General features: G+C 42.8%; 48 protein-coding genes and 1 tRNA gene (1 of these 49 running past the window's edge). 26 read left to right on the top strand and 23 right to left on the bottom strand.

Translation table 11 applies throughout. From position 1 onward, the window contains the following. From U2P89_RS12040 to U2P89_RS12020, 5 genes are all read left to right on the top strand, one after another. Positions 1-785, top strand: the 3' portion of a protein-coding gene (locus tag U2P89_RS12040) for an ABC transporter permease (RefSeq protein WP_322191504.1). It extends 532 nt beyond the left edge of the window; only the last 785 of its 1,317 coding nucleotides appear in the window; its start codon lies beyond the left edge, outside the window; its stop codon occupies positions 783-785. Positions 786-797: 12 nt separating this feature from the next. Continuing rightward, entirely contained in the window at positions 798-1,985 is a 1,188-nt protein-coding gene (locus tag U2P89_RS12035) for an ABC transporter permease (protein ID WP_322191503.1), read from the top strand. A gap of 219 nt (positions 1,986-2,204) precedes the next feature. Then, positions 2,205-3,680 (top strand): TolC family protein, encoded by a 1,476-nt coding sequence (locus U2P89_RS12030; RefSeq protein ID WP_322191502.1) that lies wholly within the window; start codon positions 2,205-2,207, stop codon positions 3,678-3,680. A 23-nt stretch (positions 3,681-3,703) separates the two neighbouring features. Next, the gene (locus U2P89_RS12025) at positions 3,704-5,059 is read left to right on the top strand and encodes a sigma-54 dependent transcriptional regulator (RefSeq protein ID WP_322191505.1); all 1,356 of its coding nucleotides are present in this window, start codon (positions 3,704-3,706) and stop codon (positions 5,057-5,059) included. Between the two features lie 151 nt (positions 5,060-5,210). Beyond that, positions 5,211-6,509: a sensor histidine kinase gene (locus U2P89_RS12020; RefSeq protein ID WP_322191501.1), complete on the top strand. Its 1,299-nt coding sequence runs from the start codon at positions 5,211-5,213 to the stop codon at positions 6,507-6,509. A 93-nt stretch (positions 6,510-6,602) separates the two neighbouring features. Here the strand turns inward: U2P89_RS12020 and U2P89_RS12015 are convergent, their stop codons facing one another. After that, the gene (locus tag U2P89_RS12015) at positions 6,603-6,827 is read right to left on the bottom strand and encodes a hypothetical protein (RefSeq protein WP_092118259.1); all 225 of its coding nucleotides are present in this window, start codon (positions 6,825-6,827) and stop codon (positions 6,603-6,605) included. Between the two features lie 236 nt (positions 6,828-7,063). Here U2P89_RS12015 and U2P89_RS12010 point away from each other — a divergent pair, with 236 nt between their 5' ends. The 6 genes from U2P89_RS12010 (at position 7,064) to U2P89_RS11985 (ending at position 15,257) form a co-directional block, all read left to right on the top strand. Next, the gene (locus U2P89_RS12010) at positions 7,064-8,524 is read left to right on the top strand and encodes a DUF3375 domain-containing protein (RefSeq protein WP_322191500.1); all 1,461 of its coding nucleotides are present in this window, start codon (positions 7,064-7,066) and stop codon (positions 8,522-8,524) included. Next, entirely contained in the window at positions 8,521-9,105 is a 585-nt protein-coding gene (locus U2P89_RS12005) for a DUF4194 domain-containing protein (RefSeq protein WP_091908487.1), read from the top strand. Before U2P89_RS12010 ends, U2P89_RS12005 begins: the two co-directional genes overlap by 4 nt. 37 nt (positions 9,106-9,142) lie before the next feature. Continuing rightward, positions 9,143-12,487: an ATP-binding protein gene (locus tag U2P89_RS12000; protein WP_322191499.1), complete on the top strand. Its 3,345-nt coding sequence runs from the start codon at positions 9,143-9,145 to the stop codon at positions 12,485-12,487. Then, a complete protein-coding gene (locus U2P89_RS11995) occupies positions 12,484-13,641 on the top strand; it encodes a Wadjet anti-phage system protein JetD domain-containing protein (protein ID WP_092027881.1) in 1,158 nt (385 codons plus the stop codon). The genes U2P89_RS12000 and U2P89_RS11995 overlap by 4 nt, the downstream gene beginning before the upstream one ends. Before the next feature lie 99 nt (positions 13,642-13,740). Then, positions 13,741-14,718, top strand: a complete 978-nt coding sequence (locus U2P89_RS11990) for an AAA family ATPase (RefSeq protein WP_322191498.1) — start codon at positions 13,741-13,743, stop codon at positions 14,716-14,718. Positions 14,719-14,831: 113 nt separating this feature from the next. Further along, positions 14,832-15,257: a hypothetical protein gene (locus U2P89_RS11985; protein WP_139224047.1), complete on the top strand. Its 426-nt coding sequence runs from the start codon at positions 14,832-14,834 to the stop codon at positions 15,255-15,257. 108 nt (positions 15,258-15,365) lie between these two features. Here the strand turns inward: U2P89_RS11985 and U2P89_RS11980 are convergent, their stop codons facing one another. Next, positions 15,366-17,171 (bottom strand): ABC transporter ATP-binding protein, encoded by a 1,806-nt coding sequence (locus U2P89_RS11980; RefSeq protein ID WP_322191497.1) that lies wholly within the window; start codon positions 17,169-17,171, stop codon positions 15,366-15,368. A gap of 274 nt (positions 17,172-17,445) precedes the next feature. Between U2P89_RS11980 and U2P89_RS11975 the strand changes: the two genes are divergently transcribed. The 4 genes from U2P89_RS11975 (at position 17,446) to hydE (ending at position 21,430) form a co-directional block, all read left to right on the top strand. Next, positions 17,446-18,633 (top strand): glutamate-5-semialdehyde dehydrogenase, encoded by a 1,188-nt coding sequence (locus U2P89_RS11975; protein WP_092027666.1) that lies wholly within the window; start codon positions 17,446-17,448, stop codon positions 18,631-18,633. 31 nt (positions 18,634-18,664) lie between these two features. Then, positions 18,665-19,438: a glutamate 5-kinase gene (gene proB / locus U2P89_RS11970; RefSeq protein WP_175533580.1), complete on the top strand. Its 774-nt coding sequence runs from the start codon at positions 18,665-18,667 to the stop codon at positions 19,436-19,438. A 99-nt stretch (positions 19,439-19,537) separates the two neighbouring features. Beyond that, positions 19,538-20,326, top strand: coding sequence for a pyrroline-5-carboxylate reductase family protein (locus U2P89_RS11965; RefSeq protein ID WP_091908499.1), 789 nt, complete (start codon positions 19,538-19,540; stop codon positions 20,324-20,326). After that, a complete protein-coding gene (hydE, locus tag U2P89_RS11960) occupies positions 20,327-21,430 on the top strand; it encodes a [FeFe] hydrogenase H-cluster radical SAM maturase HydE (RefSeq protein WP_313382107.1) in 1,104 nt (367 codons plus the stop codon). 17 nt (positions 21,431-21,447) lie between these two features. Here the strand turns inward: hydE and U2P89_RS11955 are convergent, their stop codons facing one another. The 8 genes from U2P89_RS11955 to U2P89_RS11920 all read right to left on the bottom strand — a co-directional run bounded on the left by U2P89_RS11955 (position 21,448) and on the right by U2P89_RS11920 (position 28,331). Further along, positions 21,448-21,879 (bottom strand): SufE family protein, encoded by a 432-nt coding sequence (locus U2P89_RS11955; protein WP_175456819.1) that lies wholly within the window; start codon positions 21,877-21,879, stop codon positions 21,448-21,450. Continuing rightward, positions 21,876-22,886: a M28 family peptidase gene (locus U2P89_RS11950; RefSeq protein WP_091908501.1), complete on the bottom strand. Its 1,011-nt coding sequence runs from the start codon at positions 22,884-22,886 to the stop codon at positions 21,876-21,878. The genes U2P89_RS11955 and U2P89_RS11950 overlap by 4 nt, the downstream gene beginning before the upstream one ends. Before the next feature lie 28 nt (positions 22,887-22,914). Continuing rightward, the gene (locus U2P89_RS11945) at positions 22,915-24,429 is read right to left on the bottom strand and encodes a potassium/proton antiporter (protein WP_091908503.1); all 1,515 of its coding nucleotides are present in this window, start codon (positions 24,427-24,429) and stop codon (positions 22,915-22,917) included. A 13-nt stretch (positions 24,430-24,442) separates the two neighbouring features. Then, entirely contained in the window at positions 24,443-25,351 is a 909-nt protein-coding gene (locus tag U2P89_RS11940) for a S66 peptidase family protein (RefSeq protein WP_091908505.1), read from the bottom strand. Positions 25,352-25,367: 16 nt separating this feature from the next. Beyond that, positions 25,368-27,326 (bottom strand): DNA topoisomerase (ATP-hydrolyzing) subunit B, encoded by a 1,959-nt coding sequence (gene gyrB, locus U2P89_RS11935; RefSeq protein ID WP_322191496.1) that lies wholly within the window; start codon positions 27,324-27,326, stop codon positions 25,368-25,370. A 335-nt stretch (positions 27,327-27,661) separates the two neighbouring features. Continuing rightward, positions 27,662-27,967 (bottom strand): Dabb family protein, encoded by a 306-nt coding sequence (locus U2P89_RS11930; RefSeq protein WP_076931047.1) that lies wholly within the window; start codon positions 27,965-27,967, stop codon positions 27,662-27,664. A 1-nt stretch (position 27,968) separates the two neighbouring features. Further along, positions 27,969-28,223 (bottom strand): 30S ribosomal protein S20, encoded by a 255-nt coding sequence (gene rpsT / locus U2P89_RS11925; RefSeq protein WP_076931048.1) that lies wholly within the window; start codon positions 28,221-28,223, stop codon positions 27,969-27,971. 36 nt (positions 28,224-28,259) lie between these two features. After that, positions 28,260-28,331 (bottom strand) — tRNA-Glu (locus U2P89_RS11920). A gap of 372 nt (positions 28,332-28,703) precedes the next feature. Here U2P89_RS11920 and rpmH point away from each other — a divergent pair. From rpmH to U2P89_RS11890, 6 genes are all read left to right on the top strand, one after another. After that, the gene (rpmH, locus tag U2P89_RS11915; protein ID WP_076931049.1) at positions 28,704-28,850 is read left to right on the top strand and encodes a 50S ribosomal protein L34; all 147 of its coding nucleotides are present in this window, start codon (positions 28,704-28,706) and stop codon (positions 28,848-28,850) included. Between the two features lie 181 nt (positions 28,851-29,031). Further along, a complete protein-coding gene (locus tag U2P89_RS11910) occupies positions 29,032-29,697 on the top strand; it encodes a PASTA domain-containing protein (protein ID WP_322191495.1) in 666 nt (221 codons plus the stop codon). A 10-nt stretch (positions 29,698-29,707) separates the two neighbouring features. Further along, the gene (locus U2P89_RS11905) at positions 29,708-30,784 is read left to right on the top strand and encodes an RluA family pseudouridine synthase (protein ID WP_091908507.1); all 1,077 of its coding nucleotides are present in this window, start codon (positions 29,708-29,710) and stop codon (positions 30,782-30,784) included. Positions 30,785-30,945: 161 nt separating this feature from the next. Further along, the gene (locus tag U2P89_RS11900; RefSeq protein ID WP_322191494.1) at positions 30,946-31,938 is read left to right on the top strand and encodes a D-alanine--D-alanine ligase; all 993 of its coding nucleotides are present in this window, start codon (positions 30,946-30,948) and stop codon (positions 31,936-31,938) included. A gap of 26 nt (positions 31,939-31,964) precedes the next feature. Further along, a complete protein-coding gene (locus U2P89_RS11895) occupies positions 31,965-33,113 on the top strand; it encodes a 1-acyl-sn-glycerol-3-phosphate acyltransferase (protein WP_322191493.1) in 1,149 nt (382 codons plus the stop codon). A gap of 10 nt (positions 33,114-33,123) precedes the next feature. Next, positions 33,124-33,744: a hypothetical protein gene (locus U2P89_RS11890; RefSeq protein WP_313382102.1), complete on the top strand. Its 621-nt coding sequence runs from the start codon at positions 33,124-33,126 to the stop codon at positions 33,742-33,744. An 84-nt stretch (positions 33,745-33,828) separates the two neighbouring features. Here U2P89_RS11890 and U2P89_RS11885 read toward each other — a convergent pair whose 3' ends face one another. From U2P89_RS11885 to U2P89_RS11870, 4 genes are all read right to left on the bottom strand, one after another. Next, the gene (locus U2P89_RS11885) at positions 33,829-34,602 is read right to left on the bottom strand and encodes an energy transducer TonB (RefSeq protein ID WP_175456820.1); all 774 of its coding nucleotides are present in this window, start codon (positions 34,600-34,602) and stop codon (positions 33,829-33,831) included. A gap of 281 nt (positions 34,603-34,883) precedes the next feature. Then, a complete protein-coding gene (locus tag U2P89_RS11880; RefSeq protein WP_313382101.1) occupies positions 34,884-35,180 on the bottom strand; it encodes a rhodanese-like domain-containing protein in 297 nt (98 codons plus the stop codon). Positions 35,181-35,224: 44 nt separating this feature from the next. Then, positions 35,225-37,693: an FAD-dependent oxidoreductase gene (locus U2P89_RS11875; RefSeq protein ID WP_322191492.1), complete on the bottom strand. Its 2,469-nt coding sequence runs from the start codon at positions 37,691-37,693 to the stop codon at positions 35,225-35,227. A gap of 63 nt (positions 37,694-37,756) precedes the next feature. Next, on the bottom strand, positions 37,757-38,119 hold the full coding sequence (locus U2P89_RS11870; RefSeq protein ID WP_076931057.1) for a MarR family winged helix-turn-helix transcriptional regulator: 363 nt from the start codon (positions 38,117-38,119) through the stop codon (positions 37,757-37,759). Between the two features lie 239 nt (positions 38,120-38,358). Here U2P89_RS11870 and typA point away from each other — a divergent pair, with 239 nt between their 5' ends. Further along, positions 38,359-40,161: a translational GTPase TypA gene (typA, locus tag U2P89_RS11865; RefSeq protein WP_322191491.1), complete on the top strand. Its 1,803-nt coding sequence runs from the start codon at positions 38,359-38,361 to the stop codon at positions 40,159-40,161. A 237-nt stretch (positions 40,162-40,398) separates the two neighbouring features. On the opposite strand, the gene U2P89_RS11860 is transcribed toward typA, so the two are convergent. Next, a complete protein-coding gene (locus U2P89_RS11860) occupies positions 40,399-40,821 on the bottom strand; it encodes a helix-turn-helix domain-containing protein (protein WP_092027652.1) in 423 nt (140 codons plus the stop codon). Between the two features lie 402 nt (positions 40,822-41,223). Between U2P89_RS11860 and U2P89_RS11855 the strand changes: the two genes are divergently transcribed. Both U2P89_RS11855 and U2P89_RS11850 read left to right on the top strand, forming a co-directional pair. Next, positions 41,224-44,331 (top strand): TonB-dependent receptor, encoded by a 3,108-nt coding sequence (locus U2P89_RS11855; protein WP_322191490.1) that lies wholly within the window; start codon positions 41,224-41,226, stop codon positions 44,329-44,331. A gap of 12 nt (positions 44,332-44,343) precedes the next feature. Further along, positions 44,344-45,876, top strand: a complete 1,533-nt coding sequence (locus U2P89_RS11850; RefSeq protein WP_076931061.1) for a RagB/SusD family nutrient uptake outer membrane protein — start codon at positions 44,344-44,346, stop codon at positions 45,874-45,876. Between the two features lie 28 nt (positions 45,877-45,904). On the opposite strand, the gene folE is transcribed toward U2P89_RS11850, so the two are convergent. From folE to ndk, 7 genes are all read right to left on the bottom strand, one after another. Continuing rightward, entirely contained in the window at positions 45,905-46,477 is a 573-nt protein-coding gene (gene folE / locus U2P89_RS11845) for a GTP cyclohydrolase I FolE (protein ID WP_076931062.1), read from the bottom strand. Between the two features lie 33 nt (positions 46,478-46,510). Further along, complete coding sequence (locus U2P89_RS11840; RefSeq protein ID WP_091908524.1) at positions 46,511-47,035, bottom strand: SPOR domain-containing protein; 525 nt, start codon at positions 47,033-47,035, stop codon at positions 46,511-46,513. A gap of 191 nt (positions 47,036-47,226) precedes the next feature. Further along, positions 47,227-47,982 (bottom strand): triose-phosphate isomerase, encoded by a 756-nt coding sequence (tpiA, locus tag U2P89_RS11835; protein ID WP_091908526.1) that lies wholly within the window; start codon positions 47,980-47,982, stop codon positions 47,227-47,229. Between the two features lie 200 nt (positions 47,983-48,182). After that, positions 48,183-49,349, bottom strand: a complete 1,167-nt coding sequence (locus U2P89_RS11830; protein WP_091908528.1) for a BT_3928 family protein — start codon at positions 49,347-49,349, stop codon at positions 48,183-48,185. 33 nt (positions 49,350-49,382) lie between these two features. Further along, the gene (locus U2P89_RS11825) at positions 49,383-49,931 is read right to left on the bottom strand and encodes a DUF1599 domain-containing protein (RefSeq protein WP_091908539.1); all 549 of its coding nucleotides are present in this window, start codon (positions 49,929-49,931) and stop codon (positions 49,383-49,385) included. 92 nt (positions 49,932-50,023) lie between these two features. Continuing rightward, the gene (locus U2P89_RS11820; protein WP_091908541.1) at positions 50,024-51,058 is read right to left on the bottom strand and encodes a peptidoglycan DD-metalloendopeptidase family protein; all 1,035 of its coding nucleotides are present in this window, start codon (positions 51,056-51,058) and stop codon (positions 50,024-50,026) included. A 49-nt stretch (positions 51,059-51,107) separates the two neighbouring features. Beyond that, a complete protein-coding gene (gene ndk / locus U2P89_RS11815; protein WP_091908543.1) occupies positions 51,108-51,569 on the bottom strand; it encodes a nucleoside-diphosphate kinase in 462 nt (153 codons plus the stop codon). A 443-nt stretch (positions 51,570-52,012) separates the two neighbouring features. Between ndk and U2P89_RS11810 the strand changes: the two genes are divergently transcribed. Both U2P89_RS11810 and U2P89_RS11805 read left to right on the top strand, forming a co-directional pair. Continuing rightward, a complete protein-coding gene (locus U2P89_RS11810; protein WP_322191489.1) occupies positions 52,013-55,483 on the top strand; it encodes a protein O-mannosyl-transferase family in 3,471 nt (1,156 codons plus the stop codon). A 66-nt stretch (positions 55,484-55,549) separates the two neighbouring features. Continuing rightward, complete coding sequence (locus U2P89_RS11805) at positions 55,550-56,206, top strand: polysaccharide deacetylase family protein (protein WP_322191488.1); 657 nt, start codon at positions 55,550-55,552, stop codon at positions 56,204-56,206. Between the two features lie 8 nt (positions 56,207-56,214). Here the strand turns inward: U2P89_RS11805 and U2P89_RS11800 are convergent, their stop codons facing one another. Next, a complete protein-coding gene (locus tag U2P89_RS11800; RefSeq protein ID WP_322191487.1) occupies positions 56,215-57,609 on the bottom strand; it encodes an alpha/beta hydrolase family protein in 1,395 nt (464 codons plus the stop codon). Positions 57,610-57,671: the final 62 nt, after the last annotated feature.

The raw sequence follows: 57,671 nt of genomic DNA, 5'->3' as shown, positions 1-57,671 counted from the left end.
TTATCATGAATGAAAAAGAGTACCATGTAAACGGTGTGGTTAAAGATGCATCTTACCTACTTTCGGAATCATTCGCCCATATCTGGCTACCTTATACACTGCACCCAAATCATACGGAAACTTTTGCTCAAGAAGGTATCCTGGGTTTTTTCTCAGTAGTCATTCTTATGAAAAATTCCGGCGATACCCGAAGAGTAAGTGAAGAAATCCATACCAGCCTACAACGATACAGCTCCAATCTTACACACAATATCGACTTATTGGGACAACCCGACAATGTTTTGGCAAGCTCTTTTCGTATGGGAAACAGTCCATTGGATATCAATGATATTTTTCAGAAATTCGTTTTCGTATTACTGATTTTTATGTTGGTGCCTGCAATTAACCTGTCGGGATTAAACAGTAGCCGTATGGAAAAGCGTTTGGCTGAAATGGGGGTACGCAAAGCCTTTGGTGCGCCAAATAGCACGCTGTTAAACCATATCCTTATCGAAAACTTCCTGCTCACACTTATCGGGGCGTTTGTCGGCTTGCTGATATCTTATCTACTGATAACGGTTTTCAGTGATATGTTGCTCAGTGGACTCTCTATCCTATCATCAGATATAGAGACTGTTACCGGAAGCACATCGGGTATAACCCCGGGAATGCTTATCAATTTCACAGTTTTTTCCCAGGCATTCGTGGCAGCACTCATTGTCAACACCTTATCAGCCATTATTCCGGCTTACCGGTTTACAAAAAAGAACATTACCGACTCATTAAGCGAGAACTACACAAATTGAAGTCTGAAAAATATGATACAACATATATTAAAACAAATCTGGACACAACGCCGCCGCAATGGCTGGATCTTCAGTGAATTATTATTAGTTTTCGTACTGTGCTGGTATATTGCGGATTATGCTTTTGTAATGGTACATAACCGGATGATCCCGAATGGATACGATATCACCGATACCTGGCAAATCGTATCTGGAAAGAATATAAATGACAGCACACGTTCCGATTTCGACCGTTTTCTTGATAAAGTCAAACGGTTTCCGGGAGTGCAACATATTTTTGCCACATCGGACTGGGGTGTTACCCCTTTCGGTGGCTCATATACCGGATATCAGATACAACGTGACTCAACATCCACAGGCTATAATGTACAGACCAAAAGAATTGGATCAAACAGTTATTTCGATGTATTTAATATTCATTCAATCAATACGAAACAACCGGCACGGTTATTTTTATCGGACTATAACACGGTCATGCTTACTCAAAACCTGGCAGAATCGTTATTCGGGGAAGAAAGCCCTATAGGCAAAACTGTCTATTTTCACAATAAGACATACCGGGTTACCGATGTAGTAGAAAACCAAAAACGGTTCGACTATTCTCAACCGGGCAATGTGATTTTTTATCCCGATGATCTGAACGAGATGTCATCTCCGGAAATATCTATCCGTACGGGCAGTAATTTTTCCCTGGAGCAATTTAAACGCGAAGTATCATCAGATATAAAATCTTATCGCGCTATACAACGTGCACAGGAGTTTGAGTGGGGAATTACCAAAGAGGTGCGGATAAGAAACGGTGTAATGATTTTCTTCCTGCTCAATATCGCACTGGGAGTTATCGGTACATTCTGGTTCCGTAATCAGACGCGGCGCAGCGAAATAGGGTTGCGCATGGCAATGGGGAGCAGCCACAGGCAAATTCAAACTCAGTATCTTATAGAAGCCTTATTGATATTGACACTAGCTACAATTCCTGCCGTCTTCATCAATATAGTTATTTTGCAGGCAGATCTTATTAAAACGTTGGGGCAGGAAGTAACCAACAGCGGCTATATTACGGCCAACAAATGGCTTCGCTTTCTGATAACAAACGGAATTACCTATATACTGCTTGCCACTATTGTGGCTTTCAGTGCATGGATCCCCGCCCGGCAAGCGTCGAAAGTACATCCGGTGGAAGCATTGAGGGATGAATAGCGGATATGGAACGGTGGAAAGTAGGAAGGAATGAAATCATATTTTTAGTGTAAAAAAACTGGTGGAATACACGCAACTAAAGCAGAGACTGTCCGAATTCGAACTCTGAGTGTTCGTTTTCGGACAGTCCCGTTTTCATTATACACTAACACACAGAAGGTTATATTTTTGGCACATACTTTGTCTATAGACAAACGAATTCGACACAACGAAAATCTTATGCAAAAAATAACTTTCATCACTTTACTTGTTTTATTCTCTCTGGCAACGGGGACGTCAGCACAGCAGGTGCTGACACTCTCCGAAGCCGTAGAAATGGCACGACGGCAATCAGTGGATGCAGCAGTAGCACTTAATGAATTAAAAACATCCTATTGGGAATATCGTACCTACCGGGCAGATCTGCTGCCCGAAGTGAATTTTTCCGCTACCCTCCCTGATTATCGCCGAAGCTATAATCTGTACCAGAGTGAAGACGGCACCTATAAATTTGTCAGAACCAATTCACTGGGTATAACAGGAGATGTCTCCATCGACCAGAATATCTGGCTGACAGGCGGGAAGTTGTCACTCAATACATCATTGCAATATATCGATCCGCTGAATACCAGCGGAGCCAACCGATACTATATGAGTGTACCGGTGGGAGTCACATACTCCCAGCCTATCTTCGGTGTAAATAGCATGAAATGGAAACGGCGCATTGAACCCATCCGGTATAATGAAGCGAAAGCGGCTTACCTGGAAAATGTGGAGATCATCACACTCCGCACCATCACCTACTATTTCCAACTACTGCTGGCAAAAGAAAACCTACATATTGCCGAACAAAACAAGAAAAACGCCGACCGTATTTACGAGATTGCACAGGCACGCCGTAAAATGGGACAGATATCAGAAAACGAACTGCTGCAATTAGAACTTTCGGCCCTGAAAGCAGCATCAAATCTCACCAAAGAACAGTCGGCCCTCAACGGTGCGATGTTCCGCCTGCGGTCGTTTTTAGGATTAAGCGAAACCGATACCATCGATCCGGTTATCCCGGAAATGGTGCAATATCCCGTGATCAGTTATCACGAGGTACTGGAAAAAGCACAACAGAACAACCCGCTTGCACAAAATATCCGTCGCCGTCAGTTGGAAGCAGATTACGAAGTAGCGAAAGCCAAAGGGGCACAACGGGAGATAGATCTGTTCGCTTCAATAGGTTATACCGGACAGGATCAGGTACTCCGCGCAGCATATCAGAACCTGATGGATTATCAGGTAGTGCAGGTAGGAGTGAAGATTCCTATTCTGGATTGGGGAAAACGCAAAGGGCGCGTAAAAGTAGCGGAATCTAACCGCGATGTGATCGCCTCACGCCTCAAACAGGAACAGATGGATTTCAATCAGGATATTTTCCTGCTGGTGGAACAATACAATCACCAGACGGAACAGTTACGTATTGCCCGGGAAGCCGATGAGATTGCGCAAAAACGTTATAACACATCGGTCGAGTCATTCATGATCGGAAAAATCAACACACTCGACCTGAATGATGCACAACTCTCAAAAGACAATGCCCGCGCCAACTATGTCTCAGAAATGCACCTATACTGGTATTACCTCTATCAACTGCGGAGCCTTACATTATACGACTTTGAGAAAGGAGTAAATATGGATGCGGAGTTTGAACGACTGATAAGAGAATAAAAAATAGTAATTTTGCGCTTATGATGATCCTGATAATTGACGATGATGCGATTGTACGTTCTTCACTTTCATTACTGTTGAAACGTGCAGGTTATGAAACCGAAGCGCTAACTTCTCCCGAAGCGGCGCTGGAATTCATACGCCATACTCCACCCGATCTGATGCTTATGGATATGAATTTCTCATTGACGACCAAGGGTGAAGAGGGATTGGAATTGCTGCAGAAAGTCCAGGTTTTTTGTCCAAGGGTACCGGTAATACTGATCACGGCATGGGGATCTATCTCGCTAGCCGTGCGTGGAATGAAGGCCGGGGCTTTCGACTTTATCACCAAACCGTGGGATAACCGCCATCTGCTAAAATCGATAGAAACAGCACTCGAACTGAAAACGCGAAAAATGACCTCCGGCTCGCCACAAACCCGCCGCGAACTGGATAGTCAATACGATTTCTCTTCGATCATCGGTCAATCAAAGGCATTGGTCGATGTGCTCTCCACCGTAGCCCGTATCGCCGATACCAACGCATCGGTATTGATCACGGGAGAAAGCGGAACAGGTAAAGAGTTGATAGCAGAGGCAATTCACAAAAACAGCTCACGAAAAAAACAGCGATTCGTGAAAGTCAATCTGGGAGGTGTATCGCAAAGTCTTTTCGAAAGTGAGATGTTTGGACACCGCAAAGGGGCATTCACAGATGCACATGCCGACCGTACCGGACGCTTCGAACTGGCCGATAAGGGAACCATCTTTCTCGATGAGATCGGCGAACTCGACACCACCTGTCAGGTGAAACTTCTACGTGTATTACAGGACCAGACCTTCGAAGTGCTGGGCGACAGCAATCCCCGGAAAGTGGATGTGCGTGTGGTTAGCGCTACCAATGCCGATTTGCAGCAAATGGTGCGAGATAAGACCTTCAGGGAAGATCTCTTCTACCGCATCAACCTTATTCAAATCCATTTACCGGCTCTGCGTGAGCGTAAAGAGGACATCCCCTTGCTGGCACAATTTTTTGCCGACCGACAATCGACACAAAACAGGCTGCCATCAGTATCATTTACTCCCGAGGCATTCGAATTGCTCCAAATCTTGCCTTTCCCCGGAAATATCCGGGAGTTGAAGAACTTAGTGGAGCGTACCATACTTGTCAGTGGAAAGAGTCGTATTCAGGCAGATGATCTGCAAAACCAGACATCTATGCAGGAAATATCTCCGGCAGCCCACGGCACAATTCAGGGTATGACGTTAGACAATCTGGAAGCGCAGACCATCCGCAATGCTATCGAGCAACACAACGGTAATCTGTCAAAAGCCGCCCGTACATTAGGGATAAGCAGAACCGCCCTTTATCGGCGTATTGAGAAATACGGGTTGTGAAAATGATATAATGATTCGGAGATGTGATGGTGTGATGATTAAAAGATTGAGTGATTTAAATCTGAATTAGTAATCGACGTAGTCAATTAACAATAGGTGTAAGCCAAATCTTGATTCTTGAATCTTGAATCTTGAATTTGGAATTTAAAATATGAAATTGAGAGTATACTTCTATATCCTGGTATTTTTATTGCTGTTGATCTTCGGGTTCACACTCTACGAAAACCTGCATACATTGTCGTGGAAAACAGTAACCTTAGAAGGACTCATTCTGGTGGCACTGGTATATCTGGCTGTTTTCTACCGGAAAACGGTACGCCCGCTGCAAACGATCAGTAGCGGAATGGATCTGCTCCGGGAACAGGATTTCAGTTCCAAACTCCGGGAGGTGGGACAATATGAAGCGGACAGAGTCGTCGCTATTTTCAATAAGATGATGACACAATTGAAGAACGAACGTCTCCAGCTCAGGGAGCAGAACGAATTTCTCGACCTGCTCATCTCCGCTTCCCCCATGGGTGTCATCGTACTAAACTATGATCATCAGATCACCGACCTGAATCCTACGGCAGTTAAACTACTGGATCTGGATAATGCAGATGAAATAAAAGGTAAAAAACTCTCCGAAATAAAGGGATCGGTACCGATCGACCTTTCGGAAATCCCCATGCACGAAACCCGTTCTATAGGCTTAAGTAACGGTACCGTATATAAATGTACGCTGGAATCGTTCGTCGACCGGGGATTCCCTCGTCCGTTCTATTTAATCGAGGGTCTTACCGAGGAGGTACGCAGAGCCGAGAAGAAAGCATACGAAAAAGTGATCCGTATGATATCGCATGAGGTGAACAATACCACTGCGGGGATCACCTCTACCCTCGATACTGTGATCGAGGAACTGGCGTCTCTTTCCGAAGCGCAGGATATGCGCCAGGCCATGCAAATTTGCGTGGAGAGGTGCTACGGGATGAGCCGCTTTATTACCAACTTCGCAGATGTGGTAAAGATTCCGAAAGCGGAGCGGGAACCTGTCGACCTGAACCGGTTAATCGGCAACCTGACGCGTTTTATGGAAGTGATGTGCCACAACAGGAATATTCAACTCACTTTTCAACCCGATGAAAACCTCCAACCGGTATTACTCGACACATCACTGTTTGAGCAGGTGTTGCTTAATATCATCAAGAACTCGGTAGAAAGTATTGAAGAAGGGGGAAAAATAGTCATCACCACAGGTTCGCAACCGCGAACACTGGTCGTGGCGGATAACGGCAAAGGAATCAGTAAGGAGATCGAGAAAAAGATATTTAATCCCTTCTTTTCCAGTAAACCCCAGGGACAAGGAATCGGGCTGCTTTTTATCCGCGAAGTACTTACCCAGCACGACTTCCAGTACTCTCTCCGCACTTATCCCGACGGATGGACCCGGTTTATTATCCGATTCGATTAAAGATATCTATATCTTGTTTATAACTCCAGATTCCGGCAATGTAAATTATTTTATTCTCTATAAAATATAATACTGTAAAACGTCCTTGAGAGATTACTTCCGCTTAATGTCACCATGCTGAATACCTCTCCCCTTCTCAAAATCTTCTTCTGCCTCATTTAATCTTTGCTCTAATTCTTCCAAAGAATATGTACACGGAGATCCCGAAGTTAAACGTTGATAAAGTTTTTCAAGACTATCCAAAATAGTCTCATCGGTTCTATCATCCAAGATATCTTTTATAAGTTTTATTTTTAGTTCAAGTACTGCTACCATCATTATATTTCTGGTTTTATAAAGCTCAAAATTAGGGTAAAAGATTCAAAGCACAAAGTTATAATATCACTTTTATGGTTGGCTTATTGTCCAATCATAAGAGAAGTAGATATACCAAGAGACATCTTTCAAAGAGAACTTTTCATATACTAATTAAAAGTGGTATATTTACAAATCGTATAATATATGGCTAATAGCAAAGAGCAGAATGTATTTATAAATCAGAAAAATTTCTAGTAATGGCAGACATTACTCAAATATTAGACATACTCAATACTTCACCAAGTGTCGAATTGCTGCGTTTACGAAATAGAGAAATGATTATTACTTTTCTTGTGGAAATATTTTCAGACCAGCAAGGGGGTATTCCGTCGGAAAACATTCATGTCAATTTAGCCGATTTTCTGGAAGAAAACGAAATTGAGAATGACGAAGAGAATGAGATTAGCACATTTGACACCTATGAGACCAAAGCTAAAAAATACATTCTTAACTGGACAAACAAAGGATTCTTGACAAATTACGCTGACGAACGGGGAGAAATTTTCTATGAACTTTCCACGCATTCAAGTAAAACCATAGATTGGTTGGCAAGTCTGAAAAAAGAAGAATTTGTAGGTACTGAATCAAAATTCAACACTATTCTGAATCAGTTAGAGGAACTGGTTGAGTTTACCAATGAGGATACTGAAAAACGTATTGAATTATTGGAAAAAAAGAAATTGGAAATCGAACAGCAAATACAGCGTATTAAAATTGGCGAAGACATAAAAGTGTTTGAAGAATTTGAAATCGTTCCTCGTTTCAATCAGCTCAATCAATCTGCCAAAGAGTTACTGTCGGACTTCAAAGAGGTAGAAGACAATTTCAAAGAGATAACCAAAGGCATTTACCAAAAACACGCTGATGGGAGTCTGACAAAAAGCGATATTCTGGAATTTACTTTCGATGCACTTGAGGAGTTGAAAGAGAGTCAGCAAGGCAAGAGTTTCTACGCTTTTTGGTCATTCATATTAAATCCAGAGTTACAGCACAAATGGGATAGATTAACCAAAGAATTGTATAGAACATTACAAGAAAAATCTATCCCGGTTAACGATCCTTTTCTGAAAGGGATGAAGAAACATTTACATAGTTCAGGACAAAAAGTATATAAGGCCAATGATAAAATGGCGGATAAATTGAGCCGCATTATCCGTGAAAGCGAAACTTCAAAATCAGAAGCTACAAAAAATGTCATTCAGGAAATAAAAAAACAACTGATTACAATCAGTAAGACAAGGAGAAAGCCTGATATTTCCTTTGAGTTAGAGACTGAAATGGATGTCAATATACCATTTGAAAGAAAAATAACGCTTGAACAAAAAGAAGAAATCATATATGTGCAGAAACCTCAAATTGCAGACGAAGAGATTTATTCTTCCAATCATTTCAACAAATTATTTTCTCAATTAAACATTGACCGGGAATTACTCCGGAGAAGAATTAAGGATGTGTTGAAAGAAAGATCTCAAACAACGCTTTTAGATGTAGTTGAATTTCATGGAGGAATTGAAAAGGGTTTACCAGAGTTATTGGCATATATGAGTATTGTAAAAGAATTTAAACATGCAATCAACCCGGATAAAACTCAGGGTATTGTTTTTGATATTGAGAACAAAAAACAAATCAGAATCCCCGAAATTATTTTGACCAAATGAACAGCTTAGAAAAAAATATCAAACCGTATAGCAAGGCAATCGCAAAATTACTTAGATCTTCGATCATAGAGAGAAATTCAGAGATATTATGGAATGATATACTTAATTATCAAACCGAAATTCAAGATTACATCAGCCTGATTGGTTTGGAACTCATCGTGAAAAAAGATGACGGTTTTGCTTATGTAAAACAATTTGAAGATAGTGAAGGCAATACGCTCGGCTTAGTTACAAGAAGTCGAATAGGATTTGAAACATCAATCATACTCGTGGTTTTACGACAAAGCTTAGAAGATTTTGACAGCAATCCAATACAGTTGGCAACGGAAAAATTTATTACGAATATAGAAATCAAGGAGGAATTGGAACTCTTTCTACAAGAAGGGTACAACAAGCTAAAATTCCAGAAGGATCTGGATAAATATATCCGACAGGTCACAGAATTAGGTTACCTGAAAGTTGTCAGCGAAAAAGACAACGAAACGAGATACCAAATTCATCGAATTATCAAAGAGAAAATTACGCTCGATGAATTATATAGTTTTCAAACAAAACTGAAAGAATATGTTGAGTCTATTTAGCACAAGTTCTGACGATGCAGGTTTCAGGCTCCAATATATGGAAGTTTTTAATTGGGGAACATTCGACCAGCATATTTTTAGAATAAACCCTCAGGGCAATAATTCATTATTGACAGGTGCCAATGCATCGGGAAAAAGCACCTATATAGATGCGCTACTGACCTTAATGGTTCCAATTAAAAAAGATCGCTTTTACAATCAGTCATCAGCCGCTGTTAAAAAAGGCGACCGTACGGAAGAGACATACGTACTGGGCCATTATGGGACCATTCTGGAAGAAGGAAAAAGTTCGATTTCTAAGCAAATGCTGCGTGATACAAGCACATATTCAGTCATTCTTGCATCCTTTTCAAACACCGATCAAAAGAAAATCACCTTGTTTCAAGTACGCTGGTTTTCAAACAATGAATTAAAGAAACAATTTGGAGTTGCCCACGTTCCGCTTGAAATAGGGAAAGATTTTACTCAATTTGACAGGTATGGAAACTGGAAAAAACGTTTAGATAGGACTTATAATGCGAACTCATCCAAAAAAAGAATTGAGTTTGTCGACAGTGCGGCAGCTTATGCCACAAGAATATCCGGCTTATTCGGAATGCGTTCTGACAAAGCATTGAGTCTATTTAATCAGATTGTGGGTGTAAAGGTGCTGGAAGATTTAGACCTGTTCATCCGGACGAATATGCTGGAAGAATTAGATGCCGAATCGGAATTTATTCAACTCAAAGAAAGTTTCCTGACCTTAATGGACGCCAAGACCAATATTGAAAAAGCCAAAGAACAAATCAAACAACTGACTCCCATCAATGAAATTGCAATCAAGCTGGACAAGATTCAGGAAGATTTACAGTTATTGAATACCTCTAAAGATACGGCAATATTTTGGTTTGCAAAGAAAGCAACAGAATTAGGTGAGAAGGAATTAGAAAAATGCAAGGAGAAATTACAACAGTTGAATCAGGAGATAGCAGAATTGCGGAGGGAAGAAGATGAATTAAAACAAGAGGAAAGAAGTATTTCTATTGCTATTGAGAGAGATGAAGTTGGAAGCAAGATCAAAGATTTAGAAAAAGAAATCAAGCAGTTGGAACAAAAACGGGATAACAGAAAAACAAAGATCGATGATTACAATAAAATTGCTCAAAGCATCAAATTAAGTACGAACCCTAATGAAGAAACCTTCATGGAAACTAGAGAAAAAGCCAAACAGTTAAAACAAAACACACAACTAAAGATTGAAGAGGAAAATGATAATCTCCGGACGTTAAAAAACAAAGAAGATGAATTATCACAGTTAACGGAAGATTTAGTAAATACAATTCAAACGCTACAAAAAAACAAAAACAATATTGCCGGCCGTGAAGCCGAAATACGAAATGAAATTATTGAACATATCGGTGCAAGCAAAGAAGAAATTCCATTTATTGGAGAATTAATCAGGGTGAAAGAAGATGAATTGGCATGGGAGTCGTCTATTGAAAAAGTGCTTCACAACTTTGCCTTACGTATGATTGTGCCTACAAAATATTATTCAAAAGTAAACCAATATGTAAACAATCATAATTTAAGAGGCCGAATTCGTTATGACAAGTACGAAGGACAGGATTATTTAAGTAATTTTCGGCATAAGAATATCAACGAAAACTCCCTTCTAAATAAAATTGAGATAAAGCCAAAAACGGAATTCTACGGTTGGATTGAAAATTATTTAGAATCACAATTTGATTTTGTTTGTGTCGATACACTCTCTGAATTCGAACGTTATTCAGAAATGGCCATCACCCAAAACGGACTGATAAAATTCAAAAGAGGAAGACACGAAAAAGATGATCGTCCACATATTATTAGAAAAGAAAATTATGTCTTAGGATGGGATAATAAAGAAAAAATAGCTGTTTTAAGAAAAGAGTTGACCAATTTACAAAGTCAGCAAACTGAAAACAGAAAAGCCATTGTCAATAAAAATACCGAAATAAAAAATTTAGGGATCTACAAAGACGAATGTCATAACTTATTTTCAAAATACGAGAAATACGATGATATAGACTGGCAATCATACGCCAAAGAAATACAGAGAAAAAGAGAAGAGAAAGAGGCTTTAGAAAAGACCAACGACAGGGTTAAACAGTTACAAACACAATTGCAAAAAGTACAAGGTGATTTAAAACAACTGTCGGAAATCGATATAAAAAATAAGGACAGAGAGATTTTCCAAACTGAAGGAGAACAAAAGAGTATCGAGAAAACAATCAATGACAATAAAGCGATCATTGGAGCTTTGGGCAATATCGACATTTTACTATTCGAAACTCAAAATCCTGATCTGTTAAACATTGAATATGCAAATCTTGAAACTGAACGTACAAATTTCCAAGTAAAAAAATCAAGAGAAATATCAGAATTGGATAGACAAAAGCGCTCGAACGAAGACGATGTAAAAATCAAAATCAATGCATTCAAGCAACCATCAGAAGAAATTACCAATAAATTCAAGGATTGGCGTTCAGACGTAAATTCACTTCCCGATTCAATTAATCTGGAATTTATCAGCGAATACCAGAAACTTTTGGAGAGATTGGAAAAGGACAATCTCCCAAAATTTGAAAAGAAATTCAACGACTATCTGGAAGAGACTATAACCAATAAAGTGGGCGACTTCAGGATGTTTTTTGAAAACTGGTCGGATTCGATCAAGGAAAATATCAGACATCTGAATGATTCTTTGAGTGAAATAGACTTCAAAAACAATCCGAAGACATATATTCAGCTTATTGCTTCACCAAAAAAGAATAATGAAGTACTGGAATTCAGAAAACTTTTGGCAGCAGCAGTACCCAATATATATCAGATGAATGCTTCCATTGAAGGAAAGAAGCACCATTTTAATGAAAATATTCAGCCTTTTATTGAAAGATTAGATAAGGAAGAATGGCGTAAGGAAGTTATGGACGTTCGCTCCTGGTTCAATTATAAAGCCGAAGAATTTTACAAGGAGAACCAACAAAAATTTAAAACCTATGAAAATATGGGACAGCTTTCAGGCGGCGAAAAAGCTCAACTAACATACACGATTTTAGGTTCTGCGATAGCTTATCAGTTTGGTTTAACAAAAGAGGGACTACAAAGCAACTCTTTCCGTTTTATCGCGATCGATGAAGCATTCAAGGCACAGGACGAGGATAAGGCCCGATATCTGATAACATTATGCAAGCAACTCCATCTTCAGTTGTTGGTTGTTACTCCAAGTGACAATATTCATATCGTTGAAAACGACATTTCATTCGTACATTATGTGGAGCGTAAGGAAGAAAGACATTCATGGCTATATGACATGCCGATTGAACAATTCAAAGAAGAAAAAGATAAGTATCTGAATAAATGATTACACCGCAGCAAATAAAAAACAAAGCTGAAAGGAAATACATTTCTTTTCTACAAGATTTGGTTAAGAATATGCCATTCTCAAAATTGGTTATCCGTGGAGACAAGTCTTACACCAAATCTTCATTATCTGAATTTGAAAGAGAGATACAACTAATCGTCAGCCATTCCAAAGAGAAAAAGGGGTTTGGTTACACAGTTAAATTCCAAAGGGTTAAAACAAAGCACTTAGGCATACAAGACTTACCTGAATCAATCTACTTTGAAACTGAAAAAGATTTCTTGAAGTTTTTGGGAAAGGAAAGAGAAGTCGAATTGTTCAAAGCCAATATGGAGAAAATCATGAATACCTTTCCCGAATTAAAAGAATGGGTATTCAAATATCCTTCAAGAGTAATTGATTACCAATCCGAATGGATAAATATTCTCAAAGTGTGTCAATATTTCAGACAAAATCCCAGACCCAACCTATATATAAGGGAATTACCGATAAATGTACACACAAAATTCGTCGAAAACCTTCAAGGTGTAATCAGAGATTTGCTGGACGTTCTCATTCCTGAAAGTATCAACGCCGAAGAAAAACAATTTGAAAAAAGATTCAACCTGAAATATGCCGAACCTCAAATCCGATTCAAAGTTCTTGACAAAGAAATCAGTGAAAAGTGCTTTTCTGGAGTCGATGATATGGCTATTCCTGTGAGCCAATTTCGAACGCTTGACTTGCCAATTGGCAGAGTAATTGTTTTGGAGAATAAAACAACATTCTATACAGCATTGACACTTCCTGAAATGCATAAAACAATTGCATTGTTCGGAAGTGGATTTAGCGTCTCTAATCTAAAGGTTATTAAGTGGTTTTCAGACAAAGAACTAATCTATTGGGGGGACATAGATGTGCAAGGATTTGAAATTTTGTCGCAATTCAGAAGTTACTATCCTAGTGCAAAAAGTATTTTCATGGACAAAAAAACATTTGAAAAATTCTTCGAAAATGACAGTGGAACACCGACAAATGTTTTTGCAAAACTTAATCTGACAGATGAAGAACAACAGCTTTACGATATTTTAAAAATAAACAACTGGCGGCTCGAACAAGAGAAAATTCCATTTGATTATGTAAACGAATATTTCAAAATAAGATCTATTTCATAGCATAAAAATCACTATATTTGTATTTCATGTTACTAACTATTCAACCAGATAGAATACTCAAATAAAGAGTTTGACAGAATACAATTAATGAATAAATATATGACAACAAGAATTGAAATAAAGAATTTTAAGTCAATTAAATATATTGCTCTTGAGGATTGTAAAAGGATAAACCTTCTAATCGGAAAGCCGAATGTAGGAAAGAGTAATATATTAGAGGCGTTGGCTACATTTAGTTTACCTTATGCTCGGTATATAAATAATAAATCTCTCCAACAATTTATCCGTTGTGAAAATGAATCGGATTTATTCTATAACGGTGATATGTCCAAAGATGTAGAAATCCATACGGATTCTGATAAGTTTGTTTTTCGCTCAAATAAAACAAGCCATATCTCTCGTTTAAATGGATTTCTAAATGAAAAATCGGTTGTGGAATTAACCGGACTGAGAATTAAGCAGACAGGAGTCGAAATGCCTAATAAGGGTGTAAGAAGTTATTTTTTTCCAACACCTTTTCAATTTGAAAATACAGGTGTTAAGTTCCTACAACCGATCACCGGATGTAATCTTTCTTCTGTGTTACAATCATTGGAAAGTACAAAGAAAGAGATTTTAGATATTGTAGCTTTGTATGGATTTACACTTTCCTTTGATCAATCAAGTCAGCAAATAAAACTACTCAAAACTGTTTCAGACGGTAGTATTTATCTTGTTCCATTTAATTCTATTGCTGATACTTTGCAGAGAATAATGTTTTATAAAACAGCTATCGATAGTAATGAAAATGCTATTTTAACATTTGAAGAACCCGAAGCTCATTCTTATCCTCCTTACATTTCTAAAATAACAACTGACATTATTCATTCAGAAACGAATCAATTCTTTATAACGACACATAGTCCTTATGTTCTTAATGAATTTCTGGAAAACAAAAAAGAAGATTTAGCAATTTATCTTATTGATTTTAAAGGTGGAGAAACAACAGTAAAAGGTTTGTCTGAAAAAGAAATAGATAAAGTATATCGGTTTGGCGTGGATTTATTTTTTAATGCAGAAATATTTTTGAATAAATGAATGGGCTCACAATTATACCGGAATGTTATCTAGATACCTGTCTTACGGAGACAATTACGTGGTGTTTTGACCAGTTCAATCACCAAAAAGGTTGTGGAACAGTTATCAAGAAAATGAAAGAAAAGTTTAACGACAGTTTTGCTGTGGGAGTTATTGATAAAGACAAACGAGAAGTTCCTTATATGCAAGAATTTGAATTAATTGTTTCTCATGAATCTTTGTTTCTGTATAAACATAGCACAAACCATCATTATATAATTCAAATAAGTCCTGCTATTGAAAAGTTTTTCTTAAAAGCTGCAAATGAAATGGGCGTTGATATTACAATAGAATATGGACTTCCTACAGATATATACGCTCTTACAAAAATAACAAAGCAGGTGTCTGGTAAAAATGAAAATGCTTTCAAGACTTTTAAGAAACTCTTTACGCAAATTTCTGATGCCACAGAATTTCGCAGATTAGCTGAACTAATTAAGTATCTAGGCAACAATACATATAATGTCAATATTGAAGAATTAAAAAGAATTTTTGCCTAAGTAGGCAACCAGATTACCGCCATCTTAAAACCAATGAAAAATGAAATATGCCGTCAACAACAAACTTGTTCCACGAATCGGATTACTTTGATAAAAAACGTAATATGATCACACGGCAAGGGTATCGAGCATCTTATTGAGGTTAAGGCTGCGGGCCGAAGCGTCGAATATTTTGCGGTATTCTCCGTTCAGTTTATAGAGCGATTCATGTGATCCGGTTTCTACTAAGCGTCCGTCCTTTAACACATGGATCACGTCGGCATCGATGATCTGCGATAGCGAGTGTGAAATAATCACCACGGTACGTCCCTCCTTAATGGCATCGAGGCTCATTTTAATATGCTCTGTAGCTATCGCGTCGAGACTGGCAGTAGGTTCATCGAGAAAGATCACGGGTGGATTCTTCAGGAACAGCCGGGCAATGGCAATTCGTTGCTGTTGGCCGCCGCTCAGATTAAAAGCATCGGTATCGTAACCCTCCGGAAGTAAAAGTACCTGTTCATGAAGGAAAGCCCTTTTCGAAGCTTCGATCACCTCTTCCCGTGTAGCGTCGAGTTTCCCGTAAAGGATATTGTCGTAGATTGTTCCTTTAAAGATATGATTCTTTTGCAGCACCAGACCTATATTATTCCGCAACGAACCATTCTCATAGTCTTCCAGGTTGATCCCGTCCAACAGGATATTTCCACTATCGGGTTTATAAAATTTACAGAGAAGATTGATGAGTGTGCTCTTACCGGCACCGCTCAATCCTACGATGGCGGTGGTCTTTCCTTTTTCAAGGGAAAGATTTATATCCGAAAGCGCCTGCTTTCCGTTAGGATAGGTGAAGGTGACATCACGTACTTCAAACTGCCCCTGCACATTCCCGGCCCTGATATCACCTCCGAGTTCCACTGCATCGTCGTTGGCAAGCACTTCAAAAAAACCGTCGGCATAGATCAGGGCGTCGTTGACCTGGTCGTAGATACGATGTAACTGGCTAATAGGCGCCGATACGTTGCGGAAGAGCATGATATGCATCATAATGGCACCGATTCCCATCTGTCCGTCAAGTACAAGAAAGACGGTCAGAATGATGATGAGTACTACCCCGATCTGTTGGATAAACGATTTCAGGCTCTCATAGACATAGCTTGTCCGACGGGTCTGTAACTGGTTGTTCAGCATCTCCATTTGTACGTCGTATTGCTTCTTCCCTTCCGGTTCTTCGCGTACAAAACTCTTGATCACCGTGATGGAATCGATAATATTGATCAGCCCGTGATTCTTACGCTCCCGCTGCCCACGCAACTGGATACGCCATCCTTTCAGGCGGCCTGCCTGTTTCTGGCTTACGTAGAAATAGGCCGGCATGATGATCGTTGCCAGCAAACCCACATAAAGATTGGCGTTATACATCACCACAAGAGCGATAATGGCGGTAGAGAACAAGGGTAATATATCGAGGAAGAAGTTCTGCACCAACCCGATAAGGCTCTCTATTCCCCTGTTGATCCTGGTTTGCAGCAATCCGGTCTGATTCCCGGGTTCAGAGAAGAATGACATTTTGTAGCTGAGTATCCTCTCCACCGACGCCTGAGACAGGTCGCTCCCTACTTTGATACGAATTTTTTCACCAAAATATTTCTGTCCAAACTGGATACCAATATTCAACAACTCATTGGCCAACATAATGGCAGAAATAATCAGCAGCAATCTCATCCCATTCTGAAACGGATCGGGCTGCCGGAGTAAATCTTCCACACGGTTAATCGTTTCATTCACTAAAAGCGGATTTACCTGGGCGGCAAAAGATCCGACCAGTGTAAGAAATAGGGTTCCCGCTATCATCCCTCTATAGGGTTTCACAAAAGGAACCAGGTTCCGGAAAAGGGCTTTAAAAGATTGGGTGTAAGTTTCTTTATTAATCATTGGGAATTGGACTTTACAAAATTAAAAGGGTTTAACCTGTTTCGTTTCCTCTTTAAAACCTAGTTCTATTAAAATATATTTTACCGTCCCATTGTTACAATATCGCTCTTCAATTAATCATTAAATGTAAAAATCTCAATTTTGAGAATAATTTGCTACCTTTGAAACCAAAATACTTTCAATTACACATATCAGAGCAAGCAAGCCTGGTTCTTATAAGTATTTTTCGAGAAAGAGTAGATAAATAATTTCAAAGGTACCATTTCACAGCAATATGAATACTGAACAAAAAAATAACGTATTACTCTCCCTTGTACAGCTATTGGAGTTAAACAGGGGGAATATCAAAGAGGCCAATGAGGCGGATATGCAAGCCTTTCCCGGCATGGATGATTCCATGAAAGACCGACTTAAGGTGGATGATAAAAAGATCGATGGAATGATCCGCTCATTGGAAGAGGTTGCTTCCCAACCTGATCCGGAAGGGAGAATCCTCTATGAATTCGTACGGGAAGACAGACTGCGTATTGTCAACCAGACGGTACCATTCGGAACTATCCTGATCATTTACGAGTCGCGTCCTGACGTTACCATCGAAGCGGCAGCAACAGCATTCAAGGCGGGTAATAGGATCCTATTGAAGGGAGGTAAAGAGGCCCGTCAGACAAACATTCTGCTTACAGGGCTGTGGCAACAGGCACTCGACGGACAAAATGTCAATACGGATTGGGTACAATATCTGGACCTGTCCCGGGAGGAGACACAGAGCCTGATCAAGGAAAACAGCCACAGGGTGGATCTCATTATTCCCCGTGGCGGAGAAGGATTGATCCGGTTCGTACAGGAAAACGCTTCGGTGCCTGTTATTGTGAGTGGCAGAGGTAATAATTTTCTCTTTGTGGATGACAACTCCGATTTCGGAATGGCTGTCCGGCTGGTGCTGAACGGCAAAAAACGTATCAGCGTATGTAACGCCATAGACAAGGTGCTGTTGCATAAAGGCCTCGATGAATTAGAAGAAAAACTGTCTTATCTGGTCACACATCTCTCGGGAAAAGGCATTGAGGTGTGGGGAGACAAAGACATAGCATCTCTATGCAACACCATTAAGATAGAAAACGATGCTGCCACACTCTGCGAAGAATACCTGGCTCCGAAACTATACCTCACTCTGGTAGACGGGATACAGGATGCCATCAATATGATCAACCGCTATTCTGGCGGACACACGGCAGTGATCGTCACCAACGACGCCACAAACACCACAGAATTTATGCAACAGGTAGATTGTGCTGCGGTATATCACAATGCTTCGTCGCGTTTCACCGACGGCGGACAGTTTGGAGTTGGTGCTGAGATCGCCATCAGTACCCAAAAACTCCATTTCCGTGGGCCACTGGGTGCCCAGGAATTGGTAACAAACAAATGGTTTGTGTATGGAAACGGGCAGATAAGAGAGTGAAAAATGAAAAGTGAAAAATGAAGAATTAAAAGTGAAAAAGAAACTAATCATTAAAATAGGTACGTCTACGTTAACGGCCGGAACAAATAGGATATCATTCGCGGTGATCGAGAGTTTGGCACGACAGATCGTGGAACTAAAAAAAGAATATGATATCGTAATCGTCTCATCAGGCGCGATTGCAACAGCGAGACAATTTGTAGAGATCAACGGGTTCAATAAACATGTCGATTCCAAACAGGCGCTCGCGGCTATCGGACAAACAAAACTAATGGAACTGTACGACAATATTTTCAGTACATTCGGACTGAATATCGCACAGATACTATTGACTTATCGTGATTTCGAGAATCCGGTAGCCAACGAAAATACCCGCAACACCATAAAACGACTCTGGCAGGTTGATTATATCCCTATTGTAAATGAGAATGATACCGTTTCCATCGAAGAGATAGTGCTGGGGGATAACGACAAACTTTCGGCATTGGTATCTGTCATTACTGAGGCAGATCTGCTTGTCCTTGTCTCCGATATCGATGGTATTTTCAATCGGAACCCTCATCTACATGCCGATGCACAATTGATCGCCGAAGTCACCGATTTAGATTCCATCAAAGAATTTATCGAAGAGAAAGAGTCCCTCCTCGGAACCGGCGGCATGTCGTCTAAAGTACATGCTGCTGAAATTTGTATGCAACACAATGTTGAAATGTGGATCGTGAACGGACAACGTGCCAATTACATCATCAATGCTATGGGTGATCGTATCCCCTTTACACGATTCGGGAAAAAGGTGGGAAAGTGAAGAGTGATTAGATAAATATGCCAATGAGAGAAGGAGGATAGGTTGATTTGATGACACTTTTAGTTTTTAATTTTTCACTTTTAATTTATTAATTTATTAATGAGCGTGAAACATGGTTTTATAGGCTTCGGCAATCTGGCCAAAGCGGTTTATCAGGGCTTAAAAGAGGAAGAAGGGATTGAGTTCGCCTACTACGCCAGAAGCCGGAGAGAAATAGATATACCCTATTATGAAAGGATGGATGATCTGGTTGCCTTTGCAGATGTGATCTGGCTGATGGTAAAACCACAGGATTTGTCCGCTGTGCTGGAGCAACTGAAGCCGCTCAACAGAGCCGGCAATACCATCGTCTCCCCCGTTGCCGGCAGAAATATAGCTTTCATTGAACGTTATCTGGGTAAAGAGCAACTGATCGTGCGCATCATGCCCAATCTGGCAATGGCTTACCGTAAATCGGTGACTGCTTTCGCCACCAATCAGCCCGGGAACCGGAATGCAACAGAAATTTTCAACCTGCTGAAAAAATTGGGGAAAGCTGTACAATTGGAAGAGAGCGGCTTCGACCTGTTCACCGCAGTCTTCGGAAGTGGCCCCGCTTTTATCCTCTCCTTTATTCAAATTTTCAAGGATAAAATGCAGGAATTCAATCTCCCGGGATCACTTCTCGACGAACTCCTGTTGGAACTTACGCAGGGAACCACCCTCTATTTCACCCAAAATCAAAAAAACTACAGCATAGAACAGTTGATACAGAATATCACCAGTAAGGGCGGAACGACCCAGGCCGGTCTCGATTACTCCCGTACGCATGAAATAGGGAAACACTTCGAAGGGATACTCGATGCAGCGAGAAACCGGTCGGAGGAGATGAGTAAAAATGGAGATTGAATGGAGAAGACAAGTATCCAATACAATATCATGAATATGCTCTCTTCTCCCTCATTGAATAAGAGGGATATTGTATCCATCCTGAAAATGGATACAAGGGAAGGGATGGATGCCTTGCAATCGTTGGCCATGGAGGTCAAACAGGAAAGGGTTAACCGAATAGTCTATTTCCGTGGGCTGATAGAATTCTCAAACCAATGCCGAAAAAACTGTTTTTATTGCGGATTAAGAAAGGCGAACAAAGGGGTAAACCGTTTTCGCCTCTCTGAGGAAGAAATTCTCAAGGCAGCTGACTTTGCCCATGAAAACCGCTATGGGTCGTTAGTCCTACAATCCGGAGAAGACCAAAGCGAAGATTTTACAGATTTTGTTTGCAGGGTTGTAAAACAAATCAAATCGAGATACGACCTGGGCATTACCTTATCGTGCGGTGAGCAGAGTGAGGAGACCTACCACCGTTTCTTTGAAAGTGGAGCGCACCGTTATCTTCTGCGCATAGAGACCGCTTCTCCTGATTTATATGAAAAGTGGCATCCGGAAGATGGTAAACATCGGTTCGTAACTCGCCTGAATTGCCTGAAATCATTAAAAGAAATCGGGTTTCAAGTGGGTTCAGGAAGTATGGTGGGTGTACCTTATCAGACCTATGAAGATATCGCGGGTGATATTCTTTTCCTGCGAGACATGAGAGTGGACATGATGGGAATAGGCCCTTTCATCGAACATTCAGCTACCCCATTCTACCGGAGTGAAGCTTATTCCATACGACAGGAAGAGCGGCTAGGCCTCACATTAAGAATGATTGCAATTCTGAGAATATTACTCAAAGATGTCAATATCGCTTCCACCACCGCCATGCAGGTACTCGACAAATTCGGACGTGAAAAGGGTTTACTCTTTGGAGCCAATGTGATTATGCCGAATCTCACACCTCTCATCCATAGAAAAGACTACCTCCTTTATGAAGATAAACCATGCCTCAACGAAGATGCCTCTCAATGTAATAATTGCCTTGAAGCACGTATAGCCTCTGTAGGTGAAACGATCGGATACGGAGAGTGGGGGGATCCGTTACATTTTTTCCGGCGCACCAAGACATCTTAGTTCATTGGCACATTGACTTATTTCTCCGCTTTGGCCTTATAGGCAATAGCGTAAAAACGGATTTGTTTGATTACCGAGAGTAATCCGTTAGAGCGCGTTGGTGAAAGATGTTCGGTAAGTCCGATCTCTTTCATAAAGCGCAAATCGGTATTGATAATTTCATCGGGGGTACGTCCGTTAAATACCCGTAGTACCAGTGCTAGCAATCCCTTCACTATGATGGCGTCACTTTCCGCCTGGAACCAAAGCTTTCCGTCACGATAATCGGTCTGCAACCAAACACGGCTTTGACATCCCTCAATAATATTCTCGGGGATTTTATATTTTTCATCGATCGGTTGCAGAGCGTTTCCTTGTTCAATAATAACGGCATATTTATCCATCCAGTCATCGTAGATGCTGAACTCATCAATAATTTCCTGTTGTACTTCGTCTATCGTTTGTATCATGTTCCTTTTTCTGTATAAATCACTTCCATTACTGTCTGTCCGGCTGCTTTAAGGCTGCCCCTGTCAATATTGCGCATATCATCTCTATGGGTATGCCAATGTGAAGCAAACCCCGTATGTGTATCAGTTTTCAGATTGATTATATTGATGCTTGGAGCCCGCTGGTGTTGGTTCACCGACAGATGATCATCGGTGATATACCCCCCGTTCTGTGGCAGGAAGTAATTGCCATGTCCCAACTTAGCTGCGGTGCTCCACACTTTGTCTAATATGTTCGGTGCATACTTCATAGAATAACCCTCTTTCAGAAAAGTTGCATTTGCAGCGCCGACCATATCCAGTAAAATACCATAATCCGCTTTGTAATTCTCCACATGCGGTTGCTCCGACCAATATCGAGAACCGAGACACCACCACTCTCCCTGCACCCAATCGGTATCGAAAGAGGGTTGCCCCCAATCTTCCAGGTCGAAAAAGATAATATCAACTCCCACCTCCACCGGGTATTGCTGCAGATTACGGGCTATTTCGAGCAGTGTCCCTACCCCACTTGCCCCATCATCGGCACCGGCAATAGGTTGTTGTTGCCTGCCGGCATCCGATTCTTCATCGGCAAAGGGCCGCGTATCCCAATGGGCAAAAAGTAAAATTCTTTTCTCCTTTTCAGGATAATAACTCCCTATGATATTGCGTAACGTCAGATTTTTACCGTCGTAGTGAGTGATATCCGCCTTTTGTTCTGTCACTTGTGCACCAAACTCGGTTAGTTTTGCCGCTAAGTAATCTCCACAGGCCTGATGTGCCGTCGTGCCGGGTACTCTGGAGCCAAAAGCTAACTGTTTCTCCACGAAGGAATAGGCACTATCGGCGTTGAAATCCGGAGAAATTTGGAGGTACGGTTCCGTCACAACCGTGTACTTACTCGATTGACAAGAATTACACGATATGGAAAACATCACTCCGGCTATCAATAAAATCAACAGGAAAAAATTACCCGCTCGTTGCATATTTTATTTTAAGTAAATCAACTAATCATTACTGATTCTTCTGATAAGAAAAATTCGAAATCCCTATATTCTGATAAGTCTCTCTCAACGCCTCTTCATTGTCGGAGATAACCAACAATTTATCTCCTGCATGCAGTTCGGTCTGTCCGGTCGGCACAAAAAATTGTTCACCTCTTTTCACCATAACCACCAGAGTCTTATCCGGCAAAGGCATCTCTATCAGATTCTTACCATACTTCAAAGTCTCATCGGTGATCAATATCTCCGTCATAGCCGACTTGATCTCTTCTGCAAATTCCACGTCGAAATCCTCCAACGCTTTATGTTTTTGCGGTTTTTCAGCCAGATTCAACCATCTTGCCACCATTGGAAGAGAAGTACCCTGTACAAGGAGCGAGACAATAGTAATCACAAAAACCATATTAAATATCCATCGTGAGTCCGGGATTCCCGCAGCCAGCGGTAGAATGGCAAAGATGATAGGTACCGCTCCCCTTAGGCCTACCCATGAAATATAAAGATTATCCCTGAAACCTATTTTACGAAATGGCAGAAGAGTAAGAAACACTGTCAGCGGACGTCCGATAAAGATCAGGAAAGCGGAGATGATAAGGGCAGGTACAATTACCTCAATGAGTTCACCGGGATTGACAAGCAATCCGAGGGTAAGGAAGAGCAATATCTGACTCATCCATGCTACCCCATCAATAAATTTCATGGAAGTCCGTTTATGGGAGAATTTGGCGTTTCCGATTACCAATCCGGCAATATATACGGCAAGGTATCCATTTCCTTTCAGGTAGTATGTGGCGGCAAAGATAAATATACCCAGCGTCAGTAAAAGAATGGGATAAAAAGAGCTGTTATCCATATGGATCCGGTTGATGATAGTCACCGCTCCTCTTCCCATTAAATACCCCATTCCACTTCCTACTACCAATTGGATTACAATAGTGAGTACCACCATGCCGATATTAGGATGTGTTCCCGACTGGATAATTCCCATAAACACGATGGTAAGCATATAGGCCATCGGGTCGTTACTACCACTCTCCAGCTCCAAAAGCGGGCGCAGGTTATTCTTAAGCGATAATCCTTTGGACCGCAATATACCGAACACCGATGCTGAGTCGGTTGATGAAAAGGTAGACGAGAGCAGCATCGCCGTCAACAGGCTGATCCCCAGGGAAGGGAACATATGTCCTGACAACCAGAAAGTGAATAATCCGGTAAGAATAGCGGTTATAAGCACCCCTAAGGTCGCGAGCATTACTCCGGGCCAGATGACCGGCCTGATTTCAGAAAACTTGGTATCCAATCCACCGGAAAAAAGGATCACGGTCAAACAGATCGTGCCGATCGTCTGTGCGGTCTGCACATTTTCAAAGACCAGACCAAATCCATCAGATCCGAAAACCATTCCTACTGCAAGGAAAAGCAATAATATGGGAACACCAAAACGGTGGCCTGCTTTCCCAATCAACATACTTATAAAAAATAGGACAGATCCTACCAATAATAATAATTCAGGGCTTATCGTCATCTTATATTAGGTTTTACTGTATGAATGAAATAAATTCTTCTCCAACTCCCAACGTGGCCATCCCCCCCATGATCAGTGGGAAATTCAGTTTGACATGTCCCACCGGGAAATTGAAACAGAGAGGGAAATCATACTCACTGACCGCCTCTCTGATAGACTCTTGTAATGGAGAATACATTTGACTATCCTCTTCGTAACCGGTGAACTGGCCGACAATCAATCCACTGATTCTCTCAAATATACCTGCAAGTTTCAGGTGGTATATCATCCTGTCTACACGATAGGGGGTTTCACCAATATCTTCTATGAAGAGTATACCTCCACGGGGGATTCTGACATATTTAGAACCCAATAAGCCGCAAAAAACCGATAGATTTCCCCCAAACAATTTCCCTGTAGCTTCTCCCTTTCTATTTAAAAGAGAACTTTTCTCTCCCACAGGAATCCGGTATTCCGGTGACTGTCCTGCCAAAACAGTTTTTGTATAGCGTACCGCTATATCTTCGGCTCCTTCATCGGAAAAATGTTGAGCCATCGGCCCATGAAGAGAAGCTATGCCGTGAGTCTGCAGTGCAGCATGAAGTAGGGTTATATCACTATAACCGACAAGCCACTTTGGATTTCTTTTTATCCCCGAAAAATTGAGTTTTCCAAGCAGATGCGCAGTCCCGTAACCACCACGGGAACAAAGGATCAGTTTCACATCCGGATCGTCGAACGCTCTCTGCAGATCGGAAAGCCGTTGCGCTACCGAACCACTGAATCGCCCTGCATCGCACAAGGCGTTTTCACTGATCTCGGGACGGAGTCCCCAACCCTCCAGGACAGCGGCTGCATCCTGCACGACATATCCGTCAATTTTCCCGGCAGGGGAAAGGATGACGGCTCTATCGTTGAATTGCAGTGACGGCGGTCGCTTCATCTTGTTATTTTCTCATCTATGCATCGATATTGGCATAGGTAGCATTTTCTTCAATAAATTCCCGGCGTGGTGCTACCTCTTCACCCATCAACATGGAGAAGATAACATCGGCGTCGGCGGCATTCTCGATGGTCACCTGTTTGAGGGTACGATTTTCGGGATTCATCGTTGTTTCCCAAAGCTGCTCGGCATTCATCTCTCCAAGACCTTTGTAACGTTGCGTATGGATAGCATTTTCGTTACCATCGGCATATTTGTTGATAAAAGCCTGTCGCTGCTGGTCGTTGTAACAATACTCTTCAATTTTACCTTTCTTGCAGAGATAGAGAGGTGGAGTAGCAATATAAACATACCCGCTTTCAATCAACAAGCGCATATAGCGGAAGAAAAAAGTAAGAATAAGGGTATCGATATGGCTTCCGTCCACATCAGCGTCCGTCATCAGAATGATTTTATGATACCTCAATTTTTCGATATTGAGTTCTTTGGAATCCTCCTCAGTTCCTATAGAAACACCTAAAGCGGTATATATGTTTTTGATTTCATCACTTTCCAGCACCTTATGCGGCATTGCTTTTTCCACATTGAGGATTTTGCCACGTAATGGCAAGATGGCCTGGAATATACGGTTACGCCCCTGTTTGGCGGTACCACCTGCAGAATCACCCTCCACCAGGAAGATCTCACTTTGTGCCGGATCCTTGCTGGAACAGTCGGCCAATTTCCCTGGCAATCCCGCACCCGATAACGGCGACTTGCGCTGCACCATCTCACGTGCTTTGCGTGCAGCCTGACGGGCCGTAGCAGCCAGAATAACCTTTTCTACGATCACCCTTGCTTCTTTCGGATGCTCTTCCAGATAATTTCTCAAAGCCTCCCCTGTAGCCTGATCCACAGCCCCTATCACTTCGCTGTTTCCCAATTTCGTTTTGGTTTGCCCTTCAAACTGGGGCTCGGCTACTTTTACGGAAAGCACGGCGGTGATCCCTTCACGGAAGTCATCACCACTAATTTCTACTTTTACCTTATCAAGCATTTTGGAATCTTCCGCATACTTTTTCAGCGTGCGCGAAAGACCACGTCTGAAACCGGTGAGGTGTGCTCCACCTTCGATGGTGTTGATATTGTTTACATAAGAATATATATTCTCATTGTAAGTATCGTTATATGTAAGTGCGATTTCGATGGGAATGCCACTTTTCTCCGTCACAATATGAATGGGTTCGGGAATAAGGGACTCCTTATTCTTGTCGATATAGCGAACAAACTCTTCCAATCCCGTTTCAGAGTAATAACGGTCTATTTTAAAACTACCATCGTCGTTAGGAGTTCGCTTATCGGTCAACGTAAGCGTGATACCTGCGTTCAGATAGGCCAATTCACGAAGACGGGTCGCTAATATATCGTGCCGGTATTCCAATGTGGTGAAAATGGCATCATCCGGCTTGAATGTGATAATCGTTCCGTTCTCTTTTGTTTCCCCAACAATTTTTACATCGGCATAAGGCTTACCTTTCGAATACTCCTGCATATAGATCTTGCCATCCTTGTGGATTTCGGCTTTCAGATAGATAGAGAGTGCATTCACACAGGAAACCCCCACCCCGTGGAGTCCACCCGACACTTTATAAGTACCTTTATCGAATTTCCCACCGGCATGTAATACGGTGAGTACTACCTCAAGCGCCGATTTTTTTTCCTTTTCATGATAATCGACCGGAATACCACGTCCGTTATCTTTTACAGTGATTGAATTATCTTCGTTGATAGTAACATTGATCTCCGTACAGTATCCGGCCAATGCTTCATCAATGGAGTTGTCGACGACTTCAGATACCAGATGGTGCAATCCTTTCTCGCTTACATCCCCGATATACATTGCAGGACGCTTACGTACTGCTTCAAGACCTTCGAGCACCTGAATATTTTGAGCAGAATAATTTCCACTTCCATTTTTTTTCTCTTCTTCTGACATTTCTTTCAATATATATTAAAACTACCTGTGAATTAGACTTCTACAATAAATTTGCTGATTTTTTCAAGACTGAACAAAAGTACTAAAAAATAGTCATTTTTCCAACCCCTTTTTGTTTTTTTAGAACGTTTGCGTCAAGCTAAATGAGCAAAGTCAAACTTGTTTGAATTTTGCCATAGCGAGCAAACGACTAACTTTAGTGAACGTTTGCGTCAAGCTAAAATAACGATTAAGCGAGAGCAATGTCAAGGCCAAAGACTTTCCAAAAAACCTATAAATGACAAAAGCGGACCTGTTGTCCGCTTTTGTCATATTATTCCTTGAGGAGCACTATCCTAAAACTCGTAATCAATGGCTGCTCTTCCAATCCTCACTTTTCCAATAAACTCCCCTACTTTTAAATGTTCAGGATGTCCGGCATAAGTTTTCAAATCTTCCAGCGAGTCAAATTCGCTATCGAGCACAATATCATAATTTTCAGAAGAAGCCAGTGGATGATTCGAGAAAACCTCTATCTTCCTGATCACAGGAATCACCGCTTTTAATGCCTCCAGTTTTTCTTTTACTATGAGAATGTTTTCCGCTTTAGCATTCCCCTCAGCCTCTTCAGCCAACTTAAAGAATACCAAGTGCCTTATCATCTCAACTCAAGCTGTTTACATGAGAAGCCAATTTCGACTTCAGGTTGTTGGCTTTATTTTGGTGTATCACATTCTTCTTAGCCAGCTTGTCGAGCATAGAACAAACTTCGGGATACATCTTCTGGGCTTCCTCTTTGGAAGTAAGCGTACGTAATTCACGCACTTTATTCCTGGTAGTGCGCGAAACGTATCTGTTTGCCAGACGACGAACTTTGGTTTGCCTGATTCTCTTTACAGATGATTTATGATTTGCCATTTCTATTGACGCGTATGTTTATTTTTTTTAATATTGTAGCCCATAGGGGAATCGAACCCCTCTTTCAAGAATGAAAATCTTGCGTCCTAACCGATAGACGAATGGGCCCTTTCGGGCGTGAACCCTATTGTTAAAGATCTTGCTGTCTCAATTGCGGGTGCAAATATAGAACGTTTTTCTGAAAGCGCAAAACTTTTCATTTAATTTTCTTCATTTTTCTTTTCATTTTCTTTCCGCAATTTGCCCAAAGGGCTGAAAAAGAGAAAAAAAGTATTTTTATCCCATATCGAATTGGTTCTTTCAAATATTTTATCTAATTTTGCAGCCCGTAAAATGAAGTCTCCCATAGAGAAGAGACCTTGTTTATCAGGAAATGGACAAACCGGGAAGGGCAAGGTGTCACAGGAGAAGCGCTTAAATCCAACCGGGCTTACATCTATATATAAAGAACAACGGAAATAAAAAAAATAAAATAATTGTATGAAAAGAACATTCCAACCCTCTAACAGAAAGAGAAAGAACAAACACGGATTCCGTTCCAGAATGGCTTCCAAAAACGGAAGGAAAGTACTTGCTGCCCGTCGCTCAAAAGGCAGGGCCAAACTTACCGTGTCAGACGAATATTAAAGACAGTATCTTTTAAAAAGACAGGAATAGGGTTGACTTATTCCTGTCTTTTTGTTAGGTGGCCACCATATATCTCTTCGGGTTCTTCACCTCTCTTTTTCCATACCACAACTACCCACTCTCATTATTTTTTGTACTTTTGTATCCCGTATATGCTTATACACTTATACGCGCGATTGTTATGAGTAAAAAACAAACTAAAAAATCTATCCTCAGCAACAGTATTGTAAAAAATCTGCTGATGATCATAATTTGCGGCATACTTCTGGTTGTCCTGGCGTTACTGCTCCTGAACGTTTATACAAGACACGGACAAAATGTGGTTGTGCCTTCATTGGAAAGCCTCCAGATAGAAGAAGCAAATACTATCCTCAGGGCCAAAGGTCTCCACGCCGAGATCGTGGACTCTATTTATCAGCGCGATGCCGTACCGGGAGCAATCATTGATCAGAGGCCCAAAGCCGGAAATAAAGTGAAGGAGGGACGCGCCATCTATTTGACGATTTACGCCAAGAATCCTCAGATGATTGCCATACCGGAATTAACGGACTACTCTATCCGTCAGGCCTCTGCGCTACTCAATTCAATGGGATTCACCCAGCTCTCGATCCAGGAAGTACCTGCGGAATATTCCGGCTTGGTAGTAGCTGTGGAATATAGAGGAAAAAGGTTGGCGCCTGATGAAAAAATACCTGGCGGTTCGCCACTCACACTGATTGTCACCAGTGGTGCATTGGCTGACTCGTTGAGGATTGACAACGAATATATCGTCCCTCCGGGGGAGAGAAGTGAGGGCAACGGCATTCAACCGGGAGGTGATGGAGCTATAGACGATTCATTTTTCTAACAGATTACTTGTGACGAAACAGAATTTGGACGACATCGATTTTTTATCTGAGGATGACGATGGAATAGTAGAAGGGTCCCGGGACGAAAATCAGAAATTCGAACATTTTCGGTTTGTAGCAGATAAGGGACAAAATATGCTGCGAATCGATAAATTTCTGTCTGTCAGGATAGAAGGGATTTCCAGAAACCGTATTCAACAAGCAGCCGAAGCTGATTGTATCCTGGTGAACGGGCAACCGGTAAAATCGAGTTACAAGGTAAAACCGCTCGATGTGATCTCTATCGTGATGGATCGTCCCAGACGCGAACTGGAGATCATACCTGAAGATATCCCGCTTAACATTGTCTATGAAGATGATGTTCTGATGGTGATCAATAAACCCGCCGGCATGGTAGTACACCCCGGTCACGGAAATTATACCGGGACCCTGGTCAACGCCGTAGCATATCATCTGAACCGGGATAATATCCGTAACATGGATGATCCGAGACTCGGTCTGGTACACAGGATCGATAAAGATACGTCTGGCCTGCTGCTGGTAGCCAAAACCCCGGAAGCCAAAACAAACCTCTCCGGACAGTTTTTCCGTAAAGAGACAAAGCGTATGTATGCCGCTTTGGTATGGGGGAATCCGGCGGACGACCACGGAACAATAGAGGGTAATATCGGGCGCGACCCGAACGACCGTATGCGTATGCGTGTCTTCCCCGACGGTGATCACGGCAAACCGGCTGTCACCCACTACAGCGTACTGGAACGATTCGGTTATGTAACATTAGTACAATGCCGGTTAGAGACAGGGCGTACACACCAGATTCGTGTTCACATGAAACAGATAGGACATCCATTGTTTAATGATGAACGCTATGGAGGTAATGAAATCCTTCGCGGCACCCATTTCGCGAAATATAAGCAGTTTGTTTTCAATTGCTTCGCTCTCTGTCCCCGGCAATGTCTACATGCACAAACATTAGGTTTTGTACATCCTACCACAGGAGAAGAGCTCTATTTTGAAAGCGATATCCCGGAAGATATGCAGTCGGTCATCGATAAGTGGAGAGCCTATAGTAGTGTGGCCAGATGATTCGGTGAAAAAGTGGAAAGGTGGAAAGGTTTGTTGATTTAACAATTTTATAATCTGACGGTTTAGAATTTGGGATCTGAATTAGCAATCGACGTGTCAATTAACAATCGGTGTAAGCCAAATCTTGAATTTTAAATCTTAAATTTTGAATTCTTGAAATAATGAAAAAAAATGTCGCCATTGTGTGGGGAGGCTACTCTTCGGAAATAGTGATATCCGAAAAGAGTGCTGCCGGTATTTACTCCTTTATAGACAAGGAAAAATACAATGTCTGCAAGGTCAGGATAGACCGCACCTCATGGGAAGTGGAAGTGGAAGATCAGGGTTGTTTTTATCCGGTCGACAAAAATAATTTCAGTTTTACGGATGGCAACGGCAGAAGTATCCTGTTCAATTTCGCCTATATCACTATCCACGGTACTCCCGGCGAAGATGGAACACTCCAGGGCTATTTCGATATGCTGAGTATCCCCTACTCTAACTGCGGCGTGCTGGCATCAGCATTGACATTCAACAAATTTATCTGTAATAATTTCCTGAAAAATTTCGGAATAGAGGTGGCCGATTCAATACTCTTGCGGAAAAATGACCCCTACCAACCGGACGAGATTATCTCCAGGCTGGGATTGCCTATCTTCGTGAAACCCAATTTGGGTGGTTCCAGTTTTGCCACCACAAAAGTAAAAGAAAGGGTACAACTCGAAACTGCTGTTGAAGAGGCTTTCCGGGAAGCACCCGAAGTGATTATCGAGAGTTTCCTGCAAGGGACAGAAGTAACCTGCGGCTGCTTCGAGGACAGCAAAGGAATGACGGTACTCCCCCTGACGGAAGTGGTCACCACCAATGAATTTTTCGACTTCGACGCCAAGTACAATGGGCAGGTAGAAGAGATCACCCCTGCCCGGATCCCCGAAGAGATAACCAAAGCTATTCAACAGGAAACCCAAAGAATATATCGTCTGATCGGTGCAAAAGGAATCATCCGGGTAGATTATATCCTGGTCGGAGACATGCCCGTTCTTCTGGAAGTGAACACCACACCGGGAATGACCGCCACCAGTTTTATTCCCCAACAGGTAAATGCGGCAGGACTTTCAATGACGAATATTATCACTGGAATTATCGAAAAAGAACTCAGTCAAATAGAAAAATAGAAATCTTTTTAACCCCTAACAATATTATGACAGAGACAATGAACCGATTCAATGATATCTGCCCCATTCCCGACAGCAACGTCCCGGAAACAATCGAGAGACTCATTGCCAACAGTTACTTCAGGCGTGCAGCTGAAGCCTTCGTAAAACCCCTTCCGTGGGAACAATTTACGGCAGTAATGAGCCAATGCCGAACCAAGGACGATTTTCAGCGTTATATCATCTATCCGGCCATGAAACAACTGATCGCTAAAACCACTGCCGATATGAGCGGTGCAGGATGGGAGAATATCCCCGAAGGCATAGGAACCCTTTTTATCTCCAACCATCGTGATATCGTACTGGACGCCGCTTTTCTGAATATGCTTATGGTCGATAAGGAAAAGCCTACCACCGAGATAGCTATTGGCGACAATTTGCTTATCTACCCATGGATAGAAGAGCTGGTGCGCCTTAACAAGAGTTTTATCGTGAAACGGGGTGTATCTGTACGCCAGATGCTGGAAGTATCGAAACATCTCTCGGAATATATTTATGATACGGTAAACCGGAGGGCACAACCGGCATGGATCGCCCAACGCGAAGGGCGTGCAAAGGATTCGAACGATAAAACACAAGTGAGCTTGTTGAAGATGCTCACGCTGTATAACAGCTCCGACCCGGCAAAAGCATTACAAGACCTGCATATCGTCCCCCTTTCTATCTCCTATGAGCTGGATCCTTGCGACTATTTGAAAGCCAAAGAGTTCCAGCTCAAGCGTGATAATCCCGGGCACAGAAAAACGGAAGCCGACGATATAGAAAATATGTACACCGGTATCATGGGATTCAAGGGGCGTGTCACATTCCGTTTCGGCACCTGCATCGACCAGGCTATCCGGGAGATCCCTGCGGCAACCGGCAGGAATGAATTACTGGAACAGGTGGCCTCGATTATCGACCGGGAGATTTACCGCAATTATACTTTTTTCCCGTTCAATTGGGTAGCATACGATTTAATGACCGGTACAGGACGATTCTCATCGCAGTATACGGATGAAGATGTGTCGAAATTCAATGCCTATCTCCAAAAACAGATTGAGAAAATAAATATCGCCAACAGAGACGATGATTTTTTGCGTGGAAAAATGATCGAGATGTACGGTAACACAGTTAAAAATCATCTGGAGGCATAATAATTATACAATGAGAGGTCATAGCCATACAGCTACTTTTTTGGTATTTTTACTGATCCTCCTTCTTTCCTCATGTGAAAAAGATCCGGGAAGGATGGACGATTACCTTGTAGAGTTCGCTACGGTGGTAAAGGAAAACTCAAAGTACCGTTTCAGGCTCGACAACGGCAGATTACTTATTCCTGAAGAAGTAAAAGATTATTCCGGGGAAGAAGGGCAACGCGTGATTCTCAATTACGTCCCACTTGGAGGAGATGCCATTAAAATCAACTTCGTATCTAATATATTTACCGGTAGCATTCAAGCAGAAGGTTTCCCTCAAAATTATTCAGATGATCCGGTGAAAATACAAAGTGTATGGGTTGGTGGAGATTGGCTCAACCTGATCCTGGAGATTGAATACCTCAATGTACCGCACAAAGTCGCACTATTCCGGGATCATTCCTCTTCATCGGCAGACCTCTATTTCAGCCATTCCTCCGAGAACGACCCTCCGGGATATCCCAGGATGATGTATGCCTCTTTTCTGCTCTCCGACCTGCAGAAACCAACAAGCGGCTCTCCTGTCCCTTTTCGTCTTTTTATCAACACCTATACCGGAATGCGTATATTTGAATTGGAGTTAAAATAAAAGCCGCGAATCCCAATCCGCAGCTTTTGTTATCTTTCTACTTTCCGTTCTCACCCAGGCACCTAATTTAGGCTTTTCCACCAACTATTCGTTACTGGTCAAAGGCGGGATGGGATCCTCATCTATTACAAAGTCTATTGGCAGAAGACATTTCACATGCACTTTCTCGCCGTTATTCTCACCCGGTATCCATTTCGGCATAAGTCCCAGTACGCGGATAGCTTCTTCATTGAGCGCCTTATCCGACCCATCCACCACTTCTATATTGGAAATAGAACCATCACTGGCTACAATAAATGAGCATAGGATTCTTCCCTCAATACCTTCCTGTCTGGCCTCACGCGGATAACGGATATTACGTGCAATGAAAGCAGACAACCCCGACTCACCATAGGTGTATTGGGGCATCTTGTCCACTATGGTGTAAATAGTATTGTTTTCAATGATCTCCGGTTTTGTCTTAGAATAATTACGGGCAGGTTGAACTGGTTTACCGGATGCAATTGCATTTTGATTGAGCCTGAAATACATGGGGACATATGTTTCAGAGCGCACAATCTCTCCCTTATGCCTTGCGGGGCGCCAGGGTGGCATAGCCTGCAAAATTCGTAATGCTTCTTCGTTCAGTAATGGATCTGCACGATGGATAATATTAAAGTTGGAAAGGGTACCGTCTTTCTCTACTACAAAGGTATATACTACCAATCCCTGCGCCTTGCGTTCTCTCGCATCCTCCGGGTATTTCAGCGTATTTGCAATAAAACGGTGCATCTCCGAAGTGCCTCCCGGATATATCGGTATTATATCGGGCTCTTCAAAAATCCTGTCACTATTCGAAATCGGCGCATCTTGTGCCATAACAACTGAATGTTCCGCAACAAAACCTCCAATAAAAATGCATGCGAAAAAAACAAAGAGAAATTTGGGTATACTCATCTGACTAATATGCTCTGAAATGTGTTATTTTTGATTCAGAAGCAAAGGTATAAAAAACCGATGGTTTTCCCAAAGGAAAAAATTCGCATTGATCTTAAATTTTCATATCTGTAGAGGAATCATACCGATATAATTTGGGTTGAATTATATTTTTTCCATACACATATTCCTCCAGGGAATAACGCTTATTCCAGTCTGTATTCTTACTTAAACGATTGCCATCCACCACCGTTGTACGCTTCAAATCCTTGACTTTTCAGTAAATTCACAGCCTGGGCACTTCGTGCACCACTAAGACAAACAGCCACAATAGGAATATTCCTGTCCAACCGGCTCATCTCAGTCGGTAGAAGGAACAACGGGATGTTGACAGAGCCCTTGACATGACCTAATTTATATTCTTCCACTTCGCGCACGTCCAGTAACACCGCGCCATTTTGAATCTTTTCTTTTAATTCGGCCTTACCCGTCAATTTGAATACATTACTAAAAAATCCCATTATAAATGATTATTATGTTTGTTAAATTATAAACGGTTTAAACTCTAAATAAATAAATTGATATTCGACTGTTCTGCTCTTTCCAGATAAGTGGCAACTCCACCAATGGTTACTCCGTCAGCCAACTCTTCTTTCCGTATCCCCATCACATCCATCGACATGGAACAGGCAATTAATTCCGCACCACCTTCTATGGCTTGCCGCATCAGGTTCTCCAAGCTATCGATATGTTTATTTTTCATCACAGACCTCATCATCTTGCTGCCTGCACCCATCATATTGATTTTGGATAATCCCAGCTTTTGGCTATGAGAAGGAAGCATCATTCCAAACATACGGGAAACCACATCTTTCTTCACGGCCGGTTTATCTTGCTTCTTGATAACGCTTAACCCCCAGAAGGTAAAGAATATACTCACCTTTTTCCCTGCAGCCAGCATACCGTTGGCAATCACAAAGGTAGCCAATGCCTTATCCAAATCATCACTGAAAACAATCAACGTTTTTGTATCACTTCCGTTCATGGGAGTACCTTTACCGGGAATAGAAATATTTTGGGGTTCTGTTTTTTGGACAGTCGCAGTGATAACACCTCCCGAATGATCCATATCAATCAGTTTAGCGCCCACCATATTACACCAGGCGTTTAAGTCCTGCCCGAACGCCTGGTCGGTTACTTTTATCGTCAATTGTTGCCCTGATAATAGGGTATCATAATGTTTCTTTAACTCCCTGATGGGTCCCGGACACTGTAACCCACATGCATCCACAACAACCTTTTTCTCCGATTCAACCCTTATCTCCCCGTCATCACGGATCACAGGAAAGAAATCACATTCAACGCCTATATCTCCGCCGACACTTCGTTGATCCTGCTGCACACATGAATAGGTCTTATATCCTCCCGACAGGTTGTACACGGCAGTATATCCATGCTGCAAAAGAATACGCGAAGCAGTATATCCCCGTAATCCTACTGCACAGTACACATAAATCGGCTTATTTACAGGTATTTCGGCTAGTCTGTCCCGCAATTCATCCACAGGAATATTCACAGCATTCCCTATATGCCCGAATTCGAATTCCTCTTTTGTCCTTACGTCAAGAATCATAGCGTCAGATTCCACCTCCAGCATATCGCTCCAGTGGATAACTTTGACACGATTTGTGAGAATATTTTCAGCAATAAATCCTGCCATATTTACCGGGTCTTTAGCCGAGGAGAACGGCGGTGCATAAGCATGCTCTATCTCCTGTAAGTCGTAAATAGATCCACCGTTGCCGATCACTTGTGCCAACAGATCAATCCGTTTATCCACTCCATCGAACCCTACAACCTGTGCTCCAAGCAGTTTCCCGTCGGGTGCAAAATTGATCTTAACGGTCAAGGGTAAAGCGCCGGGATAATATCCGGCATGTGAACCGGCATGACTGATTGAAGTCATATATTCCATTCCTTCCCGCGAAAGCAACTTTTCGGAAGCTCCGGATGAAGCAACCGTCATATCGAATATCTTGGCAATAGAAGTCCCGATGGTACCTTTGTACACACGCCTGTTTCCCATTATGATGTTATCGGCAGCAATCCTTGCCTGCTTATTGGCCGGACCGGCAAGCGGAATAAGCGCAGGTTGCCCGGTAATCGGATTTTTCACTTCCACAGCATCTCCTACTGCATAGATATCGGCGTTGGATGTCTGCATATAATCGTTGACCTGTATTCCTCCCAAACTGCCAATTTCCAGTCCTGCTTCCCTGGCCAGACTGTTTTCGGGCGTTACCCCGATACTCAGAATTACCATATCTGTCGGGATAGATTTCCTGCTTTCTGTCTTTACAACAATAGACTTTCCATCCGGTTCGAACGCTGTAATTTTTTCTTTCAGCAGGAGATCGATTTTCCGCGTACGAAGATATTGATGCACCATAGCCGCCATGGGATAATCAACGATACCCATCACCTGGTCGGCCTGCTCGACTACCGTCACTGACAGTCCGGCTTCTTTGAGGTTCTCAGCCATTTCAAGCCCGATAAAACCTGCCCCGACAATCACTGCTGATGATACATTTTTCTCCGAGATAAACAATTTGATCCGGTCCATATCTGGCACGTTCCGCAGTGAAAAAATATTTTCGTTCTCTATCCCGCTAATCGTCGGCTTTATGGGTTTTGCTCCGGTTGAAATAACCAGTTTGTCGTATTCTTCCTCATACTGCGTGGCTGTACCCAGATCCTTCACGGTAACGGTTTTCCTCACTGCATCTATCGCGACAACCTCCGATTTGATACGTACATCTATTCCGAAGCGGCTTTTAAACCCTTCCGGCGTCTGTAAAAACAGTTCGTCCCGTTCTTTTATCGTACCACCTATATGATACGGTAATCCACAATTGGCATAAGATACATATCCATCTTTCTCAAATAGTATAATTTCAGCCTTCTCATCCAGTCTTCTAAGACGTGCAGCCGCAGTAGCCCCGCCGGCCACTCCCCCGATAATGATAATCTTCATATTTATGTGTTAATTAATTGTCGATATACATATTTGTCAATAGCAACAATTTGGATAAATTTTTTATCCCCCTGCAATAGATGTCAATTTGCCTATCAAAGAATTCACGTCTATATTGAATCCTTTCATCTCGCTTATTTTCTTTCTCCCGGCGTCGGTAAGTGTAAAAATCATCTGGCGTTTGTCGGATACCCCTATCTCACGCAAAATAAATTCTTTCTCTTCCATAGTGTGGATAATACGCGATACCCTTGAACCGGACAATCCAATAAAATCTGCTAATTCGTTCGCAGATTTCGGCTTACCATCTTTCATGCAACAAAGCAAAGCTCCTTCATTGATAGTGATGCCGGCCTTCTCTGCGAATTGTTTTTCGTAAGCATAAAGCGCTTTATATATGTCCTTTAACCTGCAAATTGATTCCATTAAAAATAATTGCTACTACAAAATTTTTGCAAAGGAAACATTTTTCAAGCAAACTTCCAAATGTTTTTCAATTATAAAATCAAATAAATGATTTGGGATCAATATTTCATTTTTCGGTTTTCCTCTGGTTACATATGCCTCATGGGGGGTAGGTAAATATTTTGGTCTATAAAAATAAATCATATAATGAATTTCTCGCTGAAAATCCGTATCTTTGTACCCCTAAAAGATTGTTTTACATGCAGAATATCCGAAATATTGCCATCATTGCCCACGTAGACCATGGCAAGACCACTTTGGTGGACAAAATGCTGATGGCAGGCCATCTCTTCAGAGATAACCAGCAAACAGAAGATCTGATCCTTGACAACAACGACCTGGAACGGGAAAGGGGTATCACCATCCTATCTAAAAATGTATCCATTCGTTATAACGACGTTAAAATAAATATTATCGACACCCCGGGCCACGCCGACTTCGGTGGTGAAGTGGAACGCGTGCTCAACATGGCGGACGGCTGTCTGCTGGTGGTCGACGCTTTTGAAGGCCCTATGCCCCAAACCCGCTTCGTATTGCAGAAGGCGCTGGAGATTGGTCTCAAACCCATCCTGGTGATCAACAAGGTGGACAAGCCTAACTGCCGCCCGGAAGAGGTGCAGGAGAATGTGTTCGACCTGATGTTCAGCCTCGATGCAACCGAAGAGCAACTCGATTTCCCCACCATTTACGGTTCCGCCAAACAGGGATGGATGTCCGACGACTGGAAAAAACCATCCGGCACTATAATTCCCCTACTCGACGCGATCATCAAATATATCCCCGCACCCAAAGTGTTGGAAGGAACTCCACAGATGCTGATCACTTCTCTCGATTTCTCCAACTATGTGGGTCGTATCGCCGTGGGTCGTGTGCACCGCGGCAGTATCACCTCCAACAAGGATTACGCGCTCAGCAAACGGGATGGGAGCATCAAAAAAATCCGTATCAAGGAGGTGAATCTCTTCGAAGGATTGGGACGTGTAAAAGTGGACGAAGCGACCTCCGGGGATATCTGTGCACTGATCGGGATTGAGGGGTTTGATATAGGTGACAGTATTACTGACCTGGAAAAACCGGAACCACTCGATCCTATCGCTATCGACGAACCCACCATGTCCATGCTGTTCACCATCAACAATTCTCCCTTTTTCGGGCAGGACGGTAAGTATGTGACCTCACGGCATATCTATGAACGGTTGATGCGGGAACTGGATAAAAACCTGGCGCTCCGTGTAGAGGAGACCGGCAGTGCCGATTCATGGATCGTCTTTGGGCGGGGCGTACTACACCTCTCCGTACTGATCGAAACCATGCGTCGCGAAGGATATGAGTTGCAGGTGGGCCAACCCCAGGTGATCATCAAGGAGATTGGCGGTGAAAAACATGAGCCGATGGAACAACTCACGGTGAACCTCCCCGAAGAATCGGCCAGCAAGATCATCGATATCATCACCCGCCGCAAGGGAGAATTGCTCACCATGGAGAACAAGGGCGACCGTATGCACATGGAGTTCGTGATCCCGTCCAGGGGTATAATCGGGCTGAACAACACCGTGCTCACCCTCTCCGCCGGAGAGGCCAGTATGGCGCACCGTTTTCTGGAATTCCGGCCTTGGAAAGGAAACATCGAAAAACGGCAGAACGGCTCTATCATCGCCGGGGAGTCGGGAAATGCTTATGCCTATGCTTTGGACAAACTACAGGACAGGGGGCGGTTTTTCATTGAACCGCAGACACATGTATATGAAGGACAGGTGGTAGGCGAACACAACAAGGAAGGCGACCTGGTGGTCAACGTCACCAAATCAAAAAAACTAACCAACGTGCGTGCATCGGGAAGCGACGACAAGGCGCAATTGGCCCCGCCCATCGTCTTCAGCCTTGAAGAGGCGTTGGAATACATCAAGGAAGATGAGTATGTGGAAGTTACCCCCAAGCACATGCGTATCCGCAAGATACTGCTGGATGATAACGACCGCAAGCGGGCAGCGAAGAAAGGGTGAAATAAAATAACCGGGACAGATGAAATGCATGGATTTCACCAAAAAGTAAAACGAAGAACAAGTTGAAAAACTTTAAGAATCATCATTTTAACTTTTTTATTCAAGACTATGTATGTAAATTAGGAAAGATACGGGAACCCTATTTTACTGAAATGGTTGATAAAATTATAGAGTCAATTTTTTAAAGTATAACAGACCCTGCCCTATAACTTATTGAGATATCTAATCCCCCTTTCTTCAGATATTCGGTCTATCCCGAAGCAACTCTTCCAGCAAAGCCACCTTCTCCTTCTCCGATTGAAGCATCCGCTCGTACAGCTCCACTTTTTCATCATACAACTGCACGATCTTCTCAATTGGGTTATTGATCGTGGCATTATTATATAATGCCGAGTAATGACCAGAAAAGGTGTTCGAAACAATATGTACTGTTCCCTCGTCGGTAAAATTCTTTATGGCATCCGAAGGGATATTCATCGCATTGGCTATCTTCTCCAGCGTTTCATTATCCAGATCCTCCTTATTCTCGAGCTTGGATACCGATTGTTGTGTCAGGTGCAGCCTCTCCGCCAGATCCTCCTGTTTCACACCCAGTATTTCACGAAGACGTTTCACGTTATATCCCAGATGTTTCCGGTTGACCCTGTAAGTTGTTTCCATAATTGTTTGTTTTGTGCTGAAAGATGAAACATAGTAACTCCTTAACCAACAAAAATACAAAAAATATCTTTATACGGCGTTGTATTTTATTCCATTATAATTGTACTTTACTCCTCTTACCTGAAGTTAAACAACCAAAAGTGTTGAAATACCCCTGCCTGATCCCCTAAGTTTGCACCATTGTAAAAAGAGCTATAATCCGGTATCCATACCTGCCGATTTTCTCTACGTTGCGGCCCACGTGCAAAAGTAACCTCCAGGCATAAGTTCTTGCGGACATAAGTTCTTGCTTTGTCAAAAAACGACCCGGTGTTCCTTTTAATGTATCGATATCCAAATAAATAAGAGCAAACCTGCAATATCTGAAAGAAATAATTAATCAATCTAAAACAAAACGTGAAAATGAGACAAGTATTTTTAAGTGTAATGAAAGGAATTTTGTCCGCGCTTATATGGGCATTTTCCGTATGTATGTTCGCCCAGACCGTTACGGTCAGCGGAACGATTACTGACGTGAAAGGGGAATTATTGGTAGGGGTATCTGTCAGGATACAGGGTACGGGCACAGGTACCGTCACGGGTACGGATGGCCGCTTTATTTTGTCGAATGTCGATCCGGAAGCGGTACTGGAGGTATCCTATATAGGGATGGAAACACAAACCATTCCCATCAATGGGCGGAGCAACATAGATGTGGTGCTGGAGGAAGACATAGAGACTTTGGAAGAGGTCGTTGTAGTGGGCTACGGGACGATGAAAAAAGTGAATCTCACCGGCTCAGTCTCTTCCATACGGTATGACAAAAGTTTAGAGAACAGGCCCATTACGAATGCATCTCAGGCCTTATCAGGAAAAATACCCGGCGTATGGGTAAGCCAGAATTCAGGTTCGCCGGGAAGTGACGGAGCTACCATCAGAATCAGGGGTTACGGCACCCTGAATAATACAGACCCTCTCATACTCATCGATGGAATTGAGGGGCAAATTGCAGAAATCAACCCGAATGATATTGAAAGTATCACTGTACTGAAGGATGCCGCATCCGCGGCCATATATGGTTCACGCGCCGCAAACGGGGTAATACTCATTGAAACAAAGAAAGGTGCAGGAGAAGAAAGGATCTCACTTAACTATAATGGATACGTGGGTGTTTCCCAACTGGGAAGGAGGTACAACCTGATTTCCGACAGTTACGAGTATATGCAAATGTGGAATGCGGCAAACATAAGCAGCGGCGGGGAAGCGCTATTTCCGGATGATGTATTGGAGGCTTTCAGGACAGGTAATGATCCGTACAAATATCCCAGTACCAATTATTTCGATGAAGTATTCAGGAGTGCCATCACCACACAGCATAACTTATCGGCTCAATTGTCAAGTAATTTATCCAATACATATCTGTCTGTAAATTATTTAAAACAGGAAGGCATTGTTAAAAACACCGATTCCCACAGGTACGGCATTACAGTGAACAACAATCTGAAGATCAACGACAAGATAGACATAGGAACAAAGCTTATTTATACGCGAAAGATTTCAAGCCAGCCTTATGACGGGATCAGCAGGGTAATTTATATGATGGCCAACGGGCATCCCTTCTCAACGCCTTATTTAGAAGACGGAAAGACGTTCGGAGGCACTATGGCCCTTTACCAATCGGGTGCCAGAGCCGGACAACCCATAGTAGATACCCGGAACCCGTTTCCTGATCTATACAACGGTGAAAATACCTACACCAACAATTTTGTCAAAGCCAATTTTTCAGCCACATATAAAATTACCGGTTACCTGAACTTAACGGCTCAATACAACGGGCAGTATAACAATAATACCCGGGACAGGTATAACGAACTTCATTATTGCTATACAGACCTGGATCTGAACAATCAGACAAAACCCCTTGACTTTCCGTCCACAATAAACCTATACAGAGGGGTAACCGATAATTTTTATTCCACATTCTTTACCAATTTGAATTTTAACCGCCAATTCAATACCATTCACGAGATATCGGGCGTATTGGGATTTCAAACGGAAAGCCTGGAGAGAAAAACAACAGAAGCCCAAAAATCGGATCCCCCCAAAGAGGATGGTTTGCACCAGGTAAGTGCAGGTACATCAAATCCAATTGCGAACGGGAACAAAAACCTGTGGAGAATGCTCTCCTATTTTGGGAGAGTCAATTATGCCCTGTTCAGCAAATACCTGTTTGAAGCGAATCTAAGGGCGGACGCCTCTTCCCGATTCGCAAAAGAAAACAGATGGGGGTATTTTCCCTCATTCTCTGCCGCGTGGCGGCTCAGTGAAGAACCATTCATGAAGAAATGGGAGGTTTTCGATAATTTGAAGTTGAGAGCTTCATGGGGAAAACTGGGCAACCAAAATATTGGCTCTTCCAGTAATAGTGATTATTTTCCCTATCTGACGTTTATCACCCAGAATTACGGCACCAGCTATAATTTCGGGAACCAACTCGCACCGGGTGCCGCTGTAACGGCTTTAGTGGATCAAAATATTACCTGGGAGACAACCACAACCACCGACATCGGGATTGATATGGGATTTCTCAATAACAGGCTTACCATTGAAAGCGATCTTTTTATCAAGAACACCTCAGGCATTATTGTACAATTACCTATCTCCAGCGTGATGGGGGGATTGACTGCGCCTTTCGAAAATGTGGGCGAAATGTCGAATAAGGGTTTTGAAATTATTGTAGGATGGAATGACAGGATCCCGGAATATGATCTGAGTTATAACATCGGGGCAAACCTGACTTACGTTAAAAACAGGGTCACTAAATTCAGGGAGGGAGCGCCGGATCAGCTGTATCTTATAAGGGAAGGTTTTTCTTATAAAACCTTATACGGATTCATCCAGGAAGGTGTTTATCAATCAGATGAGGAAGCGGCAAGCCATATGAAGAATAATGGCTATATACCCGTTGCCGGAGATTTGAAGTACAAGGACTTTAATAATGATGGCAGACTCGATTACCAGGATAAAAGAGAAATAGGGAATACCATTCCAAAGTTCGTTTATGGAATTTCGGGAAACCTGACATGGAGAAACTTTGATTTGAATTTTCTTTTTTCCGGGATTGCCGGGGTAACCGGCTATTTCCAAAATGCATGGACACAGCCTCTCGGAATTTCGGGTGGAACTGTGACTGAAAGATGGAGAGACGCCTGGACTGAAGAAAATCCGTCCCCGGTTACCCCCCGTATAGTGATCAATGACACATGGAACAGGCAGGAATCCTCATTTTGGACCACTAATATGTCATGGTTTAAGCTGAAGAACTTACAACTTGGATATAACTTGCCCACGCATATCAGTAAGAGGCTTTCCTTGCAAAACCTGTATGTTTATGTAAACGGAACAGACCTGTTTACCCTGGTCAGCAATAAATACGAAGGCTTCGACCCTGAAAGGGACACCTTCACAGATGGATACGGGCATTACCCGATCCCTACAATCTACAGTCTTGGATTAAATATAAATTTTTAACAATAAGATATTATGGAACGAATATATAGATCAATTTTCTACCTTCCTCTGGTTTTGATCATAGCCGCTTGCAGTAATTACCTGGATATCTTACCTGACGATCAAATAACAGATCAAACATTCTGGCAAACAGAAGAAGACGTTGAACTTACCATGAACGGGATATACAACACATTGAGAAATAATTTTGTATACGGATACGGCGGAGGATATGATGCGTGCACACCAAACGCTTACCAATGGGCGCATTGGGAAGGGCAACAAATGCAAGTCGGGGCCGGACAAATATATTCCGGATCAGGGGGTATTGTCAGCTCAAGATGGACATACTGTTATCAAGGTATTTACAGGGCGAATTACTTCCTGGAGAATATTGATAAAGTAACCTCACTCACTGATGAACAGAACAGTGTGTATAAAGGTAAAGCATATTTCCTGAGGGCTGTCTTTTATGATTTGCTGGCAAAAACCTATGGCGGGGTTCCACTTGTGTTGAACACATTAACACCGGACGAGGCGAGAAATCTGACCCGTGCCGGTGAAGAAGCAGTATGGGATCAAATTCATCAAGACTATGATGAGGCGATCAAAGTGCTTCCCAAGGATGCCTCTACCGGACATATCACTTTGGGTGCAGCATTAGGCATGAAGATGAAAGCATACCTTTATAATTCTCAATGGGAAGAGGTCCTTGAATACTGTAATAAAATTGAAACGCTCGGGAAATATTCACTATTTCCTTCTTATTACGGATTATTTCAATTTGAAAATGAGGGAAATAGCGAAACAATTTTCAGCTTAAGCTTTATGGCCGGCCCCTACAGCCAGGGAAGTGTTTTCGACAGATATTGGCAACCTCAAAACCTGAAATATGGCATTGACGGATCGAATTCCGTTGCCCCTATACAAGATTTGGTGGATGCGTATGAAACCATTGACGGCACAGCGATTGATCCGGAAAACCCCTATGAAAACAGGGATCCGCGTTTGGATTTTACCATTTTAAGACCCGGCGCATATTTTCAGGGACAACTTTATCCGGATGAAATCAAAAATCATACAGGCCAATTAGTCGGCTTTGGAATCCGTAAATATACTATTGAAACAATGGAAGTAAAAGGAAACGAGTCGCCATTGGATTTTATGATCCTTCGCTACGGTGATGTTATTCTTTGCAAGGCTGAAGCACTTATAGAACTCAACCGTGATATTGACACAGCCATTGATTTGATTAACCTGATCAGGAGAGGCAGGGAAGACGTAAAAATCACCGCTATCCCAAAAGGTTTGTCCCAGAGTGAAGCCAGAGAGACCCTGCGTAAGGAACGACGTATTGAGCTTGCACTTGAAGGTCAGTATTGGGATGACATAAAACGGTGGAAGATCGGGCCGGAAATTTATCCGGTTGAAGTCAGGGGTGCGCTGGGGGAGTTAATACAAATCAAATTCCCGAATGGATACGATATAGAAAAAGATAATTATTTACCGATTCCTGATAGTGAGATTTCACTCAATCCAAATCTCAATCAAAACTACGGTTATTAAAAATATAATTAATGCACATAGGGGGGAGTTATTTTATCAGCGCGATAAACTCTTCACGGGTCCTTTGCTCACGGAATACGCCGGTAAAATCGGAAGTGGTGGTAATAGAGTTCTGTTTTTCCACCCCCCTCATCTGCATACACATGTGCTGGGCTTCGATCACCACCATCACTCCCATCGGATTCAATGTCTTCTGGATACACTCCTTGATCTGGGTAGTGAGGCGCTCCTGTACCTGTAACCGTCGTGCAAATACATCAACAACCCGGGCAATTTTACTCAACCCGGTAATATAACCATCGGGGATATATGCTACATGTGCTTTTCCAAAGAATGGCAGCATATGGTGCTCACACAGGGAAAAAAGGTCGATGTCCTTTACGATTACCATCTGCCGGTAGTTTTCCTTGAACAAGGCGGAGCGTAGAATCGCTTCCGGATCCTGCCAGTATCCTTTTGTCAGATTCTGCATGGCCTTTGCTACCCGTTCGGGCGTCTTTACCAAACCTTCACGAGCCACATCCTCACCCAGAAGTGAGAGAATATCATGCATATGACCGGTAATCACCGCTCTGTTCTTTTCTATTTCTTCGGAAGACATCTGTTCGTTTTTGTACAATTACAACTTCAATTCTCATTCACTGTAAGGCTGGTTAACGGGGATCTTCACCTCATCGACTACTATATACATCTCTTTTCCAAAGGAGGGAAATGACTTCACCATATCCTTCAATACCTCTTCCGCCTCATTTCTGGTCTGAAAATTCCCTACTCTCAATCGCCAGAAAGGCGACTCAAAAAGTACGACCGTTTCATGCTCAGGGTATAAGTTATTGATAAGTTGCTGTTTCTGATGTGCCTCATTCTTGGAAGTACGCTGGTTATTTCCGGAAAAGGCCTGGATCTTGAAGCCTCGTATCCGGTAAAATTGCGTTGACCCGTCGGCATTGGTATACACCGTTCTGGGAGGAGCCATGGGACGTCCCAAAACATGCCCAATGCTCTCATCTTCATAAACGAAAACACGCCCCTTACCAGGCACAGGGGAATTCAGCTCACGCAGTATCTCTTTCTTCTGTGATGACGGCTGGCCATAGGCACTGCCGGCAGATAATAGTAACGACAAAAAGAGGATCGTATAGGGATAAAGATAGTTCATTATTCAAAATTACTAATTACTAATTACCTTCTGAACCAATATTAAGACATTTATAAATCAATCCCATTGGCATATTAACCACATTGGCACTACCTGTCCCGATTTATCGGGATTGGCACATTAAAGTGCTGCAAAGATAAAAAAATACCACAGACCCGGAGCGGATCTGTGGTAAAATTCTGTTAATGGAGTCAAAATGCCTCGATAATAGGCATAAATTTATCGACTCCCAGTGAAGCGCCTCCAATAAGACCGCCATCCACATCGGGATTGGAGAACAGTTCTTTTGCATTTCCTGCATTGCAGCTTCCACCATAGAGGATAGAGGTATTGTCAGCGATCTCCTGTCCATACTGTCCGGCCAATGTCTTGCGGATGAAAGCATGTATCTCCTGTGCTTGGTCAGCTGTAGCCGTCTTTCCGGTACCGATCGCCCATACGGGCTCATAAGCCAGTACGATCTTGGAGAAATCTTCAGGCGAAAGTTCGAATAATGATTCTTCAACCTGTGATTTTACAACCTCGAAGTGCTTATTTGCTTCTCTCTCTTCCAGCACCTCTCCGATACAGAAGATAGGGGTAAGTCCGTTAGCAAGAGCCAATTTCACTTTTTCTTTCAGGAGTTCAGGAGTTTCGTGGTAATAAGCCCGGCGTTCACTGTGCCCCAGGATCACGTACTTGGCACCGGTAGAAGCCACCATCGCAGCCGATACTTCTCCGGTATATGCACCTGATTCCTTATCTGCGCAGTTTTGTGCTGCCACTCCAATCCTGGTTGTGTCTACGCTGTTTACTACACTAGCCAGATGGATGAAAGGCGTGCCGATCACCACATCGCAGTTCACAGTCTTGTTCTTTAATGCTTCGTTCAACTCTTTTGCCAGTTCTACTCCCTCTTGCAGGTTTTTATTCATTTTCCAGTTACCTGCTACAATGTTTTTTCTCATACAATCAATATATATTTAAAAATTCAAGATTCAAAATTCAAAAATCGTTAAATCCCTTTTCATTCTTCATTTTTCACTATTAATTCTTCACTCCCCACCGTTCCACTCACTTTTCACTTCGTGGATTTTCTGTCGTCTCTCGGCATAAAACAAACGAGTTTGCTTCTGCTCTCGTTCCTAAGAAAATTCACTTTTAGTTTTTAGTTTTTAACTTCCTCCTCCAACCACCTCTTGCCCGGTACTCTACTGCCGTCCCATTTATCGATTACCGTTCCTTCTTTCAATAACATCAATCCGGGATTTGCCCGGATCATGGTTTTCAATACCCGTTCATCCGCATGACAGAATTGGAAGCCGGTACGATGATGCTCTTCCCATTCTCCTACCATATCGGCCGATGATGAAGTGAGGAGATAGAAGGAATATCCGTTTTCCTCTGCATAACGGTGTACTTCCTTAAATCGTTCAAGATGCTTCAGATTCATCTTTTCCAATGAATAAGCAACCATCAGGAATGTATAAGAAGGTTCGGAAAGGATAATATCGGTGATGTCCCCCCCTATATTCCAATCTCCACCGGCCTCGTCATAATACAAAGACTCAACGGCAAAATCTTCGATGGCAGGCTTTTCTCCTTCCTTTACCAGTTTAGTCTTCATTTCCACAAAGGTCCAGGTAGAATCGTTCCAGGGATAATTTTCTTCAGTAAACTCCTCTTCCACACCATCTTTACTATAAATAAAAACCGTCTCCAGCACATCTGCCTTCTCCGGATCGACAAACATCTGTTGTGGAATATTGGCACCCACCTTATATGGCCGGAAATCAAACACCGGCAAGCGGTATACATTATGAAGAGAGAACAGCACACCAAAAAGCAGTGTCAGAAGAGCTGCAACAGGAGCTATTTTCTTTGAAAAGAACGGGGTGATTTGCTCCCATTTCAAAAGCAGCAGGATCACTCCTGCCAGAAGTATTATGTTCTTATAAAAAGTCTGCCAGTTACTGATAACGAACGCATCTCCAAAACATCCACAATCTTCCACCGGATTAGCAATGGCAATCCACAGAGTGAGTGGAGTAAAAAAGACCATGAACACGAAGATCAATCGGACGACCCATTTCCTGTAGATTCCCAGTAATAGAAAAACACCCAAAGCAAACTCAGCCGTCACCATAAAAACGGCAGCGGGCAAAGCCAGCGGAAAAAGATCCATAAGACCTAATTCAATCAGGTAATCCTCTATCTTATATGTAAAACCCAGTGGATCGACCGCTTTCACAAATCCGGAAAAGAGGAAAGTTGCCCCGACAATAATACGAGACAACTCAACCAGGAATTTTACTATTTTTGTTTTTGAACTCATCTTTATTTTAATTCAAGATTCAAAATTCAAGATTCAAGATTCCTCTCCGAAGTGCAGCTTGATTAACCCGAAAACAGCATAATTGATCATATCCTTGTAATTGGCATCAATTCCTTCAGAAACAAGAGTCTGTCCATTATTGGCTTCAATCTCTTTCGTCCGTTGTATCTTCATCAGAATAAGATCTGTAAAGGAACTCATGCGCATACTTCTCCAAGCCTCACCATAATCATGATTTTTGGCATCCATCAATGCTTTCGTTTCCGTTACAAAGCGGTCATATAATTCCAATGCCTTGTCTGCCGTAATATCTACCGTATCCACACACCCTAGTTCCAATTGGACTAATCCGATAATTCCATAATTTACTATACCGATGTATTCGGGAAAAACACCTTCGTCCACCCGGTTATCTTTTGTCGTCTCAAGGGTACGAATACGTTTCGCCTTGATAAAGATCTGATCGGTCACTGAAGCAGGGCGAAGTATCCTCCACGCTGCCCCATAATCCTGTAGTTTCTTCTCGAATACTCCCCGGCAAATGGCGAGTACTTCGTCAAATTGATGGTGGGTTGGGTTCATTTCGTCTATTTTAATTACACGAACAAAGATAATAAAAAAAGGTACAAGTCCGTTATCTTGTACCTTTCCGATTTTCCTTTCCGGTTTACAATTTATGAGATGCGAATAGATTTCCCTATACGCAACGTAGTTTTTGGAGTGATATTATTTAGCGAACAAATTTTATTCACCGATATGCCATAACGCTTAGCAATTGCACCCAGGGTATCACCTTTTTGTATCCTGTGATAATTGACTTCACCCCCAACATATTTATTCGAGTTTACAGTGTTGGTTGGCTCTCTATAATTTGAAGGGCTGCTACCCGTGTTATTCTTCACCACAACCCTACTACTGTTGGACGTTTTCCTATAGCTCGAATTAGTTACTAAATATTCTTCTTTGTGAACATCTTTTTTCTCGAAGTCAATAATAAAATTGGGATTAATCGGCTTGCCCAGGAAACGGGTTTCAAAATGCAGGTGCGATCCGAATGAACGCCCTGTATTACCTGCCAGTCCGATTGGTTGTCCCGATTTGACAAAATCATTTTCATCCACAAGGAATTTGGAAAGATGTCCGTAAACGGTTTCCAACCCGTTCAAATGGCGTATCACAAGATAATACCCATATCCTCTCCGCTCATATTGCTTTACCCTTATTTTACCATCGAATGCGGCATAGATAGTATCCCCGGTTTGCGCTTTCAGGTCAACACCGTAATGGTAACGGCGGCTGCCTCTCCGCCCGAAATTGGATGTCATATACCCATCCACCGGCATGGTAAAATTCTCCAGATCCACGATAAACGTATCCGGCGCATTTTTCAGGTCACCATACGTATTGACATACCTGTTTCCCCACATCCCACCATAAATATCGTCGGCAGGAATGGCATCGGGATCAAACTCGAACCGGTCCTCTTCCACTTCATCCAGGACAGACAAATCCAGCTTGAGCTTTAGCCCATCGGCAAAAAGCCCCTGCTGTTCACTCAAGGTGGAACTATGTAATTGTTTGTATGTGAGGTCTGGCCTGGTATTTCCGTTTGATTCCGGAGACAATTGTGAAAATGAGTTCAATGTAACGAACATCAAGCTTGCAGACAGTAATACGCCTGCTTTTGCTAAAAAACGATTTCTCTCCATTGTTATTTCACTGAATTTTTTGATAATCCATAAAAAACACTTTTGTCACTTATATCTCATCATTCGCATACAGATACGGGAGGAGATGGTGAGGGTAATTAAAGATTTCATTTTCTGAAAAGAAGCGTTTCAATTCGGCTTCTGCCGATTGCGGAGAGTCGGAAGCATGTATAATATTTTCCTGTACACTCATGCTGTAATCACCCCTTATAGTACCGGGCTGCGCATCCCTTCCATTTGTAACGCCCGCCAATTTTCTAACTACGTTTATCACGTCCAACCCTTTGAGTGCCATCACAACTACCGGACTCACACGCATAGCGTCCTTGATGCGACCAAAAAAAGACTTTTCAGCCAAATGGGAATAGTGTTCACTCAAAATCTCATCAGTCAACTCTACCATCTTCATGCCGACAATCTGGATTCCCTTCTTTTCGAAACGGGAGATAACTTCCCCCATGATTCCGCGCTGTACAGCAGATGGTTTCAGAATTACTAATGTAATTTCCATGAATAAAAAAATGATAAACTATATTGAAAACGACCTTTTAATTACTGATTTTTTTCTTTAAATCATCTCCAAAGTAAACTTTTTATTATTTCTCATCCAAATAATCTATTCCCTTTTTTTGAGGAGAATTTACACACCAGCAGTAAAACAGGCTCATATCATACAGATTTACAGAAACTTACATGAAAATATGTTTTATAACATATTTTGCTGATATTAAGCGCAATAGACAATTATTAACCATTGTTTTAGCTTTTGTCGGCAAAAAATTAAACTTGCCTCTACTTTCTTATTTTGCTTTTTTTAATACCCTTCTTATAAAATGGAGTTTCAATCCACAACCGGAATAAAGAGATTTAAGTATCTTTGCCCAAAATTCGCAATCAATCAGCACGATTCGGGTTATAATTGAAACTATACATCAATCATCAAAAAAAAGAATAATGATCAGGTACAAGCTTATCAATAACATTACAGGTTGGATTGTATTTGCCGTTGCAGCAGTGGTTTACCTGCTTACCATTGAGCCCACGGCAAGTTTCTGGGATTGCGGAGAATTCATCACCCAGGCCTATAAGCTGGAAGTGGGCCATCCCCCCGGTGCACCGATCTTCATGCTGGTGGGCAATCTCTTCACACAATTGGCACAGGATCCGTCGCAGGTGGCCAAAATGGTCAACAGCATGTCGGCGTTGATGAGCGCATTCACCATCCTGTTCCTTTTCTGGACCATCACACACCTGACCCGTAAACTCATTACGGCAAAAGAAGGGGGGGAACTCAGTATGGGGCAGACTATCGCTGTGATCGGTAGCGGTCTCGTAGGTGCGTTAGTCTATACTTTTTCCGACACATTCTGGTTCTCGGCCGTGGAGGGTGAAGTATACGCTTTCTCATCCATGCTCACCGCCCTGGTATTCTGGCTGATCCTCAAATGGGAGGATAATGCCGACAAACCCCATTCCGACAAGTGGATCGTGCTGATCGCCTATGTCATGGGGTTATCCATCGGCGTGCACCTGCTCAACCTCTTGTGTATCCCGGCTATCGTACTGGTCTACTACTTCAAGAAGAATGAGGCTCCCGACTGGAAAGGCGGCATCAAGGCCCTTCTGTTGTCCTTCGGGCTGATCGTTATATTAATGTGGGGAATCATTCCGGGATTCACCAAAGTGGGCGGCTGGTTCGAACTCTTTTTTGTGAACTTGCTGGGATTTTCTTACCATACCGGTGTATTGGTTTACCTTGTCCTTCTGATAGGCATCATCGTATGGTCGCTTTATGAGACATTATCTCCCAAAGGGACCGAAAAGAGAGCCCGCATCTCTTTCTTCCTTAGCATGGGCATGACCGGAATCCTCTTTATAGGTAGCAGTGCATGGTTATGGATGCTGCTCATTGCTGCAGGTGCTTATTTTGCTTTCAGATACAAAAAATTAGAGGTTAAATTCATCAATCTGGCCGTTACCTGCCTAATGGTGATACTGATAGGATTCTCGGCGTATGCTTTAATCCCTATCCGGTCGAACGCTAATCCTCCTCTCGACCTGAATAAACCGGAGGATATCTTCTCCCTGGGGAGCTTCCTCAACCGTGAGCAGTACGGGCAAACACCCCTTATTCACGGTACGACCTATGCTTCCCAACTGGAACGGAATGCCGACGGGTCATTGGTCAAGAAAGGAGAGAAAATCACCTATCAACAAGTAGTGAAAACTTCACCTGAACAGAAAGACCGGTATGAAAAAGTAGTACTGCCCAATTATGGATATACCAATACCATGCTGTTCACCAGGATGCACTCCCAACCCAACAATCCATCCTTCAGGAATCATAGCCTCGGTTATGAACAGTGGGGCGGCGTGACCGACCTGAACCAAAAGCCTACCTTCTGGCAGAACCTGAAATTCTTCTTCAGCTACCAGGTCAACCACATGTACTGGCGCTACTTCATGTGGAATTTCTCAGGCAGGCAAAATGATATCCAGGGGCACGGTGAAATCACAGCGGGGAACTGGATCACCGGAATTCCCTTCTTCGACGAGCATGTGCTGGGCCTGGGGCCGCAGGACAATATCGCACCCGACATCGTCGACAACAAGGGACACAATAAATATTATATGCTTCCGCTTTTGCTCGGTATCATCGGTATCCTTTACCAGTTACAACTGAAGGAAAGAGGAAAACAGAGTTTTACCGTGGTCTTTATGCTCTTCTTTATGACGGGGCTGGCCATCATCCTTTACCTGAACCAGACACCATATGAACCGAGAGAGCGCGACTATGCCTATGCAGGCTCTTTCTATGCCTTCACCATCTGGGTGGGGATGGGGGTGGCAGGCATCAGCTACTTCTTAAGGAAATATATAAAGAGCACCGCCGCCGCCACAGCCCTGGCTACCGTGGCTACACTCTGTGTGCCCATCCAGATGGCATCGCAGAACTGGGACGACCACGACCGTTCAGGCAGGACACTGGCAAGGGATACCGGGATGAATTACCTGAGTTGCGTGGGTGAGAACGCCATTCTCTTCACCAATGGCGATAACGACACCTACCCGCTCTGGTACGTGCAGGAAACCGAAGGATTCCGTACCGACGTGCGGGTCACCAACCTCAGCTTCCTGCAGACGGAATGGTATGTGGACCAACTATTACGCCAGGCGTATGAGTCCGAACCGCTACCCATCCGGTGGACCCAACCCCAGTATGCAGGAAAGGCAGGAAGTGCGGCATATATCATCACCAAAAAGGAAATAGAAGATGTGCTCCGGCATAACAACGTTCCTCCCGTCTCTTTCGGGTCGTACTACGATGTGACCGCTTTTAAGGACACCCTTTCACTGTCACAGATCATGGAGAATTTGCGGACAGGACAGAATACGCGTCCGGCCAATCCGTTCAATACGGGTGATATGCCTATTATCCCGGGGAATGTGCTGGCACTCGACGTGGATACCGCACGGGTAGACTGGAAAAGCCTCGCCGCAAAACCGTCCCACAAGATGTATATCGATATGACAGATAAGTCGGCGGTATATTTCAATGAGCAGATGATCCTTGAAATGCTCGATAACATTAACGCCGGCGGCTGGGAACGACCCATCCACTTTGCAACTACCATCACCCCATCCTTATATATGAACCTGCAAAACCGCAGTTTCTCGCTCAACGGCCTTACCTACCAGGTGGTACCCGGGACCCCGCTATACAACGGGGTAAACATAGAAGCGGCTTACGACAACATGGTGAACAAATTCAGGTGGGGAGGGCTTGAAAAGAATCCGGACATTTATTTAGATGAAACCAGCCGGAGAATGCTTTCCACCTACCGTCTCTACTTCACTCAACTTGTGGATGCGTTGATCAGTGCGGGTGAAAAAGAAAAAGCCCTTACGGCATTGGATAAAGTCACCACGATGATACCTTCATCGGCCGTGGCTTACGGTACCGACGGACTGCTCTTCGCCAGGGCATATTACCGCCTGGGTGAAAAAGAAAAAGCCGAGGCGCTTATTAACGATATCAGCGACAGGGTGAACAGGAACCTCGATTGGTTCGTACGGTTAGACCCCGTACAACTATCGAATTCACTTTCCGATCTGATATACAACAACATCAATCCTATGATGCTGATTTCAAGTATTTACCAGCAACATAACAAGGAGAAATACAGGATACTGGTCGACGACCTGTTGCAACGTGCGCAAACATTCTATAAGCTGGGTGTACCCTATGCAGGGGATACCCTGCTGAAAGAAATCACCGACGGTTCGGTACGCGGGTATTATTCCACAGCTACCGACGATACTGTACACCGCGCTGCGGAAGAGGAGACAATGCAAAAGGCTCTCAATATGATGCAACAATTTAGTCCCCGTTTGCTGGAGCAATATCAGCAGTCGGCTCAGTAATGGTATATAAATACGGTCGTGAGTCGACTCATGGCCGTATCTCTTTTCATCATACACCCACATTTCATGCTAATTGAGCAACCACCACATTTATACAGGCTTCTTTTTCCGGAAGCCCGCTGGCGGATAAGTATCCCCGGTCAAAAAACGGTCTATCTTACTTTTGATGATGGCCCTATACCCGAGGTGACCCCTTGGGTACTGGATCTATTGGACCATTACGATATAAAAGCTACATTCTTCTGTGTAGGAGATAACGTACGAAAATATCCCAACCTTTACAGGCAACTCCTTATAAGGGGTCACCTGACAGGCAATCACACCTTTAACCATGTACAAGGCTGGAAAAACAGTACATCCTTTCTGTTGAAGAATACCAACAAGGCAGCGGAACTGATCGATTCATCGCTTTTTCGTCCTCCACACGGACATATGCGTGTACCGCAGAATCTGGCGCTGCGGGATGCAGGCTACAAAGTGATAATGTGGGATGTGGTGACAAGGGATTACAGTCGTTTTATGAGTCCGGGACAGGTCTTGGAAAACGTAAAAAAATACACGCGAAACGGCTCCATCATCGTATTCCACGATTCCCTGAAAGCGGAGAAAAACCTGAAGTACGCCCTTCCGCATGCCATCGAATGGTTGCAGCAAGAGGGATATATATTTGAATTGATCCCGACGGGAAATTCCATACCCGCCAGCCGGATCACAGGTATTTAATCTCCTTTTTATTTTTCTGAAAAAATGTTTTTTAGCCAACTTGTCATATCCGATAAAAATTGGGGTGAAATTGTTTGTTCAATTTCCCCATATTCCCGGACTGAGCCTGTTTCACATTCCTGAAAAAGATGATTCAGGCCAGGGTATGATTTGATTGTATAATTTCTGTTTCCACCTCTTTCCAATGACTCCTCCATTGCCTGTAAGTTCTGTCGGGCTTCCACTTGTATGTCTTTTTCCCCGTTAGCTGCAAACACCGGGCATTCCACTTTTTCGAGATATTCGGAAGGATTCAATGATATAAAAAATCGATACCATGGCGAAAGCATTGCTCCCATATTTCCATTAATATAATGTTCCCTACCATTCGTTCCCCGAAAAGAAACAGGCATAGACTCCCACAATATACCGAACTTGTTACTCAGTTCTTTTTGTTCATCTACGGTACCTCTCCACTCTTTCAGGTCTATATAAATCGTTTCCAGGGTAGCTATGACCTGATCAATTGTATCCTGCGATATCTGTCCCATCTTCATCAGGTCAGTGTTCTGTTGTTTGAGAAGTTCACTCCCTTCCACGCCCGTTCCCGCCATCAACACAATAGCTCCCACGGTTTTATCATTTGCAGCGACCATTGGTGCAATGATCCCTCCTTCGCTATGCCCGATCAAGGCTATCCGCTTCTTGTCGACATAGACTTGAGATTTAAGAAAATTGAAAGCTACGGTAACATCCGAAGCAAAATCTTCAGTAGTGGCATTCACGTAATCACCACTTGATCGGGCTACGCCTCGTTTATCATAGCGTAAGACCGCAAATCCGTTCCGCGTCAGATGGTCGGCCATCACTAAGAACGGCTTGTGCCCAAGAATGGATTCATCCCGGTCATGCGGTCCGCTCCCCGCTATCAGGATTACGGCCGGAAATATGCCCATGGTGTCGGGAATAGTCAACGTCCCGGTCAACAGGTTTCCGTCAACTTCATTCGGGAAAGTAACCTCTTTTGTCAGATAAGGAAAGGGCGGTTTAGGTTCCTGCGGACGGGACAAGGCAGTTTTTTTGGCCGGTTTTAAAACCAACGGTAATTGTAGTCCACCCTGACGGAATATACCCTTAATAGAATCGCCCTGGAAAATTCCGGTATAAGAAATACCCATTCCTGTAGCAGAAATCTCCAGTTGATTACCGGAAAAAACAGTTTTAGACGTAGATAATCCAAAAGCTCCCTGGTCGGGGCTATCCATTTTCGTTTCGTAAATCGTATCGTTTTTCCCGATATGGAAAACAATACTGAGTTTTGTACTTTGAATATCCAGTTTCCCGGCCCATGAACCTGTTATATCCTGGGCAAAAAGAGCACCCGTGATATAAGTGCAAAAGGCTACAATGATAAATTTCTTCATACGGTTATTTTATTTTTCAAGTTCGTTAGTTAAAACTATGCACTTTCAGTGCAAGGCTTTAG

It is taken from the genome of Proteiniphilum sp. (assembly GCF_034331125.1).
GTDB classification, from domain to species: domain Bacteria; phylum Bacteroidota; class Bacteroidia; order Bacteroidales; family Dysgonomonadaceae; genus Proteiniphilum; species Proteiniphilum saccharofermentans.
This window is presented reverse-complemented; position numbering and strand designations above follow the sequence as displayed.

Excerpts from the sequence above, each read along its gene's own strand:
- U2P89_RS11810 (WP_322191489.1), top strand. The coding sequence starts at position 52,013 with ATGATCAGGTACAAGCTTATCAATAACATTACAGGTTGGATTGTATTT.
- U2P89_RS12035 (WP_322191503.1), top strand. The coding sequence starts at position 798 with ATGATACAACATATATTAAAACAAATCTGGACACAACGCCGCCGCAAT.
- U2P89_RS12030 (WP_322191502.1), top strand. The coding sequence starts at position 2,205 with ATGCAAAAAATAACTTTCATCACTTTACTTGTTTTATTCTCTCTGGCA.
- U2P89_RS11980 (WP_322191497.1), bottom strand. The coding sequence starts at position 17,171 with ATGATTAATAAAGAAACTTACACCCAATCTTTTAAAGCCCTTTTCCGG.
- rpsT (WP_076931048.1), bottom strand. The coding sequence starts at position 28,223 with ATGGCAAATCATAAATCATCTGTAAAGAGAATCAGGCAAACCAAAGTT.
- U2P89_RS11975 (WP_092027666.1), top strand. The coding sequence starts at position 17,446 with ATGAATACTGAACAAAAAAATAACGTATTACTCTCCCTTGTACAGCTA.
- U2P89_RS11885 (WP_175456820.1), bottom strand. The coding sequence starts at position 34,602 with ATGGCACAAGATGCGCCGATTTCGAATAGTGACAGGATTTTTGAAGAG.
- U2P89_RS11895 (WP_322191493.1), top strand. The coding sequence starts at position 31,965 with ATGACAGAGACAATGAACCGATTCAATGATATCTGCCCCATTCCCGAC.
- U2P89_RS11800 (WP_322191487.1), bottom strand. The coding sequence starts at position 57,609 with ATGAAGAAATTTATCATTGTAGCCTTTTGCACTTATATCACGGGTGCT.
- U2P89_RS11930 (WP_076931047.1), bottom strand. The coding sequence starts at position 27,967 with ATGATAAGGCACTTGGTATTCTTTAAGTTGGCTGAAGAGGCTGAGGGG.
- U2P89_RS11910 (WP_322191495.1), top strand. The coding sequence starts at position 29,032 with ATGAGTAAAAAACAAACTAAAAAATCTATCCTCAGCAACAGTATTGTA.
- ndk (WP_091908543.1), bottom strand. The coding sequence starts at position 51,569 with ATGGAAATTACATTAGTAATTCTGAAACCATCTGCTGTACAGCGCGGA.
- U2P89_RS11890 (WP_313382102.1), top strand. The coding sequence starts at position 33,124 with ATGAGAGGTCATAGCCATACAGCTACTTTTTTGGTATTTTTACTGATC.
- U2P89_RS12020 (WP_322191501.1), top strand. The coding sequence starts at position 5,211 with ATGAAATTGAGAGTATACTTCTATATCCTGGTATTTTTATTGCTGTTG.
- hydE (WP_313382107.1), top strand. The coding sequence starts at position 20,327 with ATGGAGAAGACAAGTATCCAATACAATATCATGAATATGCTCTCTTCT.
- U2P89_RS12015 (WP_092118259.1), bottom strand. The coding sequence starts at position 6,827 with ATGATGGTAGCAGTACTTGAACTAAAAATAAAACTTATAAAAGATATC.
- tpiA (WP_091908526.1), bottom strand. The coding sequence starts at position 47,982 with ATGAGAAAAAACATTGTAGCAGGTAACTGGAAAATGAATAAAAACCTG.
- rpmH (WP_076931049.1), top strand. The coding sequence starts at position 28,704 with ATGAAAAGAACATTCCAACCCTCTAACAGAAAGAGAAAGAACAAACAC.
- U2P89_RS12010 (WP_322191500.1), top strand. The coding sequence starts at position 7,064 with ATGGCAGACATTACTCAAATATTAGACATACTCAATACTTCACCAAGT.
- folE (WP_076931062.1), bottom strand. The coding sequence starts at position 46,477 with ATGTCTTCCGAAGAAATAGAAAAGAACAGAGCGGTGATTACCGGTCAT.
- U2P89_RS12005 (WP_091908487.1), top strand. The coding sequence starts at position 8,521 with ATGAACAGCTTAGAAAAAAATATCAAACCGTATAGCAAGGCAATCGCA.
- U2P89_RS11805 (WP_322191488.1), top strand. The coding sequence starts at position 55,550 with ATGCTAATTGAGCAACCACCACATTTATACAGGCTTCTTTTTCCGGAA.
- U2P89_RS11995 (WP_092027881.1), top strand. The coding sequence starts at position 12,484 with ATGATTACACCGCAGCAAATAAAAAACAAAGCTGAAAGGAAATACATT.
- U2P89_RS11950 (WP_091908501.1), bottom strand. The coding sequence starts at position 22,886 with ATGCAACGAGCGGGTAATTTTTTCCTGTTGATTTTATTGATAGCCGGA.
- U2P89_RS11860 (WP_092027652.1), bottom strand. The coding sequence starts at position 40,821 with ATGGAAACAACTTACAGGGTCAACCGGAAACATCTGGGATATAACGTG.
- U2P89_RS11965 (WP_091908499.1), top strand. The coding sequence starts at position 19,538 with ATGAGCGTGAAACATGGTTTTATAGGCTTCGGCAATCTGGCCAAAGCG.
- U2P89_RS11825 (WP_091908539.1), bottom strand. The coding sequence starts at position 49,931 with ATGAACCCAACCCACCATCAATTTGACGAAGTACTCGCCATTTGCCGG.
- U2P89_RS11830 (WP_091908528.1), bottom strand. The coding sequence starts at position 49,349 with ATGAGTTCAAAAACAAAAATAGTAAAATTCCTGGTTGAGTTGTCTCGT.
- U2P89_RS11990 (WP_322191498.1), top strand. The coding sequence starts at position 13,741 with ATGACAACAAGAATTGAAATAAAGAATTTTAAGTCAATTAAATATATT.
- typA (WP_322191491.1), top strand. The coding sequence starts at position 38,359 with ATGCAGAATATCCGAAATATTGCCATCATTGCCCACGTAGACCATGGC.
- U2P89_RS12000 (WP_322191499.1), top strand. The coding sequence starts at position 9,143 with ATGGAAGTTTTTAATTGGGGAACATTCGACCAGCATATTTTTAGAATA.
- U2P89_RS11875 (WP_322191492.1), bottom strand. The coding sequence starts at position 37,693 with ATGAAGATTATCATTATCGGGGGAGTGGCCGGCGGGGCTACTGCGGCT.
- U2P89_RS11850 (WP_076931061.1), top strand. The coding sequence starts at position 44,344 with ATGGAACGAATATATAGATCAATTTTCTACCTTCCTCTGGTTTTGATC.
- U2P89_RS11940 (WP_091908505.1), bottom strand. The coding sequence starts at position 25,351 with ATGAAGCGACCGCCGTCACTGCAATTCAACGATAGAGCCGTCATCCTT.
- U2P89_RS11955 (WP_175456819.1), bottom strand. The coding sequence starts at position 21,879 with ATGATACAAACGATAGACGAAGTACAACAGGAAATTATTGATGAGTTC.
- U2P89_RS12025 (WP_322191505.1), top strand. The coding sequence starts at position 3,704 with ATGATCCTGATAATTGACGATGATGCGATTGTACGTTCTTCACTTTCA.
- U2P89_RS11900 (WP_322191494.1), top strand. The coding sequence starts at position 30,946 with ATGAAAAAAAATGTCGCCATTGTGTGGGGAGGCTACTCTTCGGAAATA.
- U2P89_RS11880 (WP_313382101.1), bottom strand. The coding sequence starts at position 35,180 with ATGGGATTTTTTAGTAATGTATTCAAATTGACGGGTAAGGCCGAATTA.
- U2P89_RS11855 (WP_322191490.1), top strand. The coding sequence starts at position 41,224 with ATGAGACAAGTATTTTTAAGTGTAATGAAAGGAATTTTGTCCGCGCTT.
- gyrB (WP_322191496.1), bottom strand. The coding sequence starts at position 27,326 with ATGTCAGAAGAAGAGAAAAAAAATGGAAGTGGAAATTATTCTGCTCAA.
- U2P89_RS11840 (WP_091908524.1), bottom strand. The coding sequence starts at position 47,035 with ATGAACTATCTTTATCCCTATACGATCCTCTTTTTGTCGTTACTATTA.
- U2P89_RS11945 (WP_091908503.1), bottom strand. The coding sequence starts at position 24,429 with ATGACGATAAGCCCTGAATTATTATTATTGGTAGGATCTGTCCTATTT.
- U2P89_RS11820 (WP_091908541.1), bottom strand. The coding sequence starts at position 51,058 with ATGGAGAGAAATCGTTTTTTAGCAAAAGCAGGCGTATTACTGTCTGCA.
- U2P89_RS11985 (WP_139224047.1), top strand. The coding sequence starts at position 14,832 with ATGAAAGAAAAGTTTAACGACAGTTTTGCTGTGGGAGTTATTGATAAA.
- U2P89_RS11870 (WP_076931057.1), bottom strand. The coding sequence starts at position 38,119 with ATGGAATCAATTTGCAGGTTAAAGGACATATATAAAGCGCTTTATGCT.